At 47.4% G+C, this 57,671-nt stretch carries 57 protein-coding genes and 1 riboswitch (1 of these 58 running past the window's edge); of the genes, 11 read left to right on the forward strand and 46 right to left on the reverse strand.

The annotated features are described in order from the left end of the window. From LRY47_RS05690 to LRY47_RS05790, 21 genes are all read right to left on the reverse strand, one after another. Positions 1-553 (reverse strand): hypothetical protein (locus LRY47_RS05690; protein WP_295223361.1); only part of this gene is annotated, 553 nt, incomplete at its 3' end. A 109-nt stretch (positions 554-662) separates the two neighbouring features. Then, positions 663-842 carry a hypothetical protein gene (locus LRY47_RS05695; RefSeq protein ID WP_295223362.1) on the reverse strand — a complete coding sequence of 60 codons (180 nt, stop codon included), beginning with the start codon at positions 840-842 and terminating at the stop codon, positions 663-665. 6 nt (positions 843-848) lie between these two features. Beyond that, on the reverse strand, positions 849-1,799 hold the full coding sequence (locus tag LRY47_RS05700) for a diguanylate cyclase (RefSeq protein ID WP_295223363.1): 951 nt from the start codon (positions 1,797-1,799) through the stop codon (positions 849-851). Beyond that, complete coding sequence (locus tag LRY47_RS05705; protein ID WP_295223364.1) at positions 1,799-5,077, reverse strand: PAS domain S-box protein; 3,279 nt, start codon at positions 5,075-5,077, stop codon at positions 1,799-1,801. Before LRY47_RS05705 ends, LRY47_RS05700 begins: the two co-directional genes overlap by 1 nt. Positions 5,078-5,092: 15 nt before the next feature. Further along, on the reverse strand, positions 5,093-6,643 hold the full coding sequence (locus LRY47_RS05710; protein ID WP_295223365.1) for a HAMP domain-containing sensor histidine kinase: 1,551 nt from the start codon (positions 6,641-6,643) through the stop codon (positions 5,093-5,095). Positions 6,644-6,646: 3 nt separating this feature from the next. Next, positions 6,647-7,849: an HDOD domain-containing protein gene (locus tag LRY47_RS05715; RefSeq protein WP_295223367.1), complete on the reverse strand. Its 1,203-nt coding sequence runs from the start codon at positions 7,847-7,849 to the stop codon at positions 6,647-6,649. A 103-nt stretch (positions 7,850-7,952) separates the two neighbouring features. Continuing rightward, entirely contained in the window at positions 7,953-10,634 is a 2,682-nt protein-coding gene (locus LRY47_RS05720) for a PAS domain S-box protein (RefSeq protein WP_295223368.1), read from the reverse strand. Beyond that, on the reverse strand, positions 10,631-11,734 hold the full coding sequence (locus LRY47_RS05725; RefSeq protein WP_295223369.1) for an ABC transporter substrate-binding protein: 1,104 nt from the start codon (positions 11,732-11,734) through the stop codon (positions 10,631-10,633). The genes LRY47_RS05720 and LRY47_RS05725 overlap by 4 nt, the downstream gene beginning before the upstream one ends. A 62-nt stretch (positions 11,735-11,796) precedes the next feature. Continuing rightward, the gene (locus tag LRY47_RS05730; protein ID WP_295223371.1) at positions 11,797-12,045 is read right to left on the reverse strand and encodes a hypothetical protein; all 249 of its coding nucleotides are present in this window, start codon (positions 12,043-12,045) and stop codon (positions 11,797-11,799) included. A 192-nt stretch (positions 12,046-12,237) separates the two neighbouring features. Further along, entirely contained in the window at positions 12,238-14,031 is a 1,794-nt protein-coding gene (locus LRY47_RS05735; protein WP_295223372.1) for a chloride channel protein, read from the reverse strand. Positions 14,032-14,084: 53 nt separating this feature from the next. Next, a complete protein-coding gene (locus LRY47_RS05740) occupies positions 14,085-14,801 on the reverse strand; it encodes a class I SAM-dependent methyltransferase (protein ID WP_295223373.1) in 717 nt (238 codons plus the stop codon). Between the two features lies 1 nt (position 14,802). Further along, positions 14,803-15,918, reverse strand: a complete 1,116-nt coding sequence (locus tag LRY47_RS05745; RefSeq protein ID WP_295223374.1) for a homoserine O-acetyltransferase — start codon at positions 15,916-15,918, stop codon at positions 14,803-14,805. Next, positions 15,915-17,195: an O-acetylhomoserine aminocarboxypropyltransferase/cysteine synthase family protein gene (locus tag LRY47_RS05750; protein ID WP_295223376.1), complete on the reverse strand. Its 1,281-nt coding sequence runs from the start codon at positions 17,193-17,195 to the stop codon at positions 15,915-15,917. Before LRY47_RS05750 ends, LRY47_RS05745 begins: the two co-directional genes overlap by 4 nt. Positions 17,196-17,264: 69 nt before the next feature. Beyond that, a riboswitch (SAM riboswitch) is annotated at positions 17,265-17,373 on the reverse strand. 30 nt (positions 17,374-17,403) lie between these two features. Beyond that, on the reverse strand, positions 17,404-18,519 hold the full coding sequence (locus LRY47_RS05755; protein ID WP_295223378.1) for an O-antigen ligase family protein: 1,116 nt from the start codon (positions 18,517-18,519) through the stop codon (positions 17,404-17,406). Between the two features lie 25 nt (positions 18,520-18,544). Then, positions 18,545-19,675 carry a transcription antitermination factor NusB gene (locus LRY47_RS05760; RefSeq protein ID WP_295223379.1) on the reverse strand — a complete coding sequence of 377 codons (1,131 nt, stop codon included), beginning with the start codon at positions 19,673-19,675 and terminating at the stop codon, positions 18,545-18,547. After that, a complete protein-coding gene (gene htpX / locus LRY47_RS05765) occupies positions 19,675-20,541 on the reverse strand; it encodes a zinc metalloprotease HtpX (protein WP_295223380.1) in 867 nt (288 codons plus the stop codon). Before htpX ends, LRY47_RS05760 begins: the two co-directional genes overlap by 1 nt. Next, positions 20,538-21,311 carry a DUF116 domain-containing protein gene (locus LRY47_RS05770; RefSeq protein ID WP_295223381.1) on the reverse strand — a complete coding sequence of 258 codons (774 nt, stop codon included), beginning with the start codon at positions 21,309-21,311 and terminating at the stop codon, positions 20,538-20,540. Before LRY47_RS05770 ends, htpX begins: the two co-directional genes overlap by 4 nt. Then, positions 21,304-22,230, reverse strand: coding sequence for a methionyl-tRNA formyltransferase (gene fmt, locus LRY47_RS05775; protein ID WP_295223382.1), 927 nt, complete (start codon positions 22,228-22,230; stop codon positions 21,304-21,306). The genes LRY47_RS05770 and fmt overlap by 8 nt, the downstream gene beginning before the upstream one ends. 51 nt (positions 22,231-22,281) lie before the next feature. Next, positions 22,282-23,187, reverse strand: a complete 906-nt coding sequence (locus tag LRY47_RS05780; protein WP_295223384.1) for a PA2778 family cysteine peptidase — start codon at positions 23,185-23,187, stop codon at positions 22,282-22,284. Next, entirely contained in the window at positions 23,184-23,597 is a 414-nt protein-coding gene (locus LRY47_RS05785; RefSeq protein ID WP_295223386.1) for a PA2779 family protein, read from the reverse strand. Before LRY47_RS05785 ends, LRY47_RS05780 begins: the two co-directional genes overlap by 4 nt. Before the next feature lie 98 nt (positions 23,598-23,695). Next, positions 23,696-24,082: a PA2779 family protein gene (locus LRY47_RS05790; protein ID WP_295223387.1), complete on the reverse strand. Its 387-nt coding sequence runs from the start codon at positions 24,080-24,082 to the stop codon at positions 23,696-23,698. Positions 24,083-24,337: 255 nt separating this feature from the next. Between LRY47_RS05790 and LRY47_RS05795 the strand changes: the two genes are divergently transcribed. From LRY47_RS05795 to LRY47_RS05805, 3 genes are all read left to right on the forward strand, one after another. Then, on the forward strand, positions 24,338-24,697 hold the full coding sequence (locus LRY47_RS05795) for a hypothetical protein (protein ID WP_295223388.1): 360 nt from the start codon (positions 24,338-24,340) through the stop codon (positions 24,695-24,697). A gap of 287 nt (positions 24,698-24,984) precedes the next feature. Beyond that, complete coding sequence (locus LRY47_RS05800) at positions 24,985-25,395, forward strand: hypothetical protein (protein ID WP_295223389.1); 411 nt, start codon at positions 24,985-24,987, stop codon at positions 25,393-25,395. A 133-nt stretch (positions 25,396-25,528) separates the two neighbouring features. Continuing rightward, a complete protein-coding gene (locus LRY47_RS05805) occupies positions 25,529-28,075 on the forward strand; it encodes a PAS domain S-box protein (protein ID WP_295223390.1) in 2,547 nt (848 codons plus the stop codon). A gap of 31 nt (positions 28,076-28,106) precedes the next feature. Here the strand turns inward: LRY47_RS05805 and LRY47_RS05810 are convergent, their stop codons facing one another. Then, complete coding sequence (locus LRY47_RS05810; protein WP_295223391.1) at positions 28,107-29,087, reverse strand: aldo/keto reductase; 981 nt, start codon at positions 29,085-29,087, stop codon at positions 28,107-28,109. Positions 29,088-29,601: 514 nt separating this feature from the next. Between LRY47_RS05810 and LRY47_RS05815 the strand changes: the two genes are divergently transcribed. After that, positions 29,602-29,796 carry a TetR/AcrR family transcriptional regulator C-terminal domain-containing protein gene (locus LRY47_RS05815; RefSeq protein WP_295223393.1) on the forward strand — a complete coding sequence of 65 codons (195 nt, stop codon included), beginning with the start codon at positions 29,602-29,604 and terminating at the stop codon, positions 29,794-29,796. Here LRY47_RS05815 and LRY47_RS05820 read toward each other — a convergent pair. From LRY47_RS05820 to LRY47_RS05835, 4 genes are read right to left on the reverse strand one after another with little or no spacing between them, the layout of a single operon-like run. Next, entirely contained in the window at positions 29,750-30,376 is a 627-nt protein-coding gene (locus LRY47_RS05820) for a phosphatase PAP2 family protein (RefSeq protein ID WP_295223394.1), read from the reverse strand. The two genes, LRY47_RS05815 and LRY47_RS05820, sit on opposite strands and share 47 nt — an antisense overlap. Beyond that, positions 30,376-32,730: a PAS domain-containing sensor histidine kinase gene (locus LRY47_RS05825; RefSeq protein WP_295223395.1), complete on the reverse strand. Its 2,355-nt coding sequence runs from the start codon at positions 32,728-32,730 to the stop codon at positions 30,376-30,378. Before LRY47_RS05825 ends, LRY47_RS05820 begins: the two co-directional genes overlap by 1 nt. 5 nt (positions 32,731-32,735) lie before the next feature. Beyond that, positions 32,736-33,359, reverse strand: a complete 624-nt coding sequence (locus LRY47_RS05830; RefSeq protein ID WP_295223396.1) for a hypothetical protein — start codon at positions 33,357-33,359, stop codon at positions 32,736-32,738. A 21-nt stretch (positions 33,360-33,380) separates the two neighbouring features. Next, positions 33,381-33,740 carry a response regulator gene (locus LRY47_RS05835; protein ID WP_295223397.1) on the reverse strand — a complete coding sequence of 120 codons (360 nt, stop codon included), beginning with the start codon at positions 33,738-33,740 and terminating at the stop codon, positions 33,381-33,383. Positions 33,741-34,113: 373 nt separating this feature from the next. Here LRY47_RS05835 and LRY47_RS05840 point away from each other — a divergent pair, with 373 nt between their 5' ends. The 3 genes from LRY47_RS05840 to LRY47_RS05850 all read left to right on the forward strand — a co-directional run bounded on the left by LRY47_RS05840 (position 34,114) and on the right by LRY47_RS05850 (position 37,214). Then, positions 34,114-34,512 carry a YbaN family protein gene (locus tag LRY47_RS05840; RefSeq protein ID WP_295223399.1) on the forward strand — a complete coding sequence of 133 codons (399 nt, stop codon included), beginning with the start codon at positions 34,114-34,116 and terminating at the stop codon, positions 34,510-34,512. A gap of 14 nt (positions 34,513-34,526) precedes the next feature. Then, on the forward strand, positions 34,527-35,096 hold the full coding sequence (locus tag LRY47_RS05845; protein ID WP_295223401.1) for a DNA-3-methyladenine glycosylase I: 570 nt from the start codon (positions 34,527-34,529) through the stop codon (positions 35,094-35,096). Positions 35,097-35,303: 207 nt separating this feature from the next. Next, complete coding sequence (locus LRY47_RS05850) at positions 35,304-37,214, forward strand: methyl-accepting chemotaxis protein (RefSeq protein ID WP_295223402.1); 1,911 nt, start codon at positions 35,304-35,306, stop codon at positions 37,212-37,214. 52 nt (positions 37,215-37,266) lie between these two features. On the opposite strand, the gene LRY47_RS05855 is transcribed toward LRY47_RS05850, so the two are convergent. The 9 genes from LRY47_RS05855 to citC all read right to left on the reverse strand — a co-directional run bounded on the left by LRY47_RS05855 (position 37,267) and on the right by citC (position 43,915). Continuing rightward, positions 37,267-38,061: a family 1 encapsulin nanocompartment shell protein gene (locus tag LRY47_RS05855; RefSeq protein WP_295223404.1), complete on the reverse strand. Its 795-nt coding sequence runs from the start codon at positions 38,059-38,061 to the stop codon at positions 37,267-37,269. 10 nt (positions 38,062-38,071) lie between these two features. Next, positions 38,072-38,425: a ferritin family protein gene (locus tag LRY47_RS05860; protein WP_295223406.1), complete on the reverse strand. Its 354-nt coding sequence runs from the start codon at positions 38,423-38,425 to the stop codon at positions 38,072-38,074. Between the two features lie 87 nt (positions 38,426-38,512). Continuing rightward, the gene (locus LRY47_RS05865; RefSeq protein ID WP_295223408.1) at positions 38,513-39,295 is read right to left on the reverse strand and encodes a triphosphoribosyl-dephospho-CoA synthase; all 783 of its coding nucleotides are present in this window, start codon (positions 39,293-39,295) and stop codon (positions 38,513-38,515) included. Further along, positions 39,219-39,740 (reverse strand): citrate lyase holo-[acyl-carrier protein] synthase, encoded by a 522-nt coding sequence (locus LRY47_RS05870; RefSeq protein ID WP_295223410.1) that lies wholly within the window; start codon positions 39,738-39,740, stop codon positions 39,219-39,221. Before LRY47_RS05870 ends, LRY47_RS05865 begins: the two co-directional genes overlap by 77 nt. Beyond that, on the reverse strand, positions 39,715-41,253 hold the full coding sequence (gene citF, locus LRY47_RS05875; RefSeq protein ID WP_295223412.1) for a citrate lyase subunit alpha: 1,539 nt from the start codon (positions 41,251-41,253) through the stop codon (positions 39,715-39,717). The genes LRY47_RS05870 and citF overlap by 26 nt, the downstream gene beginning before the upstream one ends. Further along, the gene (locus LRY47_RS05880; RefSeq protein ID WP_295223414.1) at positions 41,240-42,163 is read right to left on the reverse strand and encodes an aldolase/citrate lyase family protein; all 924 of its coding nucleotides are present in this window, start codon (positions 42,161-42,163) and stop codon (positions 41,240-41,242) included. The genes citF and LRY47_RS05880 overlap by 14 nt, the downstream gene beginning before the upstream one ends. Before the next feature lies 1 nt (position 42,164). Beyond that, positions 42,165-42,632 (reverse strand): PPC domain-containing DNA-binding protein, encoded by a 468-nt coding sequence (locus LRY47_RS05885; protein WP_295223416.1) that lies wholly within the window; start codon positions 42,630-42,632, stop codon positions 42,165-42,167. A 1-nt stretch (position 42,633) separates the two neighbouring features. After that, entirely contained in the window at positions 42,634-42,897 is a 264-nt protein-coding gene (gene citD / locus LRY47_RS05890; RefSeq protein WP_295223418.1) for a citrate lyase acyl carrier protein, read from the reverse strand. Between the two features lie 7 nt (positions 42,898-42,904). Further along, on the reverse strand, positions 42,905-43,915 hold the full coding sequence (gene citC, locus LRY47_RS05895; RefSeq protein WP_295223420.1) for a [citrate (pro-3S)-lyase] ligase: 1,011 nt from the start codon (positions 43,913-43,915) through the stop codon (positions 42,905-42,907). 278 nt (positions 43,916-44,193) lie between these two features. On the opposite strand from citC, the gene LRY47_RS05900 reads away from it, so the two are divergent. From LRY47_RS05900 to LRY47_RS05915, 4 genes are all read left to right on the forward strand, one after another. Next, the gene (locus LRY47_RS05900) at positions 44,194-44,592 is read left to right on the forward strand and encodes a hypothetical protein (RefSeq protein ID WP_295223421.1); all 399 of its coding nucleotides are present in this window, start codon (positions 44,194-44,196) and stop codon (positions 44,590-44,592) included. A 400-nt stretch (positions 44,593-44,992) separates the two neighbouring features. Then, the gene (locus tag LRY47_RS05905) at positions 44,993-47,341 is read left to right on the forward strand and encodes an HD domain-containing phosphohydrolase (protein ID WP_295223422.1); all 2,349 of its coding nucleotides are present in this window, start codon (positions 44,993-44,995) and stop codon (positions 47,339-47,341) included. 69 nt (positions 47,342-47,410) lie between these two features. Beyond that, entirely contained in the window at positions 47,411-47,815 is a 405-nt protein-coding gene (locus LRY47_RS05910; protein WP_295223424.1) for a DUF2147 domain-containing protein, read from the forward strand. Between the two features lie 9 nt (positions 47,816-47,824). Further along, on the forward strand, positions 47,825-48,322 hold the full coding sequence (locus tag LRY47_RS05915; RefSeq protein WP_295223426.1) for an Rrf2 family transcriptional regulator: 498 nt from the start codon (positions 47,825-47,827) through the stop codon (positions 48,320-48,322). Between the two features lie 205 nt (positions 48,323-48,527). Here LRY47_RS05915 and LRY47_RS05920 read toward each other — a convergent pair whose 3' ends face one another. The 11 genes from LRY47_RS05920 to LRY47_RS05970 form a co-directional block, all read right to left on the reverse strand. After that, positions 48,528-48,899 carry a pyridoxamine 5'-phosphate oxidase family protein gene (locus LRY47_RS05920; protein ID WP_295223427.1) on the reverse strand — a complete coding sequence of 124 codons (372 nt, stop codon included), beginning with the start codon at positions 48,897-48,899 and terminating at the stop codon, positions 48,528-48,530. 85 nt (positions 48,900-48,984) lie between these two features. Then, positions 48,985-49,419 carry a thioesterase family protein gene (locus LRY47_RS05925; protein ID WP_295223428.1) on the reverse strand — a complete coding sequence of 145 codons (435 nt, stop codon included), beginning with the start codon at positions 49,417-49,419 and terminating at the stop codon, positions 48,985-48,987. Positions 49,420-49,710: 291 nt separating this feature from the next. After that, the gene (locus LRY47_RS05930) at positions 49,711-50,397 is read right to left on the reverse strand and encodes a ferrous iron transport protein A (protein ID WP_295223430.1); all 687 of its coding nucleotides are present in this window, start codon (positions 50,395-50,397) and stop codon (positions 49,711-49,713) included. Beyond that, positions 50,394-52,496: a heavy metal translocating P-type ATPase gene (locus LRY47_RS05935; protein ID WP_295223431.1), complete on the reverse strand. Its 2,103-nt coding sequence runs from the start codon at positions 52,494-52,496 to the stop codon at positions 50,394-50,396. The genes LRY47_RS05930 and LRY47_RS05935 overlap by 4 nt, the downstream gene beginning before the upstream one ends. Then, positions 52,493-52,690, reverse strand: a complete 198-nt coding sequence (locus LRY47_RS05940; protein ID WP_295223432.1) for a hypothetical protein — start codon at positions 52,688-52,690, stop codon at positions 52,493-52,495. Before LRY47_RS05940 ends, LRY47_RS05935 begins: the two co-directional genes overlap by 4 nt. Position 52,691: 1 nt before the next feature. Further along, positions 52,692-53,012 carry a hypothetical protein gene (locus LRY47_RS05945; protein ID WP_295223433.1) on the reverse strand — a complete coding sequence of 107 codons (321 nt, stop codon included), beginning with the start codon at positions 53,010-53,012 and terminating at the stop codon, positions 52,692-52,694. A 2-nt stretch (positions 53,013-53,014) separates the two neighbouring features. Beyond that, a complete protein-coding gene (locus LRY47_RS05950) occupies positions 53,015-53,341 on the reverse strand; it encodes a hypothetical protein (RefSeq protein ID WP_295223434.1) in 327 nt (108 codons plus the stop codon). Beyond that, on the reverse strand, positions 53,338-53,847 hold the full coding sequence (locus LRY47_RS05955; protein ID WP_295223436.1) for a hypothetical protein: 510 nt from the start codon (positions 53,845-53,847) through the stop codon (positions 53,338-53,340). The genes LRY47_RS05950 and LRY47_RS05955 overlap by 4 nt, the downstream gene beginning before the upstream one ends. A gap of 129 nt (positions 53,848-53,976) precedes the next feature. Further along, positions 53,977-54,273: a hypothetical protein gene (locus LRY47_RS05960; protein WP_295223437.1), complete on the reverse strand. Its 297-nt coding sequence runs from the start codon at positions 54,271-54,273 to the stop codon at positions 53,977-53,979. Continuing rightward, positions 54,266-56,413: a cation-translocating P-type ATPase gene (locus LRY47_RS05965; protein ID WP_295223438.1), complete on the reverse strand. Its 2,148-nt coding sequence runs from the start codon at positions 56,411-56,413 to the stop codon at positions 54,266-54,268. The genes LRY47_RS05960 and LRY47_RS05965 overlap by 8 nt, the downstream gene beginning before the upstream one ends. Before the next feature lie 191 nt (positions 56,414-56,604). Further along, positions 56,605-57,671, reverse strand: the 3' portion of a protein-coding gene (locus tag LRY47_RS05970) for a sodium:alanine symporter family protein (RefSeq protein ID WP_295223439.1). Its footprint extends 274 nt past the window's final position; the window shows 1,067 of its 1,341 coding nt (coding positions 275-1,341); its start codon lies off the right edge, out of view; its stop codon occupies positions 56,605-56,607.

Genomic DNA, 57,671 nt, shown 5'->3' on the forward strand with positions numbered 1-57,671 from the left:
TGTTTTTTGTTCGGCTGTAAACTGCCGCCTCGTTCTGCTCATCTGAACCTCCGATTTCTATTAGTATTTCATATCTATATTTACTTAGAAATACTTTTCTGCTGTCTGAAATCTTGGGTCCACTATATCTTTTGTCAGTTGTTTTAGTGTATTTATTTAAAGATTTTAGTATTTCGTCAATACGATATTGGATTTTTTGGATATCAAATAAAATGTTTTCTTTACTCGCTTTATGTCCTGTAATTAGTTTTTCAAATTCAATTTCAATTCCATTCTTTTTTTCTGATAGTTCATTAAATTCTGCTGAAAGTTGGTCTATTATTTTGCTTGCTCTCTTTTGAAGTGACCTAGCGGTATAGCTAGCAAAAACACCAGCGATACCAATTGTCACACCTGCAATAGCTAATACAGCACCAAAGATATTTATATAGCGGTCAATATGTTTTTCGAGATCATCAATCTTAGTTTCCAAAAGTTCCATCTTGTTGTTTGCGACAGAATTGCTTTGAGGAATGTTTTGAGTGATATTTTGATTATTAGGTTTTGTTGCCACGTTGGCTGACGAGATACCGAAGCAAACAAAAAGTATTGTGATTAAAAGTATCGTTTTGTGCATAAAGAAAAATATCAGGAGATTAATGAATTATCAAGAGAAGTTAGATTTAGACTGCTTCGTCAACCTTCGGTTTCCTCGCAGAGACGGAATCCTGTTCGTTACTGACTATTGATCGGATCATAGCCATTACCTCATCGTGCGAAACCCTCTCGGATGTTTTTTGCGCTTCGGATTCAGCTTCAAAAACCTTTTTATATAACTTTTGCCTTGCTTTCTTTTCTGTCATAGAAACTTATTCAGCCATTACTACTTTGTTGCGTCCGGTCTGTTTGCCTGTGTATAGGGCGTCGTCGGCTTTTTTTATGCTGTGTTCGATGCCGCTTCCTTTGTCGAAACGGGACACCCCGAACGTCATGGTTACGCTGAAATGTTCACCTGCAAAGGACATCACAGCGCTTTTGACAGCTTCACGCAGTTTTTCCGCCACTGCCACAGCTTTATCAAGATCTGTCTGAGGCAACATTATCAGAAATTCCTCACCGCCCCAGCGTGAAATGACATCCTGCTGCCGCAGGTTTGTGCGCATTATATCTGAAATGGTTTTGAGAACATAGTCGCCTGCATCGTGTCCGTAGGTGTCGTTCACCTTCTTAAAAAAGTCTATGTCGCACATTATCAGTGAAAAATATCCGCCGTTGCGGTCGCATCGCGAAACCTCTATAAGCATCAGATTCATTATGCTTCTGCGGTTGGCAAGCCCCGTCAGCGAGTCTGTGAGCGCGAGTTTTTCTATGGTTTCGTATGCCTGCTGGAGTTCTTTGTTCTTGTCCTCAAGCATGTCTCTGGAAAGTTTCAGGTCGAGGTGCGTACGGATACGCATCAGAAGTTCCTGTTCGTGGAATGGTTTTGATATATAGTCCACGCCGCCCGCTTCAAACCCCATCACAGCGTCTTCCGCTTCAGTCTTTGCGGTTATGAAGATTACGGGAATGTTCTCGGTGGCAGGGTCTTTTTTGAGCTGTCTGCACACCTCATATCCGTCCATGTCCGGCATCATGACATCCAGAAGTACCATATCCGGCTTTTTCGCACTTATAAATTCAAGCGCTTCAAATCCGTTCATGGCAAACGCCAGCCCGTAGGTTGTATTCTCTCTTAAAATGTTGCCCAATACTTTCAGATTCTGCGGGTTGTCGTCCACAATCAGTACGAGCGTTTTGTTGTATTGTGTTTCAGCGCTCATTAATTCTCTTTCGTCCTTTCGTGTATTTGCCTGAAAAGCTTTTTGATTTTGCCGATTTCCATATTATCTATACAGTATCTCAGATGTTTCGACAATTCCATTATAGCGTCATTATGCAGTTTTTGCCCTGCCGAAAAGAGCATTTGTGATATTTTTTGTGCAAACTCAAGGTCAACAACTGCTACGTTTTTGCTGAAACTGTCAATGATCTCCTGTGTTTCCCCTTTGTGAGCAAACAGTTCCCCGACCATATCCACAGATCCCGCATCGTGTGAAGGTTTCTCTTTTACGATTTTCCCCGCCTCAATGGGCAGGTATTTTGCAGAAACCTGCATAAGATGGGTAAAATCCGCAGGCTTCATAAGAAATTCATTAAAAATTCCGTCTCTGTTTGTCTCTTCATGCGCCGCTGTCAGGGCTATCATGGGTATTTTCTTTGTTATGGAGCTGTTTTTCAGACGTTTTGCCGTTTCAAATCCGTCCATGTCAGGCATTCTGATATCCATAATTATCAGTGACGGGACTATCTCTTCCGCTATGAGTGTCGCCGCGTTGCCGTTCTGCGCTTCAAGAACAGTTATGCCGCATCTTTCGTACATTTCCCGCAGTATGTTTCTGCTCATCTCGTCATCGTCCACTATGAGAATCCTTGCGGGTTTAAAAGTTATGTCGGGGATGTCTTTCTGCTCAGTTAATGCGTATTGTACCGTCGGTATGCCGGGCAGATCTACTGTGAAGCTGGAACCTTTTCCGACTTCGCTGGCAACAGATATGGTGCCGCCCATCATCTGTGCAAGTTTCAGCGATATGGAAAGCCCAAGTCCCGTACCTCCGTAACGGTTGATGTTGTGGTCGTTGCGCTGGCGGAAAGGTTCGAAAATGGTCTTGAAATCCTCCGACGGTATGCCTATGCCCGAATCGGTAACAACTATCCGCAGGTTGGTTCTGCCATCTTTAACCGGTGAACAGGTAACACTGATGTTAACAAATCCTTTTTCGGTAAACTTGACTGCGTTGCCCACAAGGTTCAGCAGCACCTGACGTATCCTCGCAGCGTCAATTATGAGGGCACTGGGAACCTTTTTGTCCACGCTGCTGGTGATGGTCACACCTTTTGTCACCGATTTCAGGGAGAAGATGCTTACGGTATCGTTGACTATCAGCCTTATGCTCGCAGGAGAGGTGCTTATGCGCGCCGCATGAGCCTCCAGTTTTGATATATCGAGTATGTCGTTGATAAGGTTGAGCAGCGCGCGCCCGCTGGTTTTGATGGATTTTATATACGATCTTGCTTTATCGTCCTTAACGCGGGCTTCCAGAAGTTCACTGAAACCTATAACTGCGTTCAGCGGAGTGCGTATCTCATGGCTCATGTTTGCGAGGAACTCGCTCTTTGCCATGTCGGCTTTTTCCGCTTTGTCTTTTGACAGTTTAAGCGCGTCCTCATATTTCTTTCTGTCGGTGATGTTTCTTGCGATGGCGTATATGAGCCTGTTCTCTCTGTCGGCAGTGGCGTACCACGACAGCCAGATCGGTTCATTTCCGGCGGAGACGTGTTTGCTTTCATAGTCTGAAAGATTCTCACCGTTTACCAGTCTTGATATGAATCCTGAGGCTTTTCCGGCTTCTTCACGTGAAAAGACGTCGAGGAACTTCCGTCCGGTGATACGTTCCGCAGGGATTCCTATCAGATCTTCAAAGGCTCTGTTGACATAACGGAAGCTGCCGTTGAAATCCGCAATACAGATTATGTCCCTGCTGTGTTCAAATATCCTGTCGCGCTCTGTTTTTGTGCGTTCTGCATCGGTTATATCCACAAGCTGGGCAATGAGATAAAGCGGAACGTCGTTGTCTCCGTAAGCCAGCGCCGCGCTGACGGACACTATTATAAGCCTGCCGTCCTTGTGTAAATATTTTTTGACGACAGAGTAATGGCTTTTTTTGCCGCTTATTAGTTCGTGCATAAGAGCCATTGCGTTTTCTGTGTAGTCGGAGTGCAGAAAGTCGGTGAACAGTCTGCCGTTCATTTCGCTCTGAGTGTAGCCGAGCATTGAAGCCATTGCGCGGTTGACCTGTATCAGCTCTCCCGTAAGGGAAATTATAGCCATGCCGTTTGCAGACGATTCAAAAGCCACGCGGAATCTGTTTTCGCTGGTGCGAAGCTGCGATGTGCGCTCCTCCACCTTTTTTTCAAGCTCCGCATTAAGACGGCTGATCTCCTCTTCCGTCTCTTTTCTCTCTTTAAGTCTCCAGACGCTTTCCAAGAAGTGTACAAGACCTATTGCCTCATTCAGGTTATATGGCGTCTGTTTTCCGCTGAGCGAAAGGATGAGGCTCACGCCGCCCTGTGCCATCAGCGGAACGACCATTGTGTTTATTCCGTCTGTAACTATGTATGGTTCGTTATATTTCAGAACCTCTTCAAGTCCCTCAATGTCTGAGTTTCTGACAAACACAGGCTGTTGCGCAGAATACACTGTTTTGCCTTTGCCCGTGAGAGCGACGACGAGGCGCAGTTTGCCGGCTTTTTTGTCCATAATGCTGATTGAGGCTTCTTTGCTTTCCGTCTGTTCAACCGCACTGTCCAGTGCATAGTCGAGAATGTCCTCAAATTCCGCCTCGTACATCTGTCCGAGAACGGCAAGTGAGCGGTTGCGCTTTTCGTTTATGGCTGCGAACATTTCAGTCTGGCGCTTAGCTGTGACATCCCGTGCGAAGAGCACAAGACTGGATATTTCTTCATCCTCTATTATGGGAATGACTCCGGTCTCGTATATACCGCCGAAAAGTTTTGCCTCTGTGTGTGCCGTGCGCCTGCTGCTGACGGCTTTGTCAAATTCAGCTTTAAGGATCCCGATGTCCTGTTTGCGCAGGATATCCCAGAGACAGAACCCCGTTGTTTTGCTTCTGTCCTTTTCCATCTCGATGAGGAAACGGGTGTTACAGTCCAGAATATTCGCTTTTTTATCCAGCATGATGACGATATCCTGCGATGCGTCGAGTATCTTGCGCAGGGCAAGCTCTTTTTCACGCAGTTGTTTTTGGATATCAAATGTTTCTGACAGAAACATTATGTTTGTGCCTGCTAGGTGTTTTGAAATTCCATCCGATGCGGGGACTTCATGCCCCGGACGGGCGTCTATGAGGACAAGGTCATATTGTGCGGGGTGTATCCTGCTGATATTTTTTGGCGGAAACAGGTCAAATGGTACCTGACTGCCGCCTATGAGTCCCTGCGGATCGCAGGAGACCACTGCCAGTTTGAACCTGTCGGACATATGGTACTCCTTATTTCAGGAGGAGATAGGTATGTGCAGTGTGAGAACAGCGCCGTTGATGCTGTTTCCGGCTGTTATTTCCCCATGCATGTGTTCCTGAACCACCAGACGGGAGATATAAAGCCCGATTCCTGTGCCTTTATCATGCATTTTTGTGGTGAAATAGGGTTCAAACACTCTGTCGATTATGTCTTCAGGGATGCCGCCGCCGTTGTCTTCAATGTCAACTACGGCTTTTTGTTCATCGCATTTAAGAGATATTCTTATAAGTCCTTTTTCGGATCTGCCGCTTTCCAGTCTGGGGAGTATCGCGTCTTTTGAGTTTGCAAGCAGATTCATAATTATCTGTTTAAACATGCCGCTGTCTCCGCGCACCAATACACGCGGCAGATTTCCGTATTGGCTGCATTCTCCAGATATCTCGGATTCGAGGAATATGCCCAGCCTGTTATACTGCACCTCGACCAGTGAGATAACTTCCTGAATGGCTGTGGCGAGGTTAAAGCTGTCCTTTTCCGAATCACTTCGCACCAGCGTGCTGAAATCGTCTATGGTGGAGGACATGTGCATCACCAGCTTAAGGCATTTGTTCACGCTGTCCTGAAGATATTCACCGGATATCCCCTTTTCGTCGTGTTCGTCCACCATGTCCTGAATTATCATGCCGAGGGCGTTCAGCGGTTGACGCCACTGGTGTGACACGGCTTTCATCATCTGCCCCATTGCGGCCAGCTTGCTCTGTTCGTGGAGTATGCGTTCACTCTTTCTGCGGTTTTCGGTTTCAATGACAACCCTGTTCTCAAGGGTTTCGTTGAGTTCCTGTAACGCTTTTTTCTGCTGAACGAGCAGTTTTTCTATCTTTTTGCGCTCGCTTATCTCGTTTTCAAGAAGGTCATTGGTGGCTTTAAGCTCTTTTGTGCGGTTGTATACTTCCGCCTCCAGTTTTTCGTTGAAGTTTTTCAGCTGCTGTTCGGAACCCTCCAGCTTTTTAACACTTTCTGAAAGCATTCTGTTTGTCTCTTTGTTCCGGTTGTAAAGCTCAAAGCTCTCAAGCTGATGGGCGGTTTCATTCATAAGAATGGTGATAAGGTAAAAAACAGCGTCGGGTATCTCCTCTTTCGGGGTGTTAAGCTGCCCGATGAAAAGCCCCCTTGTGCGGGAGATGGTGGAAACAGAGTGAAGCAGAATATGGGAGTTGAGAGTTTTGCTCTTTATTATAGTGGTCTTGCCTGACTTTACAGCCATGGCGAAGGTTCCGTCGATGATCAGCTTATCAGTTTCCGCCAGCAGCAGTTCCTTGTCCTCTTCTGGAAAGAAGCGGGTTGGGGTAAAGTTGCTTGAGTGTTCGTCCACAAGGAAAAATCCGCCGTTTTTAAGTCTTACAAGAGCCAGAAGTTTGTTAAAAGCGTTTTCAAGGATAACTTCGTAATTGTCGAGCTTGTTAAGGCTGGTGTTCAGATTGCGGGCGGAGCATATTGCTTCAAGAACCTTTATTGTGGTGTTCTTTTCGTTTTGCAGGTATTCGGCTTTTGCTTCTATATATTCCATATGATCTTTTTCAGTCATATGTCACCCGAAAAAAGCGTCTTCGATCTCGTCGATCTGACGCTCGGATTGTGTTACAACGTTTGTTATGACAGATGTTGAAATACCGAGAGCATCCCATACGTCTTTCGGTATGGAAGGCACAATGTAGGAGCTTGTTACCGGAGAACCGAAGGCTATCGCCATGCAGTCTGCGGCGGAGGTTATGGATGCTTCGACATGAATGTTTTTAAGGCAGTGGTGGAAACGGACGTTTTTCACCAGCTGGGCAGGAAATTTCCATTTTTCAAGAAGCGCTCCGCCAACGTCAGCGTGGTCGAATCCAAGCACCTCATATTCGATGTCTGCCAGAGGTTTATGCAGTTTGTAAGAGAGAAAAAGAGTGTATGCGGATTCTTCCGGCAGTGTGCGGAATATCACCAGTCTGCCTATGTCGTGCATAAGTCCTGATACGAAAAGGCGTTCTGTGGATACTTCGTCGATGTGGGTTCCCAGAAGTCTTGCGAAAACCCCGCATGCTATGGAGTGCCGCCAGAACTTTCTCATATTGGTGAATTCCATCGGGATGCCTTTGAAGGCTTCAATGGCGGATATGCCGACCGCGAGGGTTCCGAGTTCTTTGGTGCCTATGATGGTGATAGCACGGCGGATCGAATCTATGCGTGAGGGAAAGCTGTAAAATGCGCTGTTGACTATTTTAAGAAGTTTTGCGGAGAGGCTTGTATCTTTTTCAACCACGTCCGCCATGTGAGATGCGGAGCTGGTCGGGTTTGAAAGGACGTCTTTTATCTTGTAGTAAACGTCGGGAAAAGATGCCAGCCCGACCTCTTTTTCCACAATGGAGTCAGCTGTGACGGCGCCTTTTACAAAATTTTTCGGCAGCATTGATTCCATGATTGACGGAGGTTTCGGCAGGGCTTCCGTTCCTTTTGCCTCCACAAGACGGCATAGGATCAGTTTGTTTATTCTGTGTATCTCGCCCATTGCCGGAACAGTTGTGTCTGCATACCTGTAAAGCTGTTCCATATAGGTATCAACCGCAGTTATGGTCTCTTCACTGAATCCTGCCTGTGCTTCCAGATTCAGCGTTTCCCTGTCAAGACCGACAACATGTGCTTCGGTGATTCCCCATGAGCGGGCTATCCGAATGTGTTTATCTTCCAGTATTGAGCCGGAACTGAGGAGAAAACGACCGTTAGGACATATTAGATCATGTTCCAGCTTCATACCCGGCTTTAAGTCGTCAATATATATCAGTCCCATAATCTGCCTTTCTTATCCGTATGTTATGAAGTTATCATAATTATTGTTATAATACAAGCAGTGGTGATCATTTATTATCGTAAGTGAGTGTTATGGAGAAGAGTGCTCCGTTTTTTGTGTTTTGTGCCACAAGAAGTCCGTCCATATGGTCTTCTATGATGATTTTTGACATGTAAAGCCCTATTCCCGTTCCCTCGCCCTCTGCCTTTGTGGTGAAATACGGGTCAAATATGCGCCCGAGAGTTTCTTCAGGTATATTCCCGCCGTCATTCTCTATCTCAATTTTAAGTCTGTCCGACTTAAAGGTTAAGGTAGTGATTATATTGCCTATCTTTTCGCCTGTTTCTTTTCTGTATTCGATTATTGCGTCACGCGCATTCTGATAGATATTCAGCATAACCTGCTTAAGTTCGCTTGAGAAGATGGTCAGCTTTATGTCGTTTATAGGTTCGTAGATATCAGGAAGTTTGTTTTCAAATATCTGTTCTTTCCCGTTGTCGCGTATGATCACTTTATAGTTTATCATCTGGCTTCTGAACTGGGTCGTTACCAGAGACATAGACTCAAGGATTACGGATGGAATGTCCACCCTCTCAGTTGAGTTTGCGGAGTGGAAGAAGTTGCGGAAATCGTCTATTGTGGCGGACATGTGGTCTATCAGCCTCATTGCGTTTGAAGAGAAGTTCATGAGATAAAGCTTATCGACTTCGCCCGTTTCGTATGCATCTTCGATGTCCTGCACATACAGGGCAAGGGCGTTCAGAGGCTGTCTCCACTGGTGCGCTATGGCGCTTATCATCTGCCCCATTGCGGCGAATTTCGCCTGTTCAAACAGCATCTGTTCGTTCTTTCTTCGTTTCTCCGTTTCAACCTGGACACGCTTTTCGAGGCTTCTGTTTATGTCCTCAAGCATCTTTTTACGGTTTATCAGTTCCTGCTCCATCTTCATGCGGTCTGTAATGTCTCTGAAAACGTAGACCGAACCGATTATTTCGCCTTTGTTGTTTGTCATGGCGGAAGATGTTATGAAAACGGTGATAACTCCGGCGTCTTTAGTTACCATATTGGCGCGGAATGTGCGGTTTGATTTCGGTGAAAGATCGGTTATCCTCTCGCTGAGAGATTTTCCGGTTTCGTAGTCATACACCTGTATGACCTCGTTTATGTTGTGTCCGAGGATGAATCTGTATTTCTGCCCGAGTATGTTTTCGGCACTGCTGTTCACAAGGGTTATACGACCGAACTTGTCTGCTGCCACAACGCCTTCGCCGATACTTCTCAAGGTGACGTCCAGACGCTCCTTTTCACTTTCAAGCTCGTTTTGCACACGGGTTATCTCTGTTATATCGATGCAGACGCATATGAAGCCCATGATGTTTCCGTTTGAGCCGAACAGAGGATAAACGGAGCATAGAACAGGGAAAAGCATTCCGTTCTTTTTGACCATCTCAAGCTGCTTTGTTACCATTGCGTCTGTTCTTCGGCTTTCACTGCACATATCCGCAAGCTCATTTCCCAGCGCTTTTATCAGTCCCGCCGGAGGAAGTCCGAGCATTTCCGAGAGTTTATACCCGAAAATTATCTGTGCGCCGACGTTTGCATCCATAATTATAGGTTCCGCGTCGGTGGATATGATGAGAATACCTGTTGTCGTTGTGGAATCGAAGACCGAACGAAGATATTCCTCTTTGTCTTTAAGCTCCTTTTCCCGCCTGTTGATGGTTATCATCATCTTTTCAAAGCTGTCGTAAAGTGTCCTCAGCTCTTTGAACACCCCTTTTTCAGAATCTCTGAACTGCAAAAAGGTTCCCTGCGCGATCATTTCGCTTCGCTCCGTGAGCAGACGCATGGGGACTATGACTTTTGCGCGTATGAAGAACAGAATAAACAGGGAAAATCCTATGAGAACTGCGGCGGAACCGACGTTCATCAGCAGTATCTGTGTGAAGTAGACGTATGCTGACGATGCGGTTTGTTCGTAAAGGAGGAACCAGCCGGGAGTGCGGACGGTTTTTATGGTTCCGACACGTTCATCCTTTCCGAAGTGATAATTGAGCATAGTTGGTTCAAAACTTCCTGCAAGCGTCATCAGCGGGTGTTTTGACAGGTTGCCGGTCATATTTCTTACAGACGATGCTATCACCTGACCGTCTGCTCCGGTTATTGTTATTTGGGTGCTGTTGTCCTGTACGGATTCCGCAAGCATTTCACTTATGAATTCCGTACTTATGTCTCCGACGACATAACCGTTGTCGAAAGCCACCATGGCTCTTACAACCATATTGTTGGACAGGGGGGATGTGACTGCACGGCTCCATTTATTGTCCACACCGGTTTTATAGGATATCTCCGGCAGTGGGATGCCGATGAAATCGCTCCGGTCATAACTTTTGTAATAAGATGAATCGAAAAGCGATATTCTGCCTTCACGGTCAAGAATATATATAGCTTCAAATATCTTAAAGCTTTTTATGCCCGAAGAGAGCATCGTATCCAGATGCTCATCAGTCTGCCCGTATTTCCCAGCCATTTCCGCGACAGATTCAAGAAATCTGTACGGGTTGTCCAGTCTGTCGTTTATTCTGTCGCTGAGCGATGTGGCAACAATGCTGAGTCTGTTTTTGACATTTTCATCCTGAGAGGCGTATGAGCTGACAAGGAAAACGGTGACGACGGCAGCAAGCGGAAGCATGAGGAACAGTAAAAATGATACCACAAACATCCTGCTGAGCGTCGGGTTCCGTTTCATTCCGTTCCCTCCAGCTTTTCAACAATGCCGTTTTTAATTATGAATGCGCTCAGCGGAAGCTGCGCATCTCCGAAGCTGTCAATTTTGAGACCCTTTAAAAGACTGATTTCTCCGGCATTCTGAATGATTGATTCGCAGAATTTTTTTCCGTTTTTTACATCTTTAAGCGAGTGGAACATTATCTGTCCCGTCTCATACCCGTTAACGCTCATCCACGAAGGCTCTTCCTTGAACCTTGCCATGTATCTTTTGCGGAATTCTGAGTATTCGTTGGATTTTTTGTCAACGTAGTAGTCGAAAAGGTATACTCCTTCAACTGCTTTGCCTCCGAATCTCATGAATTCATTGCCCGCAGCCCATGCACGTATCGCAATTTTTGAACTGTAGTCTGCTTTTTTTATCTGCCATATGATAAGCGCAGTATCCAGCGGAGAACCCACTATGTAGTACATGTCGGGCGGATTCTGCCTGTCTTTTTCAATCAGCCGATGCATACTTTCGCCGGATTCCGGATTAAATGCACGGATGTCTTTAACGTTGCATCCCTGCTCCATGAACGAAGAAGTGACACTTCGTACTATGTCGGTGGAATAAGGACTGTTTCTGTTGTCATACAATATGACGGTGTTTCTGACGTTAAGCTTGTGAACGATGTATTTTGTTATCTGCTGTGCCTGTTTTTTGCTGTTGTGGGGTATTATTCTTACGAAGTTGTCATGTTTGCCTGCCAGCTCGGAAGTGCTTACCGTCGGGCTGAGCATATACATGCCGCGGCTTTTCAAAAGAGGTACAGTTGCCTGTGCAATGTTGCTGAGTCCCGGACCTATCACATATTTTACGCCTTTGTCGGAAAGACGCGAAAGAGCGGCGACTCCCTCAGCAGGGATCCCGGAATCGTCCTGAATATCAAGATTTATCTTGTCCTCCATTCCGGAATCTGAAAGCGCGAGCATAACTCCTTTTATGGTGTCCTGCCCCATTTCAGAATATCTGCCTGAAAGGGTATTCATAAAACCTACAGTTGTCCTGTCTGTTTCTTTGCTGCAGCCTGCCAGAAAAAGGGCAGTTGAAATAAAGGATATCAGAAAATATCTGTACATTGTGTCTCCGCCGTAATGATAGCACATGGCGGGTTTATGTACAATAAAATAAGTAGTCTTCGCTACGCGTATACATCGAGATTATACCCGGGCTCTCCGAATCTTCTCTCTTTGCGCGAATTGTCCTGCTGCTGGCTTTCGACAGAATCCGTCCGTGTTACCTGACGGTAAGTGGCGTCGTCGTTATAAGAGCGTATGCGTTCACTCTGGTGATAATCCTGATATATTTTTTCAGTATTTTTTTGTCTTTGTTCTTCCAGCATACGCGTGTATGCTTCGTTTGAGGCGGAACCGCCTATAACTCTGGACATGGACGCACCTGTTGGAACATCCTTGTGTGAAATTACGCATCCGTGCTTCTATTGTATCGTCATATTAAGACATAACTTTAGAAAAAAGAAGTGAAAATTTTAATTGTTCGGCAGAAAGTCATTTATATACTCTTATAAAGCCCCAGAGAAGAGCCGTTGATCTGAAATGACAGGAGGTCATTTTGAATGAATTTAAAAGTCGTCTTTCTCGCGCTCGGCGAGCTGCCTGCGGCGGATCATCTTGTTATAAGTCGTTATAATATCTCTGCGGGTGATTATTCCCAGAAGTTTCTGATTGTCTGCAGGATCGAAAACAGGCAGGAGCTCAACGTTTTTGAACCCTATACTGTCTATTGCGTCTGCCAGAGTTGTTTCAGGGAAAACATAGGGAAGATCCTTGTCGCAGACTTCGCCTGCAACGACTATATCTTCAAGCCCTTCGTCAAAAACGAATTCGCGCAGTTCCTCGAAAAGAAGTATGCCAACAAAAGTGCCGTCCTCTTTAAGAACGGGGAAATTGTTGTGCTTTGTTTTAGATATAAAATGGACAACATCGCTGAACTTCATGGTCTCCGGTATGGTTATGGGGTCGGGACGCATGATGTTTTTGACCTTGATATCCTGAAGAACCTGAAGGAAGAACTCGCCCTTGTGTGCTGGTGAATCGCTCCTTTGAGGCACCTGATTATAGTAAAGATTTGTCTTGCGAAGCAGGAGGAACGAAAGGGTCGTTACCCACATTGAAGGAACCAGCAGGTGGTAATTCCCCGTCATCTCACTTACCATTATTATGGACGAAAGGGGGGTATTTGCAATACCGCAGAAAAATCCTGCCATGCCCACAACGGCAAAAGCTCCCGGTTCTGGCGCAATAGCCGGAAAAAACTCGTTCAGAGTGACGCCGACCATGCCGCCGACACAGGCACCGATTACCATTGACGGACCGAATGAACCGGCAGAGCCGCCGGAGCCTATGGTGAACGATGTTGCGAATATCTTTGCGAAAATGAACAGCACAAGAAAGAGCAGTCCGAGGTTATTGGACATCGCATGGTCAATCTGTGCGTAGCCGCCGGAAAGCACCTGAGGAATTGCAACTGCGATACATCCGGTGAGGAAACCGCCTATCATAGGCTTTATGTATGGTTTAACAGGTATTCTTCTGAATAAGTCGGCGGATCGTTTGTACACCTTAACAAAGAACCAGCCGAACAGAGCGCATGTGAAGCCGAGAATAGTGTAACCTATCAGTTCCGCCGGATTTCTGAACACGAAATCGTGAGCCGCAAACAGCGGTTCCCAGCCGAAAACACTGCAAAATACGGAATATGCTATGATTGAAGTTATTGCGGAGGGCAGAAGCGCTTCATATTCCATATCGGACGATGAATAAAGCACTTCGGCGGCAAAAATTGCACCTGCGAGGGGTGAACGGAAAATTGCACCCACTCCTGCACCCATTCCTGCTGCTGTCAGTATTCTTTTTTCTCTGTCAGTAAGGCTTAAAAGATTGCTGAGGAAAGACGCGAAACCTGCGCCTATGTGGGATATGGGACCCTCGCGACCGCCTGAACCGCCTGTGCCGATGGTTATGGCGCTTGCGAATATTTTAACAATAGGTACCTGCCAGCGGATGTTGCCCCGCTTCTGGTGTATTGCTTCAATTGCTGTGTTTGTTCCCGCCCCCTGGGCTTCGGGTGCGAAGAGATATACTATTATTCCACTGACCAGACCGCCGAGCGCCGGAACAATGAGCAGAAGCCATCTGTTGAACTCTTTTCCTGAGTGTCCGAAAAGCGAAGGTTCGCCGGATGTTTCCCCAACGGGCCAGCCAACGGCGACATCAAGAAAATAATACTCGCAAATCTGTATCATAAAGAAGAGAGCTATCGAGGCGAGACCAGCCACAATGCCCACAACAGAACCGAGTATGAACCATCTGCCGATTACAGGCAGTGTCAATTTTTTAAACTTAAAACGTTTCATTATATATATTTTACCAGTAGGAACCGCTACAGTAAACATCTGAGGCGGGTAAGTCAAGGCTTTTGGAAAATAAATAATCCTTTTTTGTCGGTGTATGTTTTCATTCGCCCGTTTTCTGTTTCGATGTGATACCGCAGTTTGTATTCGTCGGGAAGCTCAAGGAACGCTGTTTCAATTCTGGCGAAAAGCTCTTCCGAAGGTTGAAGTCTGTTTGCCCATTCCTTGAAGTCGTGTCGTTTATGAAGAATGACTGTCTCTTTTGTCTCGAAACACTCACATTCCGCCATGGCGATTATGTTTTCCACCGGATGGCTTTTTATATGGGTATCATCGCGCATAAGCTCTATCCGATTCAGGTATTCGTCGTCTTCGTTTACAACTGAATCAATCAATATAAACATGCCGCCCTGTTTCAGAACTCGGAATGCCTCGCCAATGAACATGCAGGGGTTTTTGAAATGATGCATTGCTATTCGGCAGCCCACCACGTCGAATGCTTCGTTTTGAAACGGCAGAAATTCCGCCGCCGACATAGCTCCTAAAGAAAGTCCGAAAGCCTCGTCGGCTTTTTTGAGCATGTTGAAGCTGATATCTGTAACTATCTTGATATTGGCGGAAAGGAAATTTGCAAAATGTCCGGCGGCACAGGCGACATCCAGTACACGACCGAATCTGATATCGGCAAGCTTTTCCGCGAGGTATTCCAGATCGGAACCCGTGCGGTGATCGCTGCTGTTCAGATAGTTTGCCGCACTGGAGTCAAAACCCATTTCAGACCCTTTTCAGGAAATCGTTTATCAGCTGTGTCTGAACCTCGAATTCAAGTAGGAACGCGTCGTGACCGTAGTCGGATGTGATGTTCTCCCAGCTTGTGTCCTTGCCTTGTCCTTTCAGTATGCCCACAATCTCTTCGGTCTGATACGAAGGGAACAGAAAGTCTGATGTGAAAGTCATGAAGAGTGATTTCGCCTTGATAAGTGAAAGCGCCTCCTCAAGATTGCCCCTGCCGTATGACAGGTCGAAGATGTCCATTGTCTTCAGCACATAAAGATATGTGTTCGCGTCGAACGTTTCCGTGAACTTATATCCGTTGTATCTGAGGTAGTTCTCCACCTCAAACATACCTTTGAAGTCGTAAATACCCTCAAAGTTGGCATAACGTCTGCCGAACTTATTGTGGAACGCAGGGTCGGAGAGATAAGTTATATGTCCCGCCATGCGTGCGATGGCAAGACCATCGACCGGTATCTCGCTGTCGTAATAATCGCCGCCGTTCCAGCGGGGATCTTTCATTATGGCGAACTTTGCAATGGCGTTGAATGCGATAGACATTGGGATAATATATGCACCTGTGGCTATCGGGATGATGCTTTTTACGCTGTCCGGATATGTTGCGCCCCATTCAAGAGCCTGCATGCCGCCCATTGAACCTCCGGCAACGCAGAAGAGCTGTTTTATGCCGAGATGGTCAATTAGTTTCTTTTGCAGATGCACCATGTCGCGGATGGTGACAACAGGGAACCGCAGTCCGTATCGTTTGCCTGTGGACGGATCCACGGAAGAGGGACCTGTGGTGCCGAAGCAGGAACCGAGAAAGTTTGTGCAGATAACGAAATATTTATCAGTATCAAACGCTTTGCCCGGTCCTATCATTGAATCCCACCAACCGGGTCTCTGCTCGTCAGCGCGGTTGTATCCTGCGGCGTGTGCGGAGCCTGTGAGGGCGTGGCACACGAGAATAGCGTTATCCTTCGCCTCATTCAGCTTGCCGTAAGTTTCGTAGGCAACAGTTACGGATGAGATTACCCTGCCGCTCTCGAAAAAGAATTCGTCTTTAAATGTAAAATATTTGGTCTTAACGACCCCAACAGAACCTGTTTCTGTCATTTAACCGCCTTCATAGCCTGTTCAAAGTCTTCGATAATATCGTCAATGTTTTCAATTCCCACTGCAACGCGGATAAGTTCGTCCGGTATTCCCGCTTTCACCCTCTGCTCTGTGGAAAGCTGACGGTGCGTTGTGCTTGCAGGATGTGTAACGATGGTTCTTGCGTCGCCGAGGTTTGTTGCGTGGATTGCTATCTTCACGTTTTCAATGAAGTTTCTGCCAGCTTCCAGTCCGCCTTTCAGTCCGAATGACATCATTGCGCCGGAACCTTTCGGCATATATTTTTTTACAGCCTGATAGTTTCTGTTATCCGCAAGGTCGGGGTAGTTCACCCATGCAACCTTATCGTTGCTGAGAAGCCAGCCTGCAAGCCTTTTTGCGTTTTCGCAGTGGCGCGGCATGCGCAGGTGCAGGGTTTCAAGTCCGTTCATTATCATAAATGCGTTCATGGGGGAGAGACATCCGCCAACGTCGCGAAGTACCTGTGCGCGCATTTTTACGGCGAGTGCCATATTGCCGAATTTTTCGGCGTATACTGTGCCGTGGTAGCTGGGATCTGGTTCTGTGAAAGCGGGGAATCTGCCGCTGGCGAACCAGTCGAAGTTTCCGCCGTCAACAGCTATACCGCCCATGGCAGCGCCATGCCCGCCTATGAACTTTGTCATGGAGTGCAGAACGATATTTGCGCCGTGTTCAAGCGGTCTGAAAAGATAAGGCGTGGTGTATGTGTTGTCCACGATGAGCGGAACTCTGTGTTTCTGTGCAACTTCGGCTATTTTTTCTATGTCGGGAATATCGCTTCCTGGGTTGCTGACGGATTCGATGTAGATACCTTTTGTTTTTGCATCCACAGCCGCATCGAAAGCGTTTACATCGTCCTGATCCACCATGCGTATTTCGATTCCGAGTTTACGGAAAGTCTGGGTGAACAGGTTGTATGTTCCGCCGTAGAGCTTTGCGGAGGCAACTATATTGTCGCCATGCTCGGCAAGTGCTGTTATGACCATGTATGTTGCGAACTGTCCGGCTGAAGCAGCAACTGCGGCTGAACCGCCTTCAAGCATAGCTATACGGTTTTCAAGAATTTCCACCGTGGGGTTTGAAAGACGTGTGTAGATGTGCCCGCCGACGTTCAGGTCGAAAAGGTCTGCCGCGTGCTGTGCGTCTTTGAATTCGTATGCGTTTGAATAGTAAATCGGAACCTGTGTGGCACCTGTTTTTTCGTCGGGTCTGTAACCCCCGTGGATTGCGATTGTCTCAAATCTCTGCTTGCTCATGTTTCCTCCGGATATCAAAAAAGCCTCTGTTCCCGTATGGGAAAGAGGCTTATGCTTGTTATACATATATGCTTATCTTTCCTTCATCGGCAGGAATTAGCACCAGACATCGGCTTATTATGCCGACCGGCTGCTGTAGCTTCACAGGGCCCTTTCCCTCCGCTACTCTGGATAAGTTTTGTTAGGTTATACGCAAAAAAAGCGTTTGTCAAAGGTTTTTATAATGTCTGGCGGGAGCCGTGAGGGCGGCAAGCAGGAGTGTGGTGAGCATCACCACTTCGGAATCACCGAAGTTGTTTTCAGTGAGTCCTTCCAGAAGGAAGGCAATGAAGATAAATATAGCTGCTTTGGCAGGAGGATATTCTTTAGAGCGCAGATACATATATCTGAAAAGGCTGATTATGAAGCCGAACAGAAGAGCGAGACCCACCAGACCGTTTGAAAAAGCATAATGAAGATATGAATTGTGAGCGTGTGCGGTACTTAAAACGGGTACTTTGATATTTTCTTTGGCATATGCGGTGAAGTTGCCTTTGCCGAAACCGAATACTGGGCGTTCGGATATACCTTTAAGAGCGGTTTCCCAAAGGACGATACGGGTTCCCACAGAGGACGAAGTTCCTACCGGACCTCCTCTGTCAGTAAAAAGTTTGTCCTGCAGCGGCTGGCTGAAATATATAACGCCAGCTACAATAAACACTAGTGCCGAAACCGCAGCAACCGCTTTCATTTTGTATTGGTAGATGCATATTATTGCCGTTGTTACTATGGCGGAAAGCATGGGTCCGCGGCTTCCCGATAGAAAAAGTGCATATGCCGCCAGCACAGTTGCTGAAATGGTAAGAAGATACAGTTTTTTCGGCTGATGCCTGACGAATATAAGAAGTCCCAGACCGCATATGAAAACAACTGCCGCCGCGTTTCCGTACGTGAGGGCGTGGGTGTAATAGCCGATTGCGCGTTCAATACCCGTTACATATATGTCGTAAATTCCTGAAATGGCGTTGAGTATGCTGCCGAAGAAAAATGCATACAGCACTCTGTTCAGGTTGTTTCCGTCGAGCAGAATGAGGATGGTGAAGAGATAGAGATAAGTCCATGTCGAAGCGACTTCGCCGACAGATCTTTTCGGGTCGATACCTGCAAAAGCTGCGGTCAGTTCTGCAACTACCATTAGCATGAAGAATTTCGCATGCAGAGTTGTCAGCTGAGAGAAATCTCTTGTTTTATACAGCTTTACTGCCGAGAATATGATAAGAAGCCCCAGAAATAGCTGGGCTATGGATATGGAAACATTAACAGAGAATGCGCCAAGTTGTATCAATATTGTTTCAAACAAGCAAAAGACCTCATTTCTTTTTCATAACAGCGGCAAAAAATCCGTCCGCATCGCTCTTGTAGGGCAGAGAAACAAAATAGCTTCCGTCCATAAATTTTTCGTCGCACACGGGAGCCTCAACAGAAAATTCAGGATGCTCTTTCAGAAACTGTCCAACAATCGCTGTTGTCTCTTCCTGTTCAAGCGAGCAAACCGAATAGATGATTCTACTCCCTTTTCCGGTGAATTTCACAGCTTTTTCAAGCATTTCTTTTTGTCGGCGCGCGCAGTCGTCGATATCTTTCTGGGTTCTGAGCCAGCGGACTTCGGGATGGCGCTTTATAGTACCGAGTGCCGTGCAGGGAGCATCCAGCAGAACGAGGTCAAATTCAGCTTCCGTATCTAGTTCAAGGATGTCTGCGCAGATGCAGTCAACGTTCTTATATTCTGCCATGGCGGATTTTAGCTGTTCGTATCTTTTTCTGTTCTTTTCAACTGCGAAAACACGGGCATCGGGATAGGTGTGGGAAAGTACGAAGGTTTTACCGCCCGGAGCCGCACAGCAGTCCAGAACGGAAAGAGGTTCGCTTTCGCCCGCCAGTCTGGCAACGCTGAAAGAGGCGAGGTCCATGATGTGTCCATCCGCCTCGCCTTCAGCTTTTTCTATTGTCATGGAAGTGGGATCAACGCTGTAAAATGACGGCTTTGTGTTCAGATCCGCCAGAAATGCATCGAGTTCCGCCCCCAGACGTTTTTCCCATTTTTTTACGAACCAGTCAGGAAAATCCTGACGGATGGAGTAATCTTTCATGAGAGTTCCCTTTTGCCTTGCCAGATTGCGAAGCACTGCGTTAACAAAGCTCCGCTTCTGTTTCGGCACCATGGAAACGCTCTCGTTCACGGCGGCATATTCGGGTATGTCATCCATAAACATTATCTGGCACGCACCCAGTGCCAGTGCAGCCCGTACGTCCGCTTCCGGCGGGCGGGAATAGAGTTTTCCCAATGCCCTTTCTATGAAACCAAGATGGCGGAACGTCTCGAAATATATCTTACGGTACAGTCTTTTTTCGGATGAATCCTGAAAATAATCCTCTTTCAGATTGCCCTGATAGTAGGATCTCAGTATGTCGAAAAGCCTGTAACGGAACCTGTCCGCCATTAACGCATTCCTCTTGCCTGCTCGCGGAGCCTTTTTATGCGCTCTTCAACGGGCGGGTGTGTGGAGAAAAGGTTGAGCATGCCGCTCGCGGAGAAGGGGTTCATGATCATCATATGAGCTGTGGCGGGTTTTGCTTCTTCCATAGGGTGATAAGCAACGCCCTTTGATATCTTGTCGAGAGCAGATGCCAGAGAAAGGGGTCTGCCGCAGAGACGCGCGCCCTCTTCGTCGGCTCTGTATTCCCTTGAGCGGGATATTGCCATCTGAATAAGTGTTGCCGCCAGAGGTGCAAGAATAGATACTACTATCATGCCCACCATGCCCAGCGGGTTGCTGTTGTTCTCGTCGTCGCTGCTGTGTCCGCCGCCGAAAATGGCAGCCCAGCGAGCCATGTCCGCGAGCATCATGATAGCTCCCGCCATGGTTGCCGCAACTGTTCCTATAAGAATATCGCGTCCGTTTATGTGTGCCAGCTCGTGGGCGAGAACGCCCTCAAGCTCGTCTTCCGAAAGTATTCCCATAATGGCGGTTGTGACAGCCACTACCGCGTGCTGGGGGTTTCTGCCTGTTGCGAATGCGTTGGGTGTTGCGCTCTGCATAACGCATACTTTGGGCATGGGTATATGGGCTCTTGTGGCGAGGTTGCGCACAAGGCGGTGAAGTGCGGGATATTCCGCCTCCGTAACTTCTTTCGCTCCGTACATTTTAAGTACGATGGAACTGCTGAACCAGTATGAGAAGATGTTCATAGCGAATGCGATACCGAATGCGATATACATTCCGTTTCTGCCTCCGATAAGTCCTCCCACAAACACGAAGAAGACCATCAGCACAGTCATGAGCAGAACAGTCTTAAGGGTGTTCATATTGCCTCCTTGATACTATATATGTTTTTTATTTCATCCTCTATCATGCGGGTATCTATCCTTGTGCTCATGCACTCGCCGTTTGGTCTCTGGTTGCAGAAACCAAGCACCGGAAGCGGATATGTGTCCTGTATTCCGCTTAAAAGATCCCGTTCGCACGCCACGGCAAGAATGAGGTCGGGGCGTGTTTCCTTAACTATTTTCCTTGCCACGGTGCCGCCCGTAGCTATGTTTATAGATATATTATGCCTGTCGGCTATCTTGACAAGTTCTTTTACATCACATCTTCCACAGCCTGTGCATCTGGATATGTCCTTTGTCAGTTTGAGTTCACATCCGTCAAGCTGTATGCAGTGGGGCAGAAGTATGAGCAGCTTCTCTATCTTCCGCCGTTTAATTATTCCGCGCACCATGTCGTTGTTTATGTTTACAAATGCGCGAACCAGCATGTCCCTGTCGATGTTTGCGTGTTTTGCCACGCGAAGCATAAAGGGCAGTGTGAGCCTTGTTGCAACCCTCCGCAGTCCTTTCACCATGTTCAGGTCTCTGCCTGTCAGCGCCGTATATGCAAATATAAGGGTGAAAATGGTCACAGAGGACGCGAATACAACGAACAGAGCCGTTATGATGTCTGCGGCGAGCTTTGAAATGGTAGCCGCGCCAAGCATCATCAGAAACCAGACCACAAGTCCGGCTCCGAATATTACACATCCGCAAAGAAAGAACAGAGCCATGAATATCGCTCTGTCTTTTGACATACGTTTATTCAAACTTTTCTCCGCCCGCAAGCTTTGCACCTGCCAGAAAACTCACGGCAGGCATCCTTTTTTTGCCCTCGGGCTGAAGCTCTGTTACCATCAGCGCGTCTTTTGCGCATTTGACGCAGAAGCTTTTCTTGTTGACATCGAATATTGTCCCGGGTTCAATACCGTTTTCTATAGTGACAATTTCGGCGGCAAAAAGTTTGAACATTTTACCGTCAAGAAACGTATATGCGGCAGGCCATGGCACAAAGCCGCGTATCATACATTCTATCTCTTTTGCTGTCTTTTCCGCCCATTTGATATGCCCGTCCTCTTTTTTCATCATTGGGGCATATGTCATGTCCGCATCGTTCTGCTTTACAGGTGTGATGCCGTCAAATTCTTTAAGAGTTTTTATAAGCAGTTTTGCGCCTGTTTCAGAAAGCTCTTCGGCTATCATCACGGCGTCCTTTTTTCCGATGGGGGTCTTTTCCACAAGCAGTATGTCGCCTGTGTCAAGCCCTGCATCCATAAGCATTGTTGCGACGCCCGTTTCATCTTCGCCGTTTATTACAGCCCAGTTAACCGGAGCCGCTCCTCTGTATTTGGGGAGCAGAGAAAAATGCACGTTAACAGGTGCTTTTTTAGGCACCTCAAGAACCGCCTGAGGCAGTATCTTGCCGTATGCGGCGACAACTATGAAATCAGGTGCTATGCTTTTCAGCTTTTCAAGCACCTCTTCGTTATTTTTAAGGCTTTTCGGCTGGATAACCTCAATGCCCTGAGTGTCAGCATATTCTTTAACAGGGGGCGACTGCATCTGGTTTCCTCTGCCTTTGGGTTTGTCGGTCTGAGTTATTACCAGAGATACCTCTATATCATTTTCAACAAGTGCTTTAAGTGTCGGTACAGCCATTTCGGGCGTACCCATGAATACGGTTCGCATAATTACTCCGTTTGACTTAGTCAGCATAGTTTATATTATAGCGGGATAAAATCAAGGCGTTTGAACAGATTTAAGAGTTTCTTCGTAAACGGACAGATTCTTTCCGCCGATGGACACCGCTTTCTCTGCGGCATAGACAGCCAGTTTTTTCAGTCCTGTTTCGTTGAGAATGTGGGCAAGATTATTCCAGCCGTCACCGTCGTCAGGATATTTTTCGGTAATGGTGCGGAAAACGTCTATTGCCTCAGTTTTTTTGTCTGCGGAGTAAAGCACGCTCCCGTATGCGAACATCAGCGGCTTGCTGTCGAAAATTTCGGATGCCTCTTTAAGTGTCTTTATGGCACCTTCCGCATCGGTAAGCGAATAAGCAAAAGCCGCATCAGCAAGTTTTACCGGGTCTGCATCGTTCAGTATTTCGCCGGGGCGCAGAAGTATGAATCCCCAGTAGTCGCCCCTTGCCCATACCCTGTCGAACGTTGCAGTTTTGAATTTTTCATTGGGGGTAACGCCGGAATGGAGAATAAGATATCCGTCGCCGATACCTGTGACGACGGCGTAATGCCACACCGGATAAAAATCGAGTCCAAGGTTCATGAACACGAGAACCGGTTTACCCTCGCGCAGTGAAGCGTAAAGGTCTGACGGCGAAGTGACGGGATACGGTATCCGTCCGCTTCTGCGTGCGCCTGTGAGCATATCCTCTTTGAAGGAACCTTTTTTGGAAGGGGTGAAAACTTTTTTAGCAAGTTCGTCCGGATCAGCTTTTATGCCGCTCTGCTCAAGCATCATGGCAAGTGAGGCAGGACCGCAGTAGTAGTCTTTCTGGGCGTAAAAAGGGACGGACAGCGCAACGTCCTTCTGTTCGGAAATCACGCTGTCCCATCTTGATGAAACCTTTGCCGCACACCCTGTCATGAGAATAAGCAGACAAAGCGGCAGTAAAAGCTGTTTTATCATCTTACTGATTTTGTAAAGCTGAATACTTTTGTGAAACCGAGTATATCGGTTATCAGCAGAACGATGAACACGAACAGCGCCGCGCCGACAACAACTCCGAGTCCGCTGCCGCCCGCAGGTGCTTTTTCCATGTTATCCGCGAAGGCTATCGCTTCGCTGTCGGAAAGGGACTGCGCTCTTTTTATGGCTTCGTCCGGTGAAATTCCCATGGATGTCAGTGTGTTTTGTACGTCTTCACGGGCGAGGAAAGCGTTTATCTGGGTCTTCGCTTTTTCCGCTTTTGCGGTGTCGATGACCGTCTGCGCGCCTATCATTGCCGCCTGTGCGTTGTGAACCGGACCTGCGAGGAACATAAGGCTGAATATCAGCAGAAGCCCGATAGTTCTGCTCTGTCTCCTTAACATATTCATAGGTCTCTCCTTCAATTGATTACTATATTATATGTTCCGGAATTGTTTTTTCCAGAGAGACTATTATAGGAGTTATATAAAACAATTAAAGTGAATATTCACGACAGTATGGCTTTCGTCAGATTCAGAATTGCCGCAATTATCAGAACCAGCAGTCCTGCGATGATGGTTATAATACCGTCGCCGCCCGCCGGTGCGCTGTCGATATGCTGTGCCGCAGCAATTGCTTCGCTGTCTGACAGAGCTTTAATCCTGTCGGATGCTTCCGCCGGATCTATACCCATCTTAACGAGCGCGTTCTTCACATCCTCTCTCGCCATGAAGGTGTCAACTTTCTGTCTTGCCTGTTGAGCAGCTGTGTCTGTGTTTGAAGTTTCGTAGCCTATCATTGCTGCGTGGGCGATGTGTGTCGGACCGGACATGAACATTATAAAAAGAATCAGAACAAGGCTTGTGTACTGTCTGAAATATCCGGCAGATATCATATTACTCTCCTTTAACTGCACGCTTTTGTACGATATTACTACACCAGATAATTATGTTAGTTTCATGTTTCAATTGCGTATAAATGCTGGATTTTTTACCATCACATGTTAATTATTGGGTAATATCCTGTCAATAAACGCAAAAATAACAGCGATCTGTTTAAGAATATGTTTAAATGAGTGTTTAGTTAAAACTTATGAAGATTTAGTTTCATGCGATTAGAAGGTCAGAAAAGATTATCAGGAGGCAAACTCATGATAGTTACACCTGCAAACTCACCCGAATATTACAATTCGACAAATAGACTGGACACTTCTAACCTGCAGAGCAGAAATCAGACAGCGGCGCAGGGACAGACCGCATCTTCTCAGGGTACTCAAACATCGGCTGCCTCACAGACGCCGACATATAAAACTTCTGCGAGTACCGATACGATGGGTAAATTCAATGCTTACGACAGCAACGGCGACGGCGTTATGAGCGTGTCTGAGTTTTCGGCATATAAAGATCAGAATAACGTCTCTGCATATTCATCCGTTCCGGGATATTATGCTGCTCCTGCTGTTCCCGCCGGATACGCGCCATACGGATATTATTACAATGGCTACGCTTAGATGACTTTGAAATAAAGATAATATCTCATGGCTGAACTGTGGAGATGACTGCCCAGCATGCTTCTATTACAGGTATAGTTGTGTGGAAAATGTGTTTTATTGGGGTGTCATATGCGGTTTTTTGTGTGCTAAATATGGAGACATCTCCATTATTCTCTATACCTCAACAATTTGCGAGCGTATTGCGCACACATTTTGCATATAATATCTGTTTTTAATGAATTTATATTTTTCCTCCTGCCGGCGATATAAGAGACATCGAACATCTATCCACCAGGGAGGAAGTTATGAGTATCTCTACGAACTATTCAGTATCCTACACAGATCTGACCGCGAACAACATGAGCATAAAGGGTCAGGATCAGTCAGCCAAAAAGCAGAGCGACGACACATCGGTCAAAAAATCGGACATGGACAAGGTGTCCATATCGACCTCTGCAACATCATCTTATAAGATAGGCAGCACCGCCGTAAGCAAATCCGAGTTTGACAAGTATGATGCAAACGGTGACGGGCAGATAAGTCAGGACGAGCTTGCCGCATACGAGGCGGACAAGCAGTCTGAAACAGAAGAAGCCGAAGATACAGACGAAGCGTCTTCAGTATCTGCGTCTGTTCTCAATCAGCTCAAAATGTCAGGAACAAGCACCGAAGAGGCACTCCTCTCTGGTCTCACATCCATAGATACCTACGCATAATATATCAGACCGGCGGGCTGTCCCCGCCGGCTTTTGTTCACATTCTGTCCGAAAATATTCTGAAATCATGGCAAATTGCAATATTTATGTTATGATTAAAATATAATCAATTGCTATCCGTGAGGGGTATGTAATGGACAGGTTAAGGTCCCTGAGCGGCTTTATTCCAACGGCTGTTTTTATTTTTACCGTAGCGCTCTCAATAATTCTCTACGAATCTGCCGCAGACTCCCTTAAGAATAATATCAATAACACTTTTGACATGTATGTAAGCGAAATGAGCAGTGCAATATCCGTGCGCATGGGGACATACGAACAGGTTTTGCGCGGCGGAGAAGGGCTTTTTAAGGCAAACGGCGATAAGGTTTCAAGGCAGATGTGGATGAGCTATGTAATGTCGCTGGAGCTGGACAGGCTTTACCCCGGTATTCAGGCGATGGGTTTTGCCAAAGTTGTGCGCAAGGAGGAACTGGCGGAGCATATAAAAGAAGGGAAAGCATCCGGTATTCCCGATTACAGCGTGCATCCGGTTTCAGATAAAGAAGAATATATAGTCGTGATGATGATGTATCCGGAGAATATCCCCAACATGCGGGTAATGGGTTATGACCTTGCCAGCGAACCTGTGCGTGCGGCGATGCTGAAACGTGCTAAAGAGGTTGGCAAGACCGCTGTTTCAGGCAAAATTATCCTGAAACAGGAGACAGTCACGGAGAAAGCGCCTGCAGGCATACTTATGGCGATGCCTATTTTCAGAAACGGCAGACTTTACGGTTATATATCGGCGCCGTTCCGGGTGAACGATTTGATGAAAGGGATCTTCGGAAGCTATGCCAAAGGGGTTTCGCTTCAGATATATGACAGTGCCATTGACGACAAGAACCTGATGTTTGAAACCAAAACGTTCGGATTGCCAAGGCTGTCTGAAACAGTGCCTCTAAAAATGTACGGCAGAACATGGTATCTGAAATTTCAGGCAGGGGATTCATTTTTTGAAAAATTCGATATGAACAAGCCCATTCTTATCCTTATCGGCGGTGTTGTGACGGGAATGCTCCTTTCTCTGCTGCTATACATACTGCTTAAGACCAGAAGCAAAGCGTTTGAGATGGCGGAGCAGATGGCACAGAAATTCTATGAGAGTGAGGAACGCTACAGACGAACTTTTGAACAGGCGGCGGTGGGGATCGTCATGACGACCCTTGACGGCAGATTTATCAAGGCAAACTCCTGTTTCAGCAGGATTTCAGGTTACAGCAGAGACGAACTGCGGAAAAGAACGATGCTGGATATAACCTACCCTGACGATGCGGTAAACAGTGAAGGATGTGTTTCTGGACTTGTTAACGGCAGCATAGATACTTACGTCACAGAAAGACGCATTGTCCGCAAAGATACGGATGTGATATGGGTTGAGATAACCGCTTCCATCCTCACGGACAAGAGCAATACGCCGATGTTTATCATAATGATAGTTGAGGATATCACCCGCAGGAAAAGTGCGGAAGCGGAACTGCTTGCGCTGAACCTGCGCCAGTCTGCAATACTTGAAAATTCTCTTGTTGCGATAATACAGGTCAAAAACAGACAGTTTGAGTGGGTGAACAACGCCTTTCTGGAAATGTTCGGTTACAGGGCTGACGAGATAATCGGAAAATCTACAATGGTGATACATCCCGACGAAAACCATTTTACCGATTTCGGCAAATTCCTAGATTCTGAAGAGGTTTTAAGAAAGAGCGGCTATGCCAAGGCGAGAACACAGTTCAGAAAGAGGGACGGAAGTCTCGCATGGGTGGAGGTTTCAGGAAAACTTATTGAGGAAAAGGATGCCGAACCCTATTCCCTGTGGGTTATGACAGATGTGACCGAAGGTAAGCTTGCCGAGGATAAACTTCTGAATATGAATACCGACCTTGAGTCCAAAGTTTTGCTTGAAACGAAAAAGCGGATGGAGCAGGAGCGGCTTTTCATGCAGCAGGGCAGGCTTGCCGCCATGGGTGAGATGATAGGTGCCATAGCACACCAGTGGCGACAGCCGCTTAATGTCATGTCGCTGATGGTACAGAATATACAGGAAGAATATGATTTCGATACGCTGAACAGTGAGGTTATGGACGAATTCGTCGAGATGTGCATGAAGCAGATACTTTTTATGTCCAGTACAATTGACGATTTCCGTAATTTCTTCCGCACGGACAAGGAGAGAGCGGAGTTTTCAGCAGCCTCACAGATAGATATCGTCATAGGACTTGTCAGACAGCAGCTTTTTGCACACAACATAGGCATTTCCGTTGAAAAAGAGTGCGATGCCAGAATATTCGGCGTGGCAAACGAGTTCTCTCAGGTTATGCTGAACCTGATAACAAACAGCAAGGATGCATTTTTGTATTCAGGTGTCGGCAGTCCTTTCATCAATATAAAAGTGACCTGTACAGACTGCATCCTCCGTGTGTATGTGTCCGACAATGCTGGCGGCATACCGGAAGATATCGCAGATAAAGTGTTCGATCCGTATTTCACTACAAAGGGACCAGAACAGGGAACGGGCATAGGGCTTTATATGAGCAAGCTGATAGTAAAAGAACACTTTAAAGGGAAGCTGACCTTCAATAACGTAAACGACGGCGTGGAGTTTATTATAGAGATTCCGGCTCTATCCTGCGGAGCCTGCAGATAAAAAAAAGGCGGACATTTCTGCCCGCCGTGTGTCAGCCGTTGAGTCCTTTCATGCCCTCTTCGGGATAGCGTGCGCCTTTCACCCTTTCAGGTGAGACGATGCGTTCTATCTCGGCAGTGTTTTCTGCCGAAAGCCTTATGTTACATGCTTCAAGGTTGTCGTTCAGGTATTTTATACGTTTTGTACCGGGTATCGGCACAATGTCTCTGCCTTTAGACAAAACCCATGCCAGAGCAAGCTGTGCGTTTGTGCATCCGATTTTTTTCGATACTTCCGAAAGCTCATCCACCATCTTTGCGTTTTCTTTCAGGTTGTCCCCGCTGAATCTGGGGCTTAATCTGCGGAAATCCTTTTCATCAAGGTTCTCGGATGCAGACAACGCACCTGTGAGAAATCCGCGTCCGAGGGGGCTGTATGCCACCAGACCGATGCCCAGCTCGCGGCATGCCGGCAGTATCTGTGCCTCTATGTCGCGTGTCCAGAGAGAGTATTCTGTCTGTAAGGCAGTTATTGTGTGGACTTTCGATGCGCGGCGTAGTGTTTCGGCACTGCATTCGGAAAGCCCGAGATGTCTGACCTTGCCCTCTTTAACAAGCTCCGCCATTGCTCCTACGGTCTCTTCAATGGCAACGTTAGGGTCTTTTCTGTGCTGATAGTAAAGGTCTATCGTGTCGATGCCGAGACGTCTAAGGCTTGCCTCGCATGCGGATCGGACATATTCCGGCGTCCCGCAGATTGTGCGTTCGTATTTGCCCTTTTCCCGGACGATTCCGAATTTAGTGGCTATAACGACGCTGTCTCTGCGCCCTTTAACGGCTCTGCCCACAAGTTCTTCGTTATGTCCGATGCCGTACATGTCCGCCGTGTCCAGCATTGTTATGCCGCTGTCAAGCGCCGCATGAATGACCTTTATAGATTCATCATCATCAGTCTGTCCATAGAATTCGCTCATGCCCATGCACCCGAGCCCCATAGCTGAAACTGTCAGTTTGCCAAGCTGTCTATTTTCCATATCGTCCTCCATAAAAGTAAACTATACGGTGTAGTTTATATCTGTTGCGGGAAAAGTCAATACAATTTATTGTAATTATGTAAGCCGATGAGTATAATCGGCACCGGAAGGAGCGAAAATTGGAAGAGAGTTTCAGCCAAAAGAAGCGATCGGCAGTGGTTCACGCCGCTTCAAAACTGTTTCTGGACAACGGATACGGAAATGTCAGTATGGATGCGATAGCCTCTATGGCGGGAGTGTCGAAGCGTACTGTCTATAATCATTTTCCGTCTAAAGAACAGCTTTTTTCGGAGATAGTGAAGGATATCTGGGCTGAATTCGGGGTGCCGGAGATGGTCTACCGCGAAGGTGCAGACATAAAACGCGACCTTGCGGACTATGCGGCAAAGAGTCTGCAAATGCTCAGGAGCGAGCGCTTCACAAAACTGCTTCGCCTTGTAATGGGTGAATCCGGTCTTTTCCGGAGCTTAAGACAGTTTATTCGGAAAACGGAATCCGTTCACTGCTCAATTCGGTGGGTGACTATCTTCAATCCACAGGTAAACCTATCGGAGATATCCCTCTTGCCGCTCAGCAGTATCTTGGCATGGTTAAGGAGGCGCTCTTCTGGCCTGTTCTTCTGGGTATACTGCCAATGCCGTCGCCGGAACGCGACAGATATGTTATTGAGGACTGCACTGAGAAATTTGCGCGTCTTTACGATCTTTGAACATCCTGCCGTATACAAAAACGCTGACCCCTATTCCCAGTATCATACCCGCCAGAGTGTCGCTCAGAAAATGATTCAGAGTTGAAAGCCTTGTCACCGCCATAAGTATTATGAAAGCCGCCGCAGGAATAGTAAGTTTGCGCCAGTGGAGCGCCAGCATGGAACCAAGCGCCGCGGCAACCGTTGTATGTCCTGACGGAAAGGATGTTTTGTAGTATTTCGTGTGGAAAAACTCAAATCCGTATGTGTCGAAATCGTACAGCATCACAGGTCTGTTCCGCCCGAAAAAGAACTTCGTAATGTTTGATGCAAGTCCTGCTATAACCACCGTCAGGAAGACTGACAGCGCTATCTTTGCCAGCAGAGGATTGCGTTTGCGGAAAATCAGCCATACCGCAAGAGACAGCGGGATATAAATATCCGATTTGCCAAGCTCGGTTATCTCCGTGCTGAATCTGAAAAATGCTTTGTTCTCGTGGGATTTGAAGAACTCCGCTACTGGTATGTCCAGAAAAATAAGGGACAGAACACAGGCAAGTAACAGAAATATAAACAGTTTAAAAGAATTTGTTTTCGGCATCAGTTTTTCTTCGGCTGTATCTTCGGAAGTGTTATTGTCATGCAGGCGCCGCCGTTAACATTGTGGGCGGTGATATCTCCGTCCATTTTTTTAATGATCAGCTTAACCATATACATACCGATTCCGGTTCCTTTTTCCCCTTTTGTGGTGAAATAAGGGTCGAAGATATGTCCTATTACGTTTTTCGGTATGCCGCCGCCGTTATCGGTTATTTTTACTATCACCTGTTCGCTGTTGCCTGAAATATCTATGTTCACGCGACCATTGAAATCGCTGTCTTCATTGCATCTCTGCTGTATGGCGTCTTTCGAGTTGGAAAGTATGTTCATGATACAGTGGCGGAATTCGTTTGCCACTCCGTATACTGCCTCTCTTGGGGAGAGGTTGTTCGTAACGTCTATCTGTGTGCCGCGCACGCCGAACAGAGGGGAGAGAAGGCGCACCGTGTTGCTCAGAGTACCTATAAGATCGAAAGGCCGCGGCGTTTTGTCATGGCTGAAAAAGTTTCTGAAATCATCTATGGTTTCCGCCATGAACTTAATCTGCTCTATGCAGGTGTCGGTCAGTTTGTTTATTTCATGAAGGTCAGCACGTCCGCTTTCAACAGATTCCCTGATGTTTTCCAGCACAAGGTTAAGGACGTTCAGCGGCTGTTTCCACTGGTGACCGATAACGCCTATCATTTCACCCATTGCAGCCATTCTTGACTGTTGAATAAGAAGCTGTTCCTGATCTTTCTGTTCGGAGAGGATGGAGATGCGGTCTGTTATGTCTGTGAAAGCGTAAACTCTGTAGGATGTTTTATCATCAACGGGATAGATCGTGACGTTCATATACGCATATCTGCTTTCGCCGTCCCTGTTTTTAAACATTACCTCGGAGATGCAGCCGGACGATGTGCGGACGTATTTTTCATAGTCGCTTTTGTGGGATATTATATTGAAGTAATCAAGTTTTCTGCCCAGTATCTCCTGTTCAGCGTAACCTGTCATATCTGCAAATTCCTTGTTAACGCGGATGATGTTGTTTTCTCCGTCCAGAATCACAAATCCTATATCGGCTATGTCGAACAGAGATGCGAGGAGTCTTTCCTTGTCCTTTACCTGTTTTTCAAGTTCGCGGATATCCGTGAGATCCTGCATGGTGACCAGAAGGCGTTTGCCCTCTTTGTCGTTGCCGAATACCTTTCCATATATTCCCACCGGTTTTTTCCGCCCGTTTATGCTCACAATCTCAGAGAAGACGGAGAAGCTGCCGGCGTCCATTTCCATGGTTCTTTTGCAGAGCTGTTTTATGCCCTCCGCGTGTGAACCGTGGAAGAATTTGTGGATATCGTCAACAGTTTCCGGTTTAAAATCCGGATCACCCAGTATGGTTTTCATCCCCTGGCTTACCTTTATGCTGCCGTCGGAACAGAAATATTCAAAACTTCCTGATCTGGCAACTTCCTGAGCAAGCTGAAGCTGATCGCGGCTTCTGCTCAGTTCAAAGTTCAGTTTTTTAAGCTCAAGGTTCTTTTCGTCATATTTTCGGCTCAGTTCGTTGTTTATATCCTGAAGCAGCCGTTCCTTGTTCTTTATGCGGGTGATGTCCGTCATGGAAACTATTATGTAGTTTTCGCGTTCAGGCATCTTTCTGGCGCTGAAAATGAAAGTTCTCTCTTTGCCGCTGCGGTCGAACACGGTTATTCTGTTTGTTATATCCGTTGCAAGGCTTGTACGGATAAATCTGTAGAAGCTTGTTTCCTTGGTTGTAAGATAGCTGTCGTGGGTTATGAAGCTCATGAGGTCTGCGGAACCCGAATTTATCCTGTCCACTATGTCGTAGCCGAAAAGTTCAAGAAAGCTGTAGTTCCAGTTGATTATCCGTTTTTCGTCCATAACGAATATTATGTTTGTCTGGAAGTCCATGGTATTCTGCAGCAGGACGTGCTGCTCGGCAAGTTTTGCCGCGCTTATCTCAAGGTTTGCTCTGGTTTCAAACAGCGACGTCTGGTCGTAGACCATGCAGAGAACCTGCTTTTTCTCCTTGTCATAGGATGTTATGACGGCATCCTGCAGCATATAGGGGAACAGACTTCCGGTGAGTTTTCTGTTGGGTACTTTTATGATATATTTTTCTGCTTCAGCGTTAACGAAAGCGGGAGTGTTAAGAGTGAAAACCTGACGCATTTTGCGTTTCAGCATGTTTGCATTAACGTCGGGAAAGTTTTCCGTTATGGTTTTTCCCTCAACGTCCGTTTTTTTTATACCGGTCTGAATTTCAAGCCAATGATTAAAATAGCAAACGGTCAGATTTTCATCCAGAACCATTGCGCCGTTCAGGATGTGATCGAGATAGCTGAGGGATGTCATCAAAATTATCCGGAGTAGCTCTCTATAAAGTAGTCGAGCGCCTGTTTAAATTTACCGAAAGAGTCCTCTTTCAGCAGTATATACATGTTTCCTTTGATCTCTGTGGAGTCCACGTCAATGATTATCTTAATAACGATAACCTGTGTGAATTCCTGATTCCGGTTCATATCCGCCAGTTTTGTATGGTCGAAAATGTGGATTTCCGGCGGCTGGAAATATATTTCAGTGTTTGTCAGATCCGCTATCCTGCCAAGGAGAGCAGAGGACACGATGTTCGTAATCTCAAGGGTACAGCTTTTTACATCGTCGGGGTCGTCGGGGTTAAGGCTTTCGTCCATCTTAGCATAGCACTCTGTGAGCGCCTTTGCGGATCTTGTGCTCATAAGCATCACGGATTCGCCTTCAAGATAGTTCAGAAACACCTGCGATACTATAAAATAGCCTTTTCCTTTGTCGATAGCGTTACACGCGACGTTAGAGAATTCGTCGATGCTGACTATTTCCATTTCAGGAACGTACATTGTCGAGTGCATTCCTATGGAATCGGATATAAGGGATGTCGCCATTCCGTATGCTATGTTGAAAAGCTCTATCATCGCTTCCGTTTGAATTTCAGTCAGGTGGCTCATTTTATATGACCTCAGTCTGTGTCAGCACATAACGTTTGTCAGTGCCTGAGCAATCTTTTCGGCGTTTATCGGTTTGTTCACCATGTAGTTCGCACCGAGGGCAATAACGTTTTCACGGGTTTTAAGCTGTATGTCGGCTGAAACTACGATAATTATCGATTTTTTATCAAATGTGCGTATCTCTTCAAGTATCTCTTCGCCCCGCACCTCCGGCATTGTCAGGTCGAGAAATACAAGATCGGGTTTGTGCTGTTTAAAAAGAGGTACAGCCTGTTTTCCGTCGCCGGTGTCGATTATTTCCCAGCCTTCAAGCTGTTCGTTGAGCAGTTTTATAAGCGCTCTGCGGGCAAAGCCTGAATCGTCCACAACAAGTATTTTCACGTTAAAACTCCGAAAATAAAGATGGTTCAATATACCAAAAAAAGTTTCATATGTCATTTGAATAAAGTGTCTTTTTAACATAGAAACCCATATTATGGAGGTCTTTTTACCATAATTGTTAATTAAGTGTAACATTAACAAAGATAACTCATTGATCATCAGATAAAAATTTTCTCAGGAAGTTAGTTGTTTTCTTGCTTTTATGATGAAAACAAAAACACCGGGTACAGCTTTTCAGTATGTGTCCGGTTAAACCGGCAATGATGAAGCGGAGGCAATGGGATTTCGCTTGATAAAGTGAAGTGATGTTTCTATGATATAACTTTAAGTGGTGGTTTTGCCCGCCATTTTATTTGTTTTCGGGAGTTTTAGCTTGAAAAAAGGTTTTATGGTCTTTTTCGGCTCGGTTTTCACAGTATTGGGTCTTGTCGGGGTATTCGTTCCTGTTCTGCCCACCACTCCTTTCCTCCTTCTCGCTTCATTCTGCTATGTCAGAAGCTCTGAAAAATTGAACAACTGGCTTATAAATCATAGAATATTCGGTGCATATATCGGTTCGTATATGAAATATCGTGCTGTGCGTAAAGATATGAAGATACGCGCCGTGTTTTTTCTCTGGGGTTCGCTGATCCTTTCAGCACTTCTTGTAAGGAACGTGCATGTGGCGGCTATTCTGCTTATTGTAGGGATAGGTGTCACGGCGTATATCGTTTCGCTTAAGACCATGACTGCAGAGATGGAAGAACGGGTGTCTGCAACCGAGGCGGAATGAAAAAGGAGAACATTATGGCTGACAAGATTCGCTGCGGCTGGTGCAAAGGAAAGGATTTTTACGAAAAGTACCACGACGAGGAATGGGGCGTACCTGTTCGCGACGACAGGACGCATTTCGAATTTCTGATACTGGAAGGTGCGCAGGCGGGGCTTAGCTGGGAGACCATTCTCAAAAAACGCGACGGATACCGCAAAGCATATAAAAACTTTGACCCGAAGGCAGTCGCCGCAATGACCGATGAGGAGCTTGAGGCTCTTCTGCTGAATCCGGATATCGTCCGCAACAGGCTTAAAGTTTTTGCCGCGCGGAAAAATGCACTGGCATTTCTAAAAATACAGGATGAATTCGGCAGTTTCGATGCATACGTCTGGAGATTTGTAGGCGGAAAACCGAAACAGAACAGATGGAAAAAACTTTCCGAAATTCCTGCTTCCACACCCGAATCCGACGCTCTTGCAAAAGATCTGAAAAAACGCGGAATGACCTTTGTCGGAACAACCATCATCTATGCGCATATGCAGGCGACAGGCCTTGTCAACGACCATGTGGAGGACTGTTTCAGATACAGGGAACTGTCCTGATTTTTAAACATATGATTATTAACTATGTCCGTTTGACATCCAAAATATGCTATGTTATTATAACCCGTTGTTATGTATGATATTTATCAAAATATTGTAATAAATGGTTATTTGTTAAATTATTTTTTTACTAACAGAATGCTTTTTTTAAATGCGGAATGACTTATAAGCATACGGCATCTTTTGCCGCGCGCACCGGAGAGGTTTATGAGCTTGAAATTTAAGATTATTGTCACGGCGCTGGCTGTTTTTCTTGCCATCGTGACGACCCTTGTTGTCCGTTCCTATTTTTATACCCAGACAATTGCCACCCATATGATTGAAAATCAGCAGGTGGACGTCAGCAGAGAGATAGCCTCTCTCATTGATCTCTGGGCTGATGCAAAGAAGAATGCGATTTCGGCGGAAACGAGAAGGCTTGAATCCAAAGGAGCCGCTTTCAACGACGATCCGGAGGCAAATACCGTTGATTACGCACTGGTTGCGGATGCGAATGCATTTGACCTTGTTTACTTCGGCGGGGACATTGACGGTAAATTCTGGCCGTCGAAACCGGTTCAGCTTCCGGATGACTACGACCCCAGAGGCAGACCATGGTATCAACTTGCCAGAGACAACAGAGGTGTTCAGTTTACCGAACCATATATCGACATGATAACAGGCGGGCTTGTTGTTTCAATCGTTCAGCAGGTCAATGCTGACGGCGGATTTTCCGGCGTCCTCGGTTCCGATATCCCTCTTAAATCAATAATAGAGAAAGTTATGAATATCGGCGCGGGAACGGCGGGCAGACCTTTTGTTACGGATAACAACGGAAAGATACTCATCCACGACAACAGTGAATTGGTTCTTAAAAAGAACATTACGGACATTGACCCCTCGCTTTCAGGCGTTATGTCTGAGATATCCTCCAAGGACAACGGCGTAATAGAATGTACAGTTGATGGAAAGGATATGCTTCTTGCGTTTACAAAGATACCTTCTCTCAAGTGGGTATCCTATATGATAGTTGACAAGGACACCGTTTTTGCACCTGTCAGGAAGCAGGCATACAGTCTGATATTCATATCGCTGATTCCTGTTATAATCGGCATCGTACTGTTTTACCTGCTGGTCAACAGACAGCTCAAACCCATAGACAATCTTATTGACAGACTCAGGCACATCGCTGAGGGCGAGGCGGATCTTACAAAAACACTGGATCAGTCCCGAAACGACGAGCTTGGCGAGGTTGCGAAACTTTTCAATAAATTCATCGGACGCATGAAAAACATAGTGGAGTCCGTGGCACAGCTTGCCAACGACATGACCGGAAATATATCTGAACTGTCCACCACTGTTGGCAAGATTTCCGGCGGCATGCACAGCCAGACAGACGAAACCAACAGTCTTGCGACTGCGGTTGAGGAGATGAACCAGACCATCGGACAGATAGCCGAAAGTGCGAACGAAACTTCCGTTCAGGCAAATGCCACCATCACAAGCGCACAGGGCAGTAAAACCTCCGTTATGGATACCGTCAACAAGATGCAGCAGATAGCGGAGAACGTCAGAGAGTCTTCGGAAGTCATTTCCAGACTGGGCGCATCATCCGCGCAGATAGGCGACATCATCAACGTTATCAACGATATCGCAGACCAGACCAACCTTCTGGCGCTCAATGCGGCGATAGAAGCGGCAAGAGCAGGAGAGGCGGGACGCGGTTTTGCGGTTGTAGCCGACGAAGTGCGCAAGCTTGCCGAGCGCACACAGTCCGCCACAAAAGAGATATCGGATATGATAACCATGCTCCAGAACGAATCCAAAAGCGCGGTTATTAAGGTTGAAAGCGGCGTGGGACAGGTTGAGGAAGGAACGAAATCCGCCGATTCCGCCGGTAAATCAATCGTGCTTATCATGGAGCAGACGTCTGTCACCACCGATATGATAAACCAGATAGCTTCTGCGGCGGAAGAACAGGCTGCCACCACAACGGAGATAGCCAGAAACGTTGAGAAGATAAACCGCATTGCCGAAGAGAACAGCACTGAACTTGCCGAGGTGTCCGACTTCGCAAGACAGATACACAACAGTGCGGAAGAGCTTTTAAGTACGATAAATCAGTTTAAGATAAGATAATTTCAAGAGAAGAAAAAATACCCGTCGGTAAAAACCGGCGGGTATTTTTGTATTATTTCACGGTGAATCTTACGAAACCTTCGGGGTTGATTACCCTGAAAGTGAAAGATTCGGTCACGAACAGGTTTATGTTCTCCGAGTCGTGGCTTGTGTAGCCTATCGCAAAATCCTGTCCGACAGTAAGCTCTGCATCGCCTCCGCGTGCGGAAACAAGCATTGCTCCGTCAACAGAGTTTGAATAGATTATTGAACCGCCTATCTGCGCTTTGACCGTGTCGCCCAGTGTTCCTCCGGGAACCACGTGTGCGAGGAACTTCCAGAGATCCTGATTAACAACGAGGTTCGCGCCGCCTGTGACGCCCTCTTTGCGCATCATGGCAACAGCTTCTGTGACTGCGTCGGTAACGCTGTCTTTATCAAGGGACATTGCGATCTTCGGAACTTCAAGGTGGTTAAGTCCTGCTATTCCGCCCTCTTTGAATCCGTTGTAAACAGCTGTCTCTTCAAAGGCTGCCGTCTGTTTTGCGGCCTCTGTCAGGGGGTCGAGATTTATATCTTTCGCGCCTCTTTCAATGTTGTCCAGTTCCCAGAGTCCAAGGGAAAAGGGAGTTCTTATTTCGATGAGGGGAAGGATGGTGCTGATACCGTATTTAACGGCTCCTTTCTGAGCTTTGGGCAGGAACAGTCTTCCGAGGCTTACAGCCGAAAAATCCAACCCTTTGGGTCCGTCAACATCTACAAATTTTCTTGAAGACAGGTTTGCCATAAGGGTGTCTTTCGCCTGTCTGTTTATCTCTTTCCATGCTTCTTCGCTTATAGGAGCGAATTCCTTTCTTAAGAAATTCATAAGTCTCTCCTTATTTCTTCAGGCTTCCGATGCCCAGCCCCCCGTCTTTGGGGTCTGTTTCCGCCGAGCCTGATAAAAATTCTTCTTCAACCTCTGCATAACCCTGCTGATAAAAGCCTTCCTCGTCCGGTGCCAAAGCTTTGAGCAGCCTCAGAAATTCACCTGCGTGTACCTTTTCCTCATCCGCAATGTCCAAGAGTACCTGCTGAGCCAGCTTATTGTCTGTGGATTCCGCAAGCTGCTCATAAAGCTGGATAGCCTCATACTCTGCGGCAACCATGAACCTTATCGCCCTGATAAGTTCTTTGTCTGTCAGTTTTCTGTCGTTTTGCAGTCCGCTGAACGAATTCCCGAAATCAGGCATATCTACCTCCTGTAATGATTATCATAATCATAGTATAGGTCATGGTTATTTGGAAAAAAAGGGAAACATAGCGGAATATGGATATTATCAGATAATTTTTATCAAAGCGAAGGAGAGTGCCAGAAGATCGGCGCATCCGCCCATGGTGAGGTTCATTCTTTTATAGTATTCGTTACGGGAATCGAGCCATTCTGCGGTGCTCTGTTTGTTTTCTATGAGTGTCCGGAGTGTTTTTCCGTCACGCTTTACAGTTTCCAGTCCGCTCTGCCCGCACCTGTGCAGACTTGTTGAATCTTCCGCGCGCTCCATTATGCAGGCGAGTGCGTAATGAGGGTTGACGGAGAGAGCCGGTATGCCCGCTTCAAACACCGATGGAAGACCGTTCAGGCTCTCTTTTATTATACCTCCGGTTCCGTACATTCTGCGCGCTTCGGATCCGTTTGAATCAGGCAGATATCCTTTGAAGAATTCAGCCGAAAGCTCCTTTAAGCCTGTGCGCAAGTCTTCGTACATGATATGGGCAAGAAGAGCGAGTCCGCTCAGGAAAATGTAGCCCTTGTGGGTGTTGCTTCCGCATGCATCGAACATCCTCTTCTCGGCGGCAAGACCGACAGTGCGCAGTTGTGTAACCTGTCCGCCCGATAGGCAGCAGTCACCCAGTTCCTGATAGTACACAGGCAGAAGATTCACGGACGTCTGCATGATTTCAAAGCTCAGATCAGGGTGTGAACCGCTGTCTGCTCTGTCAACAAGCCCGGGCTTCGGCGTCAGCAGAAGCTCCTGCATGGCGCCTTCAGTCAGCGCCTGCGCAAAACCTGTGAAATCCTTTAAGAAGACGTTCCGTTTCTGCGAAAATGTCGCAATAGTCATGTCTCTGCGTCCTTATGCAATCGGCTGCAGGTTCTCCGCACAGAAGGCACTTTCTGGGTGCAAGACCCATAGACCTTCTGTCTGCGGACGAACCGCCTTTGCCGTAAATATCTATGTCCAGCAGTCTGTTCCATTCGTGTTTCGATTCGATGGAAACCGCCGCCGTTTTTGCATCCTGCATGTTCATCTGCGAGCGCATGAAAACTATATAGCCTGCCGCGTCGCCGTATGAACCGATTGTCAGCGCCTCTGCGTCGTCCACCATTGCTTTTTCTGCGTGTGCTATCAGCTCGCGCAGTGCAGGCGAATCTTTCATTGCGCCGGGGGCATTGCCCGCGATGGTGACTATGCATCCGCTCTTACAGGTGTGGGACAGGTGCATGAGATTGTCCCATCTCTGCTGGCGTGCTTTCAGTATGCTATTCTTTAACTCTGCGTACTGCATCTATTATGCTTCCGTCCCTGTATTCGATAAGCGCCGCTACTTCGTCTGTGAACTGCACGGGTCTGGGGATACCGGTTATGTCGGTTATCTCCTTTTTGATGTCGTGTATGTTCTTGACGGGGAGCTTCGCTTTCAGAAGTTCTTTTTTAAGTTCGGGGTGCTTGTCGTTAACGGCAATACCGCGCTCTGTGACTATTATGTCAATGTTTTCCCCGGGGGTGGTTACAGTTATCACGTCGTCCATGATTATGGGCAGTCTGCCGCGTATGGAGGGCGCAACTATGATGGAGAGTTTCGCTCCTGCCGCCGTGTCTGTGTGTCCGCCTGTGTTGTGGAGCAGGTAGCCGTTGGATTCGGTGTTCACGTTGACGTTGAAGTTAACGTCTATTTCGGTTGCGCCGAGGATGACAACGTCAAGCATATTGACGATTGAGCCCATGTTGAAAGGGTTAGCATAGAGGTCGGCGCTTATCTCCTGATGGTTGAAGTTTTCGCCGATGGACTGAACAGCGTTCAGGTCGAAGCACTGAACGTCCATAAGTGTGTGGAACAGCCCCTCTTTAAGCATTTCAACAAAATATCCGGTGATGCCGCCGGAACCGAACGATCCTTTGATTTGTTTTTCAAGCATCTTGCGTCTGACGTTCTCTGCCACTGCCAGCGACGTTCCGCCTGCGCCTGTCTGGAATGAAAAGCCGTCTTTAAGAAGTCCGGAGGCGTCTATAACATCCGCCGTGTTCTTCGCTATCATAAGCCCTATGGGGTCTTTTGTTACCTTTGTAGTGGTGGAGACAATCTTTGCGGGGTCACCGAGGGATTCTACCGCAACGACAAAGTCCACACATGTCTGGGATATCGCTATGGGGCTTACGGGGTGCTGAACGAGGTTGTCGGTAACGGCTATCACCTTGTCGGCATAGCGCGCGTCCACATGGGAATAGCCAAGGCTTCCGCATGCTGATTTTCCGTAATATCCGTTCATGTTGCCGTATTCGTCGCAGCAGGGTGCTGCTATGAACGCCACGTCCACTTTGACCTCGCCTGTCATCATTGAGCGGGCGCGTCCACCGTGGCTTCTTACGATGATGGGGATGTCCAGTTCGCCTTTGGTGGCAAGCTCGCCTATGAGACCGTTTACACCACATTCGAGGCTGGTTATGATGCCTTTGCGGATATAGGGAATCAGCTCCGCGTGTACGGGGTGGATAGAGCTTGATGCTATGGTGATGTTCCCTATGCCCAGTTCGTCCAGCTCCTTTACGATGGCGTTCAGAAGGAAGTCACCGTTGCGCAGGTGGTGGTGGGTGGATATCGTCATGCCGTCTTTCAGACCTGAGGCGATTATAGCCTCGCGCAGTGAGCTTATGAGTTTTTTGTCGCCCGGGCGGAAAGCCTTAACAGGGCGCGCATACTCCCTCTCGACGGGTATTATGGTGTTCGGTGACTTATAGGGGATGCGTTTTTTACCGTTGTATACTTCGGGGATGAAACGTCCCAGACTATTTTGTACCATGTATCACCTCGTCGCTTATCTCTATGTCCACCAGCCCAAGTGATGATGCGGTGCGTATCACCCTTGCGGCACGTTTTACAATGGGCGCGTCTATCATTTTGCCGCGGAGAGAGATAACGCCCGTACCCATTTCCCGTGCAAGTTTTATAGCTTCGATTATCTCCAGCGCGTAGTTTATCTCGTCTTTGCTGGGTGCGAATACCTTATGTACTATGTCTATCTGTCTGGGGTTGATGAGGGATTTGCCTGTGAAGCCGAGACCCTTTATAAGTCTGACCTCCCTTGTAAAGCTCTCCTCATCGGAAACGTCGGCAAATATGGTGTCTATAGCCTGTATTCCGGCAGCTTTCGCCGCCCATACGACGCGGTTGCGTGCCTGAAACAGTTCTTCTCCGGTTTTTGTACGTTCGATGCCCATGCTTGTGGTGTAGTCCTCCGCACCGAATGCCAGAGCGATTACCCTTGAGGAGCATCTTGCGGTTTTGATACAGTTGATGACGCCGAGAGCGCTTTCGATGGATGGGATTATTTTGAATCTGCCTATCTCAAGTCCCAGATTCTCCTCACATTCCGTAAGGAAGGTGTCGAGCCTTTCCACAACTTCGGGTGTGTCAGCTTTCGGCAGACGTACGCCGTCGGGTAGTGCGGGAAGCACCGAGAGCAGGTCGTCGTACCCCCATTCGGTGTCCAGAGCGTTCATACGGAAGAACACCTCTTTGTTGCGGTTTTTGTATGACTGGATGAACGATGTCACCAGCAGTCTCGCCGCGTCCTTTTCGTTCATGGGAACCGCGTCCTCAAGGTCGATGAAAACAGCGTCGCAGTTGAATATAGGTATGTTCTGGAGCATGGAGGGCATGTTGCCCGGTACATACAGCAGAGACCTTCTTATTGATAATGTTTCTTCCATGTCATTCCTCTATGAAGATGGTGGGTGTTCCCGCAGATTTTGAAACGTGGCGCTCAATGCCCATTGCGGAAAGTTCGGTTATCATTATCTCGCATGAAGCGAACACCTTTGCGTTGAAAAGGTGACCGCCGAGAACCTCGCCGGACGAGCGGGACATCTGTATGTGAAGGTGGCAGTCGGGTTCGCCGTTTTCATCGGGGAAGATGTTTCCGTTCAGCCCCAGAAGCTCCATGGGATACTCTATTTCGTGGATGGTCATGCGGGGTTTTGTGATGGGCAGTTTTGCGCCGGTTTTTATGCCGCGGAACTTGACGTCCGTAACGGAACCTACGGCGGAAACTATTACGCAGTGCTGTATATCCAGTTCTTTGACAGCTTCCGTGAGTTTTTCCACAATGGATTCGCCGGGCAGGATTTTCACCATGAAACTGCGGTCGGTCTTTGCCTCTTTATACCACAATCCCTGCATGTCAAGCCTCCTGTGAGCGCAGAACAGCCGCCTGCACCCTTGCGTCGATGGCGTAATCCAGTGCGCCTCTGTCTTTTATGCGTATGGTTCCCTGTGTAACCTCCATACGGTCAAGCACCTCTTCCACCTTTGCGCGGATAAGATGTCCGTACTGTTTTGCAACTGTTGAGTCTATGACGATTTCCAGACCGTCCGAAGGCTCCGTGAACACCATCAGGTCGCTGGACTGCATTGTCCCCGCCTGCGCCTTTTTAATTATTTTCATAAAGCACCTATGAGTTGAGAACAGGGGTCGCGTTTTTGCTTGCAAGCACGCCCGTGTTCTCTGTCAGATATTTATATGTAGCTTCGGGAACCATTTCCCGCAATTTTTCAGTCTCTCCGCCGAGAAGCATTTCCCGCACCGACGATGCGCTTATTATGCGTCCGCCTGCCGTTTTGCGCTCAATTTCTACAAATTCGATGCCGTATCCGGGCAGAGTTTGTTTCATCGCTTCGTTGTATATAGCTGTGAGTCTGCACACGGGTTCCTGTCCGGCGAAACGTTTTTTGATGCCGAACGCAGGGGCGATCTGCCCGCAGAATATTGACAGGTCAAGTTTAAGCTGCTGCTGGGTAACCTTTTCGGAATCTTTAAGGAAGTAGGACGGAAATGTTATGCGGCTGACTGCGTAAGGTCCTGTCGAAAGTATGTGAACGTTTCCGAGGTCTTGTGTTCCTTTTTTAACGAGTTCAAGGCGCACCCTGAACGGAATGAGGGATGAGTCCTCTTCCACAACGAAGACATAAACGTTTTCCGATCGTGCGGCGGCAGTTTCTATAAGATAACGGTGTCCGAAGGTGAACGGGTTGCAGTTCATCACAATTCCGCTGTTTTCCCCTGTTCGGACGATGCTTTTCCATTTGTTCAGATAATCCTGAATACAGTATCCGTATTCCAGTACGGCGACGTCGTCGGTTTTCGCCAGAGGTCTGAAGTTCAGATATTGGAAACTTTGCGAATACTCAGGCTTTGTGAATACAAAGGTGTGTTCATACCCCGCCTGAAATGCGTCTTTTACCAGAGCGCTGATCATCTCGGCAAAAATTCCGGTGTCTCTGTGTTCTGAAACCACAGCGACCATTTTCAGGACGTTTTTGTGCCTCGCCCCCACGGCGATAAGCTTTCCTGCCTCAAAGTATCCCAGAAATATGTCGAAATTAGGGTCAAATTCAAGACCTGAATCAATCAGCAGTTCTCTGGCTTCTCTTATCCGGCTGTCTGTCAGCAGATAACCAATCATTTATCACCAGATTATTGCGGAAGACACGGAATCCCGTGCCTGCCTATGCGTATTTCATAAAATCCGTGTTCTTTCGGATTTTATGCCCTCCAATATATGCACAGTCGAAACAAATGCTAGCATTGTTTGATTGTTGCTTCAACCGATAATGTGGCACTTTACAGCTTTTTTATGTTATTATGAACTTTTCATGGAATAAAGAGGTCGTTTTTTACAGACCGCAGGGTTGCGGATACATTTGTATTAAACCCTCTAATCAATTTATTCGGAGAGTTATGATGAACAAAAAGATGATTCCGGTGTTTATTGTGTTCATAGTCGCCATGGTTCTTGTCAGCACATGGCCCTATGTAGTTGAATCCAGAATGCCAGTGAACCGCTTTATCTCCCAGCAGAAAAAATCCGGTATGATACCTGTCGTGCAGTTTGTAACGGACGATGCACAGGCTAAATCCGCACAGGAGGCCGCAGATATATTCAACCGGAAAGCCCCCACAAAGGTTGTGCTTAAGGCTTTTGATCTCAATGAGAACATGAAATCCGCAGAAGGATACAACATGGGAGCATCCGCCGGATATGTTATCGTGGATGCCGACGGCAATGTCGGTGCGCAGAACTATGGAATTATCACAGCCGACGCACTTACAGAGATAATTGCAGGAGTTCATACACACTGATTGTAATAAAGCGGACAGAGATTTTTTCATCTCTGTCCGTACTTGTTATTTTTTCGTGATTACATATTTAATTTTTCTATTTCGTTTACAGTACGTTCTAAACGTAATCGTTGTTTTCCCGTTTTTTGATAAAAAATACCTCTTGACCCTTTAGTTATTGTAAATTAAAAAAATATCAGAGAGCGTTATATATGCAACAATATAACGCTTTTCAGACAGCTAGACATAAAAAACCAAAGATCAGGGACCTCTTGGTTATCGTTGGATGCGGGAGTTTACTATGCAGTGTATGGGGTACATCTGCATGGCGAACTCCCTTTTTCCGTTCATTATGTTTATTTATTATGTTTCTGAAAATATTATGCTAAAATATGTGAAGTTTGAATAGATGCAGGTTTATATGAAAAAATATACCTTCACATTCAGTATCCTCTCTCTTTTCGCCGGACTTACCCTGATTCTTTCGCTGTTTCTTATGGGCAACTTTTTTCTCAGAGGGATGAAGCAGGCGTATGAGATAACCGAAGACAAGATCAACGAGTCAAACAGAAACATCACTCTGGCGATGGCGGAAAGTTTGCAGTCAGTTTCCACCGACCTTTCAATATTGCTGACAGTCGGCTCGGAAAAAACTTTTACAGAGAACAGGGATATTCTGCTTAAAATTCTATGGGAACAGATGAGGGACGGCAGCCATATATCAAGTATCTTTATCGCGGATGATGAAGGCAGTTTTTTGCAGGCAAGACGCTCCCCGAAGCTCGCCGTGCGCGTAATTGACCGCACCGGAGAAAAGCCTCAGGATGTCTATTATTATAAAGACTCCGGATATGCTACCGTTTCGGAAGAGGCGGTTGCGGCAGAATATGACCCAAGAACGAGGCAGTGGTACGAAGCTGCCGGAAAAACAATAAGCTGGTCAGACCCGTATGTCTTCGCTTCCACAAGTAAACTGGGGATAACTCTTTCTGTCGCCTCATACAGTGAAAACGGGAAAAAGACAAGGGTTGCGGCGGCAGATTTTTCTCTGGGTTCTCTTTCTTCACTGCTTAAAGAGAAAGCAGACAGTATCAACGGAGATATTGTTCTTTTCTCAAAAGATGCGGATGTCATAGCAGCCTCTTTTGATATTGCCGGAATGAACGACAGAAAAGAGGTAATCAAGCTTAACAGCCTGAACAATCCGGTGTATTCCGCTGCATTTGACTCAATTGCTGACGGCATACTCACAGGAAGCGAAAAAGGCGGCGGTCAGACCTATGAATATTTTGTGGAAAAACTTCCGTCGTATATCGGGAAAGAGTGGTATATCGCATCTTTTGTTAAAAGGAGTGTTATTCTTGACGAGATAAAGGCAACGATGTTTACGACTCTGCTGATTTCAATTCTTATCATCGGGATAACATATTTCCCCGTTCTTTATATACTTAAAAAGCTGTTCATTAACCCGATACACAGGTTAAAGCTTATGACAGATGCTGTTGCGGATAACAAGTATGACAGTGTTAAGCATATTACAACCGTTGTCAGCGAATTTTACAGCCTTTCAGATTCTATGGTAAATATGTCGGTTTCTATAAAAAGGCATGAACAGGCGGAAAGAGATCTTATCGACTCGTTCATAAAGATAATGGCAGGAGCTATCGATGCCAAATCCAGATATACCGGCGGACACTGTGAGAGAGTGCCGCAACTTGCCGTTATGATCGCTGAGACCATTAATGAAAAAGGAGGCGATCTTGCCGAGACACTTAATCTGCGCACGGAATCGGACTGGCGCGAATTTAAGATAGCTTCGTGGCTGCACGATTGCGGAAAGGTGACAACTCCGGAATATGTCGTTGATAAAGCGACGAAACTGGAAACAATTTATAACAGAATACACGAGATACGCACCCGTTTTGAGGTGTTATACAGAGATGACATAATAGAATATTACGAAAAGCTGACAGAGTATCCTGAAAAAAGGCAGGAGCTTGAAGCTGAACTTACGGAGCGGCGGAAACAGCTTTACGATGATTTTGATTTTATAGCAAAATGCAATATAGGCGGGGAGTTTATGAGCGATGACGATATCCTCAAGCTTAACGCAATTGCACAGAGAACATGGACGAGATATTTTTGCGATAGAAAAGGACTCAGCATTGCAGAGGAGCTGAGACTGAAAGATATCGAACAGGTTCCCGTTCCGGCAGAAGAGAAATTGCTGAGTGACAGAAAAGACCATCTGATACCAAGAGAAGGCACCATTGACAAAGATGAATACGAGAGTTTCGGGTTCAATGTGACAGTTCCCGAATATGCATACAACATAGGAGAGCTTTATAACCTGTCCGTAAGGCGGGGAACTCTTACAGAAGAGGAACGCTACAAGATAAACGAACATATTATAATGACCATAAAGATGCTGACCGGAATAAAATTGCCGAGTGAGCTTGAACGTGTACCGGAATATGCAGGCGGGCATCACGAAACGATGATTGGAAACGGTTATCCGAGAGGGCTTAAATCGGATGAGATTCCGATTCCTGCGAAAATAATTGCAGTTGCGGATATTTTTGAAGCTCTGACAGCTTCCGACAGACCGTACAAAAAAGCGAAAACACTTTCAGAGTCGCTGAAGATAATGGAATTTATGAAAAAAGACGGACATATTGACAAAGATGTGTACGAAATCTTCATCAGAGAAAAAGTATACATGCGGTATGCGGAGAAGTTCCTGAGCAAAAGCCAGATTGACGAAACCTGAGAGCGGGGTTAATATGGCGGAGCGATCAATGAAGGTAGTTTATGATAAGAAAAAAAAGTTTTTGCTCTGATGCTGCTTCCCGCTCTGTCATTTGCAGCGACACCTGTCGGTCTCTGGAAAACGATTGATGACAAAACAGGCAAAGAGAAGTCCCTTGTAAGAATAACTGAAAACGGAGGGGTTCTCAGCGGCAGCATAGAGAAACTGCTCGACCCCAATGTTAAGAAAGACGCCCTCTGCGGGGCTTGCAGCGATGACAGAAAAGGCAAACCCATTGCCGGACTGAATATAATACGCGGACTTAAACAAAGCGGCGGTGAAAGCGACGTCTGGGAAGGTGGAAATATACTGGACCCTAAAAACGGGAAAGTGTACAAGGCGCGCATAAAAGTGATCGAGGGTGGTAAAAAACTGGAACTGAGGGGATATCTCGGACCTTTTTACCGTACTCAGGTATGGCAGAAGGCCGACTGAGGTAGTGTTATGCAGTTTTCCGTGGGAGTTGAATATGCTTTGCACTGTCTCTGCTTCATAGGGCGCGAAAGACCCGTCGGTGTGAAAGAACTTGCCGCATATCAGGGTGTCTCCGAAACTTATCTTTCAAAAATGCTGACAAAATTGCGTAAATCAGGCATTGTGCGGTCAATTCCCGGGGTTAACGGCGGCTATGAGCTTACCCGCGCTCCTGAAGAGATAACATTCTGGGATGTTGTTCAGGCTATTGAGGGGGAAACACCTCTGTTTCAGTGCTGTGAGATACGCCAGCACAGTGCTATAGTCGATAAGAACAATCTGCCCGATGCCTATTGCAAGAAGCCGTGCATCATAAAGACTGTTATGCTGGAGGCGGAAGACAAGATGCGTGACTATCTGCGCTCAAAAACAATAGGATGGCTGAATGATGAACGGCATAAAAAGCTTGATCCTAAACAGATAAAAGATACAGAAGAATGGTTCAGAAACAGGAAGACCTCCCGTTGACGGGAGGTCTCAGGACTTAGGACAAAAGTATATAAATACGAGATCGCGTCGTCATTTCATTCCTCGCGAAGACGAAACCCGTCTCTGCAGGGAGTTTGCGACACTAGCCGCAGGCTGAACGAGCGGCTTGCCGTGAGCAAAAGCAGTCTCATTGTTTTAATAGTTTGGCAACAACCTGACCTCTAACTGCCGCAAGGTACCTTTTTTATACAGTCTGCTTGACCAGTTCAGGTGTTATCTCCAGCACCTTACGCTGAAACGGGTATTTTGCCTGCATCATTTCATATTCGGCACCTTCCGACACGAGCTTTGCCGTACCCTCAATCCTGAATCCGGTTCCCATGCCGAAAAGCCCCTGGATGTTTTTGCTTCCGAGCGTCACTTTCACCCTGCTGTTCACTGCAAGGTCGCCCTCCGTGCTTGTCATCCCCGCCGCGGGAATAAGAAGTCTGCCGTCGTCTGTCAGCACAACGTATGAGTTCCACGTGTTTACAACGTTTGCCTCGCCTCTGCCCCATGTGACTATGGAGACTACTCCTTCGTTACTTAAAACCTCTTTAAATGTTTCGCTTATCATTATTTCACCTATTAAGATATTGCAGATAGATATTATCTGCGTTTAAAGATAATAAAATACACATGAGCTGTCAACAGTAAAAAAATCAGCAGTTAAGTCTGAGAAGCGGGTCGGATTTTTTAGCCATTTTTATGTTGAATCTGTCGGTATTTATCGTGAATCGTTCGTGTGTTCCTTTGCCTATCAGCTCTTTTTCGTCCCATGCTTCCACTTCCCACAATGTCTTCTGTCCGTCCACTCCGGTGCATACGGCTTTTGCGCGCACCTTCATGCCGACAGGGGTTGCCGCGCAGTGGGTGACGTTGACATTTATGCCTACGCTCTGTTCGCCTTCGTCAAGATGCGGAGCCAGCGCCTCCATGCAAGCCCATTCCAGAAAGCCAACCATATAGCCGGTCGCAAAAACCTTCGGCATGGTCGAGAAAAGTTTCGATTCGGGATAAAGATTCGGCACGGTCTTATTTTCATTCACAGTTAATTCAATTTCTGCGGTTGTTCCGACTTTGATAGTGTCTTTCATGGTTAACCTCCGTATGGCTGGTTTAACTAATATCGGAGTGAACGGATGCTGCTGCAAGTTTTAAGAAAAGGTTTGAGATATATTTAGAAAATCATATAATTACATTGTGGTCGGGGTACGGGCTTAAGGCATTCTGCGATGGTCTGAAATCGGAGATTTCGTCCAGTTAGCGTTGGGTTGACAATCGTGGAAAATAGTGCCGAAAGCCCGCTCGGGCACCCCGTTAAAATGCCAAACGGGCAATATTGATAATGAATATCATTATCCGGCTGTGATTTCAAGCGGAAAAATCTATTCGGCGTTTATTTTTTCAGCAGTGCTTTCCGATATAAACACCCGAAGCCCCTGTGCCGTGCATATGACCATGTCGGGATAGTCGTCCAGATGGACGGATTTACCCGTTTCGATACCCTCAAGGGTCAGCGGCGTGCCTTGCTGTATTCCGTTTACGGACATTACCTGTGCGTAGGTTTCCTGACTCAAAAGTTCATCGACTATGAAATCCCTGCTTTTCGATGCGAAGGAAAACTGTTTTCCGTCGCCCAGAATACATGCCGCGTGTGCTTCCGAAAGACGGCATCTGGTCTTGTGTCCCACTAGCGTGATATACTCCATATGTGGGAGTTTTCTCATCACCTGTATAGTGTCCCCGCCTTTTATGCCTAGTCTTGCCATATCTTTTGCCGCTGTTTTCGGTACAACAACTGTGAAATCTGTACCTGTTTCATGTTCATATATACTGCGCTTTTCGCCGGAAGGCGATTTATAGAAAAGGTGTCTCGCCAGCGAACCGCTCAATGCCTTCGTAACTTCTTTCACGGATATTTTCAGCGTTGCCAGTTCTATGTCACCTCTGCCTACCTTTGAAACTATGGTTCCGGCGAATATGCCGTATGCGCCCAGCCTGCGGGCTAGTTCAGCGTCTTTCACGGATATCACTTTATAAAAGCCTCCGCTTTTTGCATCGGACAGTTTCATTTCGTTCTCCCGCTCTGAGAAAGGCTCAGAGCATAAAGCAGTGTTCCAAGAGTGGTTCCGTTGTGCATAACGGCAGATTGCAGAGGGCTGATGCGCCCCATGACGGACAAAAGCACCGTAATTGTGTTGATGCCGATGTTTGCAACGGATACCCTTTTTATGACCTTCATGGTGCGTTCCGCTGTGATGCGCGCTGTGAGTATGCCGCGCAGGTCGTTGCGCAGAAGGATAACGTCGGATGTTTCCCGCGCAAGGTCTGCTCCTTCGGGCATGCTGATGCCGACGTGAGCGGAGAGCAGAGCCGGAGCGTCGTTCACCCCGTCGCCTACGAAGGCTATTCTTCTCCCTTCCGCTTTGAACTTGTTCACGACGTCCAGTTTGTCTTCAGGCTTCATCTCAAAATATACTTCTTTGATGCCAAGTTCTTTGGCTATGTGATTCGCCGTGTCCCTGTGGTCGCCGGTAAGCATCACAACTCGGTCGATGCCGCGCTTTTTCAGATCTTTTATGACCTGCGAGGATTCGTTTCTCGGCACGTCTTTAAGGGCTATTATGCCAGACAGTACACCGTCGCATGCCACATACAGGATGCTTTTGCCTGTTTTTCGCAGTTTATCTGCAGTGTCGTCCGCCATTGAGCAGTCGATGTGTTCATCCTCGTGGATGAAGTGTCTGCTTCCCGCCAGAACGTGTTTTTTGCCGACGTACGCCGAAACGCCGTGGGCTATGATGAAGTCCACCTCCCCTGTTTCCTCAAGGGGGATATTCCTTTTTTCCGCTTCTTTAACAACTGCCGCCGCTATGGGGTGGCTGTAATGTTCTTCGGCACTGGCGGCGGTTCTCAGAATTTCCCGCTCGTCCATATCCGAAAAACTTAAGATATCCGACACCTCAAGGGTGCCTTTCGTCAGCGTCCCCGTCTTGTCGAATATTATAGTGTCGATCTTCGCCATGTTTTCAAGTGACTGCGCGCCCTTTATAAAGATGCCTTCGGATGCTGCGCAGTACATGCTGGATTTGATGGCTGTGGGTGTCACAAGTTTCAGAGCGCACGAATAATCCACGGAAAGCACCGATGATGCCCTGCGGAAATCGCGCGTCAGTAAAAGTGTGCCAAGCCCTATGCCGAAGGTTACGGGAACCATCCTGTCGGCAATTTTGAATGCCTGAACTTCCGTGTTTGAACGGTTTTTCAGTGAGTTGTTGATGAATTTTGCGATTCTGGCGGTTGTGGTTTCCGCACCCACCTTCCGCGCTTCGATGATGAGCTTTCCTTCCGCAACGACAGTTCCTGCGTATACTTCACTGTCGTATCCGGCGGTAACGGGGAGACTTTCCCCTGTGACAGACGCCTGATTGATAAGCCCTTCGCCGCTTTTTACTATACCGTCGACGGGTATCATCTCCCCTGCGCCTATGATGACGTGGCTGCCCACAAGCACTTCACCGATTGGTACTTTTTTCTCGGTTTGTCCGTCAAGAATCCAGACGTATTCCACGTCGGGCTTTATGAGGCTTTTCAGCATCCTGTCTGATTTGTACTGGGTGGACGCTTCAAGATAGTGTCCGAGGTTCAGCAGAAACGTGATGGAACCCGCTGTAAAATAGTCTTTGCGCATAAGGAGCATGGATACCACTGCCGCATCCAGAACTTCAACTTTCAGACCATCGTTTACAAGTGTGTCTATCCCTTTCAGAAGAACGGGAGCCGCGCCTGCGAATGTCAGCGGCGTACGGAACCACTGGGGCAGAACCAGCTTTGAAAGCCACATTGAACCGGCCCAGTAAACGTTTATGAGGTCGGGCGAATCCACAAGTTCCTCTTCTGCCTGAAAAACGGCATGGGAGAAGGTCTGCAGTGTGGAAAGGAGGGGTTCGGTCATCTCTCTGCCCTTTTCGTGTTCAACCACAAGGGTATTTGCGCGCTGATTGACGCGAACGGAGGTCACTCCGTTGATGCACTCCAGAGTGGATTCCAGCAGTGTACAGTCAAGGGCGGGGTTGCCTAGCACCCCCGCCTTAAGACGAATCCTGCTGTCAGTTTTGTGAGCGATGCTCACGCTTTCAAATCCCGTAGGATAATGTTTTTTCTTCGTCATGACCTGTTTTTGTATAAAAATGTGTGGTAAACCGACAAGCCCACCAGAGCCACCCCTGCGATGGAGTGGATGTTTCTTGAGGTTTTACCCTTGTTGAATCCTGAAACCACCAGAACTCCAAGTGCCGCCGTCATGGCGTATTTGGTGTATCTGCGTTTCTTCTGCATGGGGCTTAATTTTTTTTCTTCGGGCATGTTATTCTCCGCCCATCTCCGCCTGAACGTCTCTTATCTGTTCTTTCAGTTCTTCAACGCCGCCCTGAAGACCGCCCCATACCTTAACAACGCCTTTTACGATGGCTTTTTTAACTGCGGGGTTGGTGAGGACGAGTGCTATGCCTGCGCCGATAACAAAGCCTTTAACATATGACGGCTCGCGGAAGTTGAACCATTCTTTAAGATGGCTTGCTGCTGTGTGCTGCTGGGGATAGTATGCCTGCTGTTGTGCATACTGGGGTGCGTAGTAATGCTGTTGTTGCTGTCCTTGTCCCGCTTCGGGTGCTTTTTGCTGTTCCATGATTAGCTCTCCTTAACTGTTTCTGTATTTGTCGGTTTAACTGATGAATCCCAAAGATATTTCGCGCCTGCTGACGCCGCTGTGAAGGCTATCAGGGACATAAAGACCCCGAAACCGAACATGCTTGCCGCGGCAACGCCCGCTGCTGTGGCGATACCAGTCCCTGCCGCTTCCTTTACAACGTTCTCTGCTGCCTGTTCTTTTGTTATCTTTCCGGCTTTGTAGTCTTTCGTCTGTTTTGCGGCAGACACCGCGCCCCCGATGACCGCGCCTGCCAGAGCGCCCGATACCGTCGCCCTGCCGATTGATGACCCTATATGCTTGCTCATATCTGTTCCTCCGAATCCTCTGTGAACATACCTACTGTTTTTCCGAGAATGTCGCTCAGTGCGGAACGCACCGATTCACTGCTTAAAAGCATTGCCAGTCCGGCTCCCATGACCAGCCCCTTGATGAAGTCGCTGCCTGTGGCGTTCACCATCCTGCTGACCTCCGAAAGCTGAGGGTTGCCCTCTATCATCTGCCCGAACATACCCATAATTCCGCTCATGGGGTCTTCCTGCCGGTGGTGTCCGCAATGCTCCTCGTGTGGAGGCATGGGCGGAGCGGGCTGAAAACCGTATTGCGGCGGATATGGCGGCATATACGGGGGGAACGGCGGATAGGGAGCATATCCCTGCATGGGCGGATAGCCGGGGGGCGGATACATGTAAGGGTTATAGTAGCCTCCCATATACGGGTTGCCCATGAACGGCTGCTGTCCCGTTTCCGGGTTCTGCATCTGCTCGCTGAACCCCTGCTGTTCGGGTGTTTCGTTTGTTTCTTTGTTTTCCACAAAACCCTCCTTTTATATTTTTTTGATTCTGATTAGTGTGGTGAGACTGCCGCGTCAGCCTGAAAGCTTCCTCGCAGAGACGGATAAATTACTGTCTTCGCGAGGAGCGTAAGCAACGAAGCGATCTCATTAACTTATAAAATCTTCGTACTTTTTAAGCACCGCGAGGCTTTCGCTGTCGGATGCACCGAAAAGCACAGCCATGTCCACCGGATGTATCACCGCAGGGTCATACCGCAGAACCACCGAACGCGCGAGCATGTTCACCCGCTTGTCCAGCACGCCCGGAATGGATGCGCTTATCTCCTCCAGTCTCTTGCTCACAGGGTCTTTCATAATCGCGGGGTCGACCTTGAGCCTGATGCGCCCTTCAACGTGATGCACCACAGAGACATATTTTTTTACTGCAAGAAGTTCCTCAATCATTTGTTTCTCCGTCATAGTTCATAAGTCGGGACGAGTTCGCCATTATACCGCCGGTGTGGGCTATGTGCAGAAGCCCTGCCATAACGGGGTTCAGGATGCCCACAGCGCCAAGAACCGCTCCTGCGATATTGGTTGAAGTAGCTATTGAAAAATTCTGATGTATTATCGTTTTTGTTTTCTTGCTGAGCTGACGGAGGAAGATTATCTTGTTCAGATCGTCGTCCACCAGCGCTATGTCTGCCGCTTCAACGGCAACGTCGGAACCTGCCGCACCCATGGCTATGCCAAGGTCGGACTGCGCCAGAGCAAGAACGTCGTTGATGCCGTCGCCTATCATCGCAACCTTATGGTCTTTCTGTATAGTTCTGATTATGTCCGCTTTGTCCTGCGGCAGAACGGAATAGTGACATTCGTCAAAACCAAGACGCAGAGCTAAAGGTTCTGCCGACTGCTTTTCGTCGCCAGTCACCATTATGAGATTTTTTACGCCGTCTTTGCGCAGTACCTCTATCATCTCGGCAACACCCTCTTTGTCCTGCGTGCGGATGGAGATGATGCCAAGAAGTCTGCTGTCTTCTGCGACGTAGAGAACGCTTTTGCCCTCTTCCGCCCATTTTTCGGCACGTTTTTTCACTGTGCCTGTTTTTATGCTGAACCTGTCCATGAGCTTTCTGTTGCCGACACATACTGTGCCTTCGGCGGTGTCAGCCGCAACGCCCATGCCTAGGATGGTTTCGCATACCGCGTGGTCGGGCTTTTCCAGACAGAGCTGTTCAGCTTTTTTGCGTATCGCCGCCGCCATGGGGTGACGGTTGTGCAGTTCTGCGGCGTATGCTCTCATGAGAAGATCCTGCTCCGACCAGCCTTTCAGAGGATGGATATCTATTACCTCAGGCATGTCGGTGGTTATTGTCCCTGTTTTGTCGAAACAGAATGATTCCTGTTCACCCGCATCCTCAAGGTACCGCCCACCTTTGATGAGAACACCCTTCGATGCCGCGTTGCCTATGGATGCGCTCACCGCAGATGATGCCGCCAGTGCGGTAGCACAGGGACAGGTCATAACGAGCATGACAGAAAGTGTTCTGGAAAGACTGCGGGTCAGCAGGAAGGTTCCTGCCGTCATCATGAATCCCAGCCCCACCAGCTTTTTAGCGAGTTTATCCGCCTCAAGCTCAATAGGTGCTTTGTTTTCCAGAGATGTTTCCACCGCCTGCAAAATGCGCGCAAGATATGTGCTGTCGCCCACTCTGTCCGCGCGGATGTATATCAGTCCGTCCTGAACGTAGGTTCCGGCATAGACGGATTCTGATTTGACCTTGTGAATGAGTTCCTGACGACCGTTTATGGGGGCTTCGTTCACCATCGCCTCGCCGCGGATTATCTCGCCGTCGACGGATATCTTTTCACCTGTGCGCACTATCACTGTCGCGCCCTGTTCCACTTTTTCAACTGGGATCTCAAGTTCCCGTCCGTTGATGAGTACGAACGCAGTTTTTGCGGTGACGTCCAGAATGTTTTTGATTGATGCGCGGGATTTTTCTGTGATGTGTTCCTGCATGAGTTCCGCGCCGCTGTTCACCCAGAGAATTTCAAGGGCGGTCATGGTTTCGCCTGTGAGAAGCGCTGCGCCCACGCCGGCTCCGAGAAACGCGTCCAGTCCGATTTTTTTATCTTTCAGTGTTTTCGATACGGCGGTGTAAACAAGGGGTGCCGCGAAGAATGCCGTAAAGAACCACATGGGGCTGAAAACAGCCTGTGAAAGAACTTTACCGAAAAGTTTTTTTGATATGAAAGACGCGCCTGTCATAACAGTAAGCGCGGCGAACTCTGTTTTTTTGTTGAGAAGAGCCAGTCCGTCCTTCGCATCGGAACAGGCACAGTCTGCCTTTACGGATTCGGCGGGAGCCAGTTTAACCTGTTTTATGACCGAAACTGCGTTGACGATGTCCGAAACGGAGAGGATGGAACCGTCGTAGGCAACGATAAGGCTTGCGCATTTTCTGTTGCAACGCACTGATGATATACCCTGTTTTGATGAAAGGACGCTGATTATGGATGAGCAAAGATTTTGCTCTTGTCTGAGAATGGGATATTTAAGCCTTACCCTGTTGGGGGCGGAATGAGCTATCTTTAACACACTAACCGTCCTGTGCGCCCTATGCCCGAAAGGGAGCAGATTTGTTAATGTGTCAACCCGAACGCTTATCCAATGTTAAGCACCGCACACACCAAAAGTCAACTTTTTTTCAAATATGAAATTGAATATCAGTAATGATTTAGAACGAAAAAAGGCGGTCAGAAAGGCTGACCGCCATATTTATCAGTAAATTATTTTTTTAAATTGGCAAAATAGTCTTTCGTTTCCGCAAAGACAACGGATGAGAGACCCAGAAGACCAATAAGGTTGGGCAGAGCCATAAGCCCGTTGAAAATGTCCGAAAGCAGCCAGACGATGTTCAGTTTTGCCATAGCGCCGATGCCTATGAAGAGGATGAAAACTATTCTGTAGGGTGTGATGGATTTCACGCCGAACAGGTATTCCATAGACTTCTCACCGTAATAGCACCAGCCAAGTATGGTAGAATATGCAAACAGCGCAAGGCTTATGGCAACAACTATGGGTCCAGCGGAAAATCCGAGTGAGAAAGCGTGGTTTGTAAGATCAGCTCCGTTTTTGCCTATGTCCCACGCGCCTGTGCAGATAAGCACAAGACCTGTCATTGTGCAGACGATAAGCGTGTCGATAAACGTCTGGGTCATGGAAACCAGCGCCTGTGAAACAGGATGCTTTGTCTGAGCAGCTGCCGCCGCTATGGGCGCACTGCCGAGACCTGATTCGTTGGAGAAAACACCTCTGGCAACACCCATGCGGATTGCCATCATAACGCTTGCACCCGCGAAGCCGCCAGATGCCGCGGTGGGGGTGAACGCCTCTGCAAAGATAAGCGCGAACGCCGCAGGAATTTTATCTGCGAACATCACAAGGATGATCAGTGCGCTTATTATATAGAAAATTATCATGATAGGTACGAGAACGCTCGTTACTCTTCCGATGGATTTGATTCCGCCCAGAACAACCAGAGCGGTGAACACCATCAGCACGAGACCTGTTGCATAGGTCGGTACGTTGAATGTGGAGCGCAGAGCGTCCGCAACGGAGTTAGCCTGAACCATGTTGCCTATCCCGAAAGATGCCACAACAGCAAACACCGCGAACAGTGCGCCCATCCATTGCCATCCGAGACCGTTTGAAATGTAATACATCGGACCGCCGCTCATGTTGCCGTTTTCGTCAACTTCGCGGTATTTAACAGCAAGAACAGCTTCCGCATATTTGGTCGCCATGCCCACAAGACCTGTCACCCACATCCAGAACATTGCACCGGGTCCGCCCA

The sequence above is a fragment of the Seleniivibrio sp. genome, assembly GCF_021209385.1.
Taxonomy (GTDB): domain Bacteria; phylum Chrysiogenota; class Deferribacteres; order Deferribacterales; family Geovibrionaceae; genus Seleniivibrio.

Excerpts from the sequence above, each read along its gene's own strand:
- LRY47_RS05695 (WP_295223362.1), bottom strand. The coding sequence starts at position 842 with ATGACAGAAAAGAAAGCAAGGCAAAAGTTATATAAAAAGGTTTTTGAA.
- LRY47_RS05700 (WP_295223363.1), bottom strand. The coding sequence starts at position 1,799 with ATGAGCGCTGAAACACAATACAACAAAACGCTCGTACTGATTGTGGAC.
- LRY47_RS05705 (WP_295223364.1), bottom strand. The coding sequence starts at position 5,077 with ATGTCCGACAGGTTCAAACTGGCAGTGGTCTCCTGCGATCCGCAGGGA.
- LRY47_RS05710 (WP_295223365.1), bottom strand. The coding sequence starts at position 6,643 with ATGACTGAAAAAGATCATATGGAATATATAGAAGCAAAAGCCGAATAC.
- LRY47_RS05715 (WP_295223367.1), bottom strand. The coding sequence starts at position 7,849 with ATGAAGCTGGAACATGATCTAATATGTCCTAACGGTCGTTTTCTCCTC.
- LRY47_RS05720 (WP_295223368.1), bottom strand. The coding sequence starts at position 10,634 with ATGAAACGGAACCCGACGCTCAGCAGGATGTTTGTGGTATCATTTTTA.
- LRY47_RS05725 (WP_295223369.1), bottom strand. The coding sequence starts at position 11,734 with ATGTACAGATATTTTCTGATATCCTTTATTTCAACTGCCCTTTTTCTG.
- LRY47_RS05730 (WP_295223371.1), bottom strand. The coding sequence starts at position 12,045 with ATGTCCAGAGTTATAGGCGGTTCCGCCTCAAACGAAGCATACACGCGT.
- LRY47_RS05735 (WP_295223372.1), bottom strand. The coding sequence starts at position 14,031 with ATGAAACGTTTTAAGTTTAAAAAATTGACACTGCCTGTAATCGGCAGA.
- LRY47_RS05740 (WP_295223373.1), bottom strand. The coding sequence starts at position 14,801 with ATGGGTTTTGACTCCAGTGCGGCAAACTATCTGAACAGCAGCGATCAC.
- LRY47_RS05745 (WP_295223374.1), bottom strand. The coding sequence starts at position 15,918 with ATGACAGAAACAGGTTCTGTTGGGGTCGTTAAGACCAAATATTTTACA.
- LRY47_RS05750 (WP_295223376.1), bottom strand. The coding sequence starts at position 17,195 with ATGAGCAAGCAGAGATTTGAGACAATCGCAATCCACGGGGGTTACAGA.
- LRY47_RS05760 (WP_295223379.1), bottom strand. The coding sequence starts at position 19,675 with ATGGCGGACAGGTTCCGTTACAGGCTTTTCGACATACTGAGATCCTAC.
- htpX (WP_295223380.1), bottom strand. The coding sequence starts at position 20,541 with ATGAACACCCTTAAGACTGTTCTGCTCATGACTGTGCTGATGGTCTTC.
- fmt (WP_295223382.1), bottom strand. The coding sequence starts at position 22,230 with ATGCGAACCGTATTCATGGGTACGCCCGAAATGGCTGTACCGACACTT.
- LRY47_RS05780 (WP_295223384.1), bottom strand. The coding sequence starts at position 23,187 with ATGATAAAACAGCTTTTACTGCCGCTTTGTCTGCTTATTCTCATGACA.
- LRY47_RS05785 (WP_295223386.1), bottom strand. The coding sequence starts at position 23,597 with ATGAATATGTTAAGGAGACAGAGCAGAACTATCGGGCTTCTGCTGATA.
- LRY47_RS05790 (WP_295223387.1), bottom strand. The coding sequence starts at position 24,082 with ATGATATCTGCCGGATATTTCAGACAGTACACAAGCCTTGTTCTGATT.
- LRY47_RS05795 (WP_295223388.1), top strand. The coding sequence starts at position 24,338 with ATGATAGTTACACCTGCAAACTCACCCGAATATTACAATTCGACAAAT.
- LRY47_RS05800 (WP_295223389.1), top strand. The coding sequence starts at position 24,985 with ATGAGTATCTCTACGAACTATTCAGTATCCTACACAGATCTGACCGCG.
- LRY47_RS05805 (WP_295223390.1), top strand. The coding sequence starts at position 25,529 with ATGGACAGGTTAAGGTCCCTGAGCGGCTTTATTCCAACGGCTGTTTTT.
- LRY47_RS05810 (WP_295223391.1), bottom strand. The coding sequence starts at position 29,087 with ATGGAAAATAGACAGCTTGGCAAACTGACAGTTTCAGCTATGGGGCTC.
- LRY47_RS05820 (WP_295223394.1), bottom strand. The coding sequence starts at position 30,376 with ATGCCGAAAACAAATTCTTTTAAACTGTTTATATTTCTGTTACTTGCC.
- LRY47_RS05825 (WP_295223395.1), bottom strand. The coding sequence starts at position 32,730 with ATGACATCCCTCAGCTATCTCGATCACATCCTGAACGGCGCAATGGTT.
- LRY47_RS05830 (WP_295223396.1), bottom strand. The coding sequence starts at position 33,359 with ATGAGCCACCTGACTGAAATTCAAACGGAAGCGATGATAGAGCTTTTC.
- LRY47_RS05845 (WP_295223401.1), top strand. The coding sequence starts at position 34,527 with ATGGCTGACAAGATTCGCTGCGGCTGGTGCAAAGGAAAGGATTTTTAC.
- LRY47_RS05850 (WP_295223402.1), top strand. The coding sequence starts at position 35,304 with ATGAGCTTGAAATTTAAGATTATTGTCACGGCGCTGGCTGTTTTTCTT.
- LRY47_RS05855 (WP_295223404.1), bottom strand. The coding sequence starts at position 38,061 with ATGAATTTCTTAAGAAAGGAATTCGCTCCTATAAGCGAAGAAGCATGG.
- LRY47_RS05860 (WP_295223406.1), bottom strand. The coding sequence starts at position 38,425 with ATGCCTGATTTCGGGAATTCGTTCAGCGGACTGCAAAACGACAGAAAA.
- LRY47_RS05865 (WP_295223408.1), bottom strand. The coding sequence starts at position 39,295 with ATGACTATTGCGACATTTTCGCAGAAACGGAACGTCTTCTTAAAGGAT.
- LRY47_RS05870 (WP_295223410.1), bottom strand. The coding sequence starts at position 39,740 with ATGCAGTACGCAGAGTTAAAGAATAGCATACTGAAAGCACGCCAGCAG.
- citF (WP_295223412.1), bottom strand. The coding sequence starts at position 41,253 with ATGGTACAAAATAGTCTGGGACGTTTCATCCCCGAAGTATACAACGGT.
- LRY47_RS05880 (WP_295223414.1), bottom strand. The coding sequence starts at position 42,163 with ATGGAAGAAACATTATCAATAAGAAGGTCTCTGCTGTATGTACCGGGC.
- LRY47_RS05885 (WP_295223416.1), bottom strand. The coding sequence starts at position 42,632 with ATGCAGGGATTGTGGTATAAAGAGGCAAAGACCGACCGCAGTTTCATG.
- citD (WP_295223418.1), bottom strand. The coding sequence starts at position 42,897 with ATGAAAATAATTAAAAAGGCGCAGGCGGGGACAATGCAGTCCAGCGAC.
- citC (WP_295223420.1), bottom strand. The coding sequence starts at position 43,915 with ATGATTGGTTATCTGCTGACAGACAGCCGGATAAGAGAAGCCAGAGAA.
- LRY47_RS05900 (WP_295223421.1), top strand. The coding sequence starts at position 44,194 with ATGAACAAAAAGATGATTCCGGTGTTTATTGTGTTCATAGTCGCCATG.
- LRY47_RS05905 (WP_295223422.1), top strand. The coding sequence starts at position 44,993 with ATGAAAAAATATACCTTCACATTCAGTATCCTCTCTCTTTTCGCCGGA.
- LRY47_RS05910 (WP_295223424.1), top strand. The coding sequence starts at position 47,411 with ATGCTGCTTCCCGCTCTGTCATTTGCAGCGACACCTGTCGGTCTCTGG.
- LRY47_RS05915 (WP_295223426.1), top strand. The coding sequence starts at position 47,825 with ATGCAGTTTTCCGTGGGAGTTGAATATGCTTTGCACTGTCTCTGCTTC.
- LRY47_RS05920 (WP_295223427.1), bottom strand. The coding sequence starts at position 48,899 with ATGATAAGCGAAACATTTAAAGAGGTTTTAAGTAACGAAGGAGTAGTC.
- LRY47_RS05925 (WP_295223428.1), bottom strand. The coding sequence starts at position 49,419 with ATGAAAGACACTATCAAAGTCGGAACAACCGCAGAAATTGAATTAACT.
- LRY47_RS05930 (WP_295223430.1), bottom strand. The coding sequence starts at position 50,397 with ATGAAACTGTCCGATGCAAAAAGCGGAGGCTTTTATAAAGTGATATCC.
- LRY47_RS05935 (WP_295223431.1), bottom strand. The coding sequence starts at position 52,496 with ATGACGAAGAAAAAACATTATCCTACGGGATTTGAAAGCGTGAGCATC.
- LRY47_RS05940 (WP_295223432.1), bottom strand. The coding sequence starts at position 52,690 with ATGCCCGAAGAAAAAAAATTAAGCCCCATGCAGAAGAAACGCAGATAC.
- LRY47_RS05945 (WP_295223433.1), bottom strand. The coding sequence starts at position 53,012 with ATGGAACAGCAAAAAGCACCCGAAGCGGGACAAGGACAGCAACAACAG.
- LRY47_RS05950 (WP_295223434.1), bottom strand. The coding sequence starts at position 53,341 with ATGAGCAAGCATATAGGGTCATCAATCGGCAGGGCGACGGTATCGGGC.
- LRY47_RS05960 (WP_295223437.1), bottom strand. The coding sequence starts at position 54,273 with ATGATTGAGGAACTTCTTGCAGTAAAAAAATATGTCTCTGTGGTGCAT.